The organism is Desulfuromonas svalbardensis (assembly GCF_055389415.1).
Genome location: NZ_AP042416.1, coordinates 402,037 through 459,054, shown reverse-complemented (window position 1 = coordinate 459,054; position 57,018 = coordinate 402,037). Strand labels below are relative to the sequence as shown.

The window sequence follows — 57,018 nt, the reverse complement described above, 5'->3', positions numbered from 1 at the left end:
CAGCGGTTGATGGCCATGCGGTACAGCACCTCGAGGTTCCTGCACACGGGCAGCATCACTAACGGATTTTTAGTTCAGTACGGTTAACTTTAATCATGACTTTGCGTTAAACCGCTTCTAAAGGAGCATCTTACATGGAAAATCTGGTGCAAACTGCCATGCAAAATGTAAATTTTGCAGCCATCATGCCTTCAATAGTTCTGGCATGTTTCAGCATGGCCTTGCTATTAATCAATGCTTTTTCTCGCCGTGGCGCGACTGCACATGTTGCCGGAATTAGCTTGTTGGCCCTCGTCGTGACGGGTTTCTCTGCACTCTCTGCATGGAATAACCCACAGGTCGGTTTTGCTGGACATGTTGTTCTCGATAATTATGCTATCTTTTTTACCTTTGTATTTCTTATTTCCGCTGCATTGACGGTTCTTATGTCTGATGCTTACCTGAAGCGCGAAGGTTATCCGATCGGTGAGTTTTACTCTTTAATCTTATTCAGTACCGTTGGTGCCATGATTATGGCATCTGGTACTGACTTGATGACGATCTTCCTTGGTTTGGAAGTTCTTTCGGTCGCACTGTATGTTTTGGCTGGTTTTTTTCGCGGCCAGAAAAAATCAAACGAAGCAGGACTCAAGTACTTTTTGCTTGGTGCCTTTTCCACCGGTTTTTTACTCTACGGTATGGCACTGATTTACGGTGTGGCTGGAACAACAAACCTTGTCGATATTAGCAAGCACTTTGCGATGTCTCCACAGTCGGCAACAAACCCTGTGGCGATTGCAGGTATGATGTTGATGGCAACAGGCTTTCTGTTCAAAATAGCTATCGCTCCATTCCATATGTGGGCACCTGATGTTTATGAAGGCTCACCGACACCTATTACAGCATTTATGAGTGCTGGGCCTAAAGCCGCTGCCTTTGCTGCATTTATGCGTATCTTTCTTGTCAGCCTTTCTTCAATGCAGGCTACATGGGAAGCAGCTTTCTGGGTTCTAGCAGTATTAACCATGATCGCTGGTAACTTCTTAGCGTTAAATCAACAGAATCTAAAGCGGATGCTCGCATATTCCTCCATTGCTCATGCAGGTTATGCAATGGTTGGTCTGGTTGCGGCAAATGCGATTGGTATCTCTGGTGTTCTCTATTATATGCTCGCTTACAGTTTTATGAATATCGGTGCTTTTGCGGTATTGGTACTTATCGGTAAGAAGGGTGAGGAGAATCTGACCTTAGATGGAATTCGTGGTTTCGGTTATAAGCGTCCGCTGCTTGGTGTGCTGCTGACCATCTGCTTATTCTCTTTAATGGGTATTCCACCTTCAGCAGGATTCAGTGGCAAGTTTTACATCTTTGCAGGTGCGCTAAATGCGGGCTTTGTTTGGCTTGCTATCTTAGGTGTGTTGAACTCTGCAGTTTCACTTTATTACTACCTACGTGTTATGGTTGCCATGTACTTTAAAGATCCTGAAGAGGACTTTGAGTGGATTAAACTAACACCTGGTGCTACGATCTGTATCGTAATCTCAGTAATAGCTGTTTTATATATGGGTATTTTACCGAGCGGCATCATGTCATTAGCTCGACAAGCATTATTGTAGTCGATCTTAAAATTGACAAAAAGGCCTCGGTTTTACCGGGGCCTTTTTTTATGGAATTTTATGAAATTTCGGTGCTGTATTGATTCACTTCAAAATAATGGCGAACTGAAAGAGATCACTGCTTCCGTATCTCCACACCTGGAGATGGCTGCGATTGTGAAACGGATGATTAAACAATCACCTTTTTCTCCAGCGCTGTTGTTTCGTTCTATTGAAGAATCTTCCTTTTCATGCGTGGCAAACTTTTTCGGCACCCCAGTTAGAATATCAATGATCCTGTCAGGAAATGATGGGGTAAGCCTAGCTCAGCGTATGGCACAATTGGATGACTCTCTCGATAGTTTCTCATCGTTTATGAGTTGGTTGTCGGCAGTGGTTGAATTTGAACCAAAGAAGGTTAGTCCTCCCGAGATGATCCGTCTGGATGATTTTACTGACCTGCCTGCAATCAAGGTTTGGCCTGATGATGCGGGTCATTACTTGTCCCTAGCTGTGGTCATTAGCCAAACGCGACAGGGTCAACGGGTTAACTGCGGTATTTATCGCGTACAAATTCATGGGTCGCACCAAGCAACGATCCATTTTCGTCCTGGATCCGATGGTCAGAAGATCTTTTCTGAGTATCAGAAGTATAACGAATCGATGCCTATTACGATTGTTTTAGGTTGCGATCCGGCATTAATGTTTGCTGCGGTTTTCCCCCTTGGTTCTCACACCAGTGAGTTTTGTTTTGCCAGTTATATTCAGCAAGAGCCTGTCTCTTTTTATTGTAGTGAATTAAGTTCATTGCCAATACCGACACCCAGTGAAGTCGTGATTCAGGGATCGCTGGATCCTGCAATGACTTTACCTGAAGGCCCTTTTGGTAATCATGAGGGCTACTATAGTGATATTGAGCAGTGCCCAGTATTCAATCTCGAACGGATTGAATCGCGTCGTGATGCAGTGATCCCAACAACAATGGTTGGCGGGCCACCAACTGAGAATATGGTTCTTGGTTCTTACCTGTCTCAGTTAATCATCCCCTTGGTTAAACGGCAAATCCCGCAGGTGTTGGAAGTCTTTATGCCGCCAGAGACTGTTTTTCATGGCTGCGCTTTTATTCAATTGCGAGTAGATGATCAGCTTGAAACCGTTAAGCAACAGGTCCAAGCTCATCCATTATTTGTTCACAGCAAATTTCTTGTTTTTGTTGATGGCGAAATCGATGTTAACCAACCTCAGGAACTTTTTTGGCGGGTAATAAATCATTATCGTCATAGTGGGTTTAAATTGAATAGTGCGAGTTCTGAGCAGATTGTCATCGATACGACGGGACGTTGCTTTACTCAGAATCAACGTTTACATCCGAGTACTGAAATTGAAAAAAAAGTCTCTTCTCGGTGGCATGAATTAGGACTAGACTCCTAAATTTGTAACAAAGGATCGGTAGAACTATGAATCTTATTATCTTGTATCCTTCAGATTACACTGTTGATGGGCGAGTACGGTTGAATGACTATCGACACAAGCATGTTGTCGAGGTTTTAAAGGCTCAAGTGGGAGAAAAGATACGTGTAGGTGATCTCAATGGTTGCATGGGCTTAGGCTCCATTCTGGCATTAACTGAGCAACTACTTGAAATGTCAGTTGTTTGTGATGATGACCCGCCACAAGCTGCTCCATTGAATTTGGTGTTAGCCCTGCCAAGACCTAAGGTTTTTAAACGCATTTTGATCACCGCAACCACTCTTGGAATCAAAAGGATTTGTCTGATCAATAGTTGGCGTGTAGATAAAAGCTACTGGGGCAGTCCGTGTTTAGCTCCAGATGAAATTAATAGGCAATTGATTACAGGATTAGAACAGGCCCGCGATACCGTACTGCCAGTTGTGACCCTTCATTCACGCTTTAAGCCCTTTGTTGAAGATGAATTACAAAACATTGCTGGGGGGGGATCCTGCTTTGTGGCCCACCCACATAATGCCAAGCCTTGTCCTCAGTTTCCTTTTCGCTCAGCAGAACAGATGGTTACGGTTGCCGTCGGGCCAGAAGGGGGCTTTATTGACTATGAAGTGGACAAGTTTATTGAGTGCAATTTTACCCCTATCGAAATCGGAGCGCGTATTCTTCGAGTCGAAACAGCCATTACCAAATTAACTAGCTTGCTTGTTGAGTAAATATTTCACTATTTATATTCGCTCCAGTATAGATATGCGATGAGAATTGTTAAATGAAATTTTAACATTATTTCAGTTAGTTATTGTTCTATTTACCTTCTTGCCTACTTAACCCGCAGTAGTAAGGCCCCAGAGATTATCACTATAATGGTAATCTTTGCAAAAAAAAGATTGCATAAGATGAAAACAAACGCTATTCTATTTTTGGTATTGGAAATTGGGGCCTGTTTTATTTTGGTAAGGCTTACCGTGTCAGCCGGAGTCAGTTGCCAAAATAGAACAATAAGGCAAGGTATGTTTGGTATTGGATGCCGTAACAGTAAAATGGGTACTGTTCTGGTTATACCAGCTGGCAAGAAAGGAATATCGTCATGACTGATTGTGCATTAAGTAACTGTGACTTCAGAGGCTTGATTGAAAAGACACGTAATTACCACTATTTTGTTGAGTCTGAAAAGGTAACAGAGGAGTTGTTGCGTAAGTTAGTTGATTATGCGCGGCTTGCACCGTCGACGAGTAACATGAATATGCAGCCACTGCGTTACCTTTTGTCGTGTGAGGAAGAGCGCAACGAGGCAATCTTTGAGACCCTTGCATGGCAAGGCTATCTACGTGGTTGGGGCGGCCCAATTAAGGGTGTTAAGCCAACGGGTTATATTGTTGTTCTTGGTGATAAAACGGTTTGTAGTAGTTATGTCGCCGATCAAGGTATTGTGGCTCAATCGATCTTGCTTGGTGCTACGCATAATGGTCTTGGTGGCTGTATTGCGGCAAAAGTGCAGCGGCGTAAGTTACGCGAAGCACTAGATCTTCCAACTCGTTATGAGATTCTTCTTGTTGTCGCTATTGGTAAGCCTGGCGAGGAGATTGTTCTTGAACCTCAAGAGGCTGGTGCGGATGGTTATGGTTGGCACGATGAAGCTGGTAACTATCATCTGCCTAAGCGTAGCCTTGACAGTGTGATATTAAAATATTAACCGAATGATTTGTCTAATTGTTTACAATGGCCCCTCAGAGTTTTCTCTGGGGGGCCATCTTTGTTAGAACAAAATAAAAACGGTTAACCAGATAAACTTTGCTGAATAAACATCGATAATGAACGACTTTGTAGTGTGTACAGGATGACATAGCTGGCCAATATTAATGCAACCCATAACGCGATACTGCCTGTTGGCCACGAACGCGCTAAAATGCCTCGTGGGCCGTGATAGCGAAATAAAAACATAAAACTGCGCACTAAAGCTGAGACAAAAATATCACGGGCCTGAGCACCAATATCAAACAAGGTTAAGATGATATTGTTCCAAAGGCTTAGTAACGGACGACGAAACAGCCAGTCAAAATCCAATTGAACCACTACGTGCGTGGCCGGTTGTGGCACAAAGCAGAAAAAAAGTAATGCTGCTGGAATAAGTAGTTGGAATTGTTCGATAACATGGCTAAGTGTGTAGGGGTGGTACGGCTGATGTGGTGGCAACATTGAATAAAATTGCTGAGGTAAAAAGCCAATCAATAAACAGATTGCTGCGCCACAACACATCGCAAAAATAGAAGTCATGTTTGGGTCATGACCCGCTTCAATAGCCTCAGATTGCTGAGGCTGAAAAAAAGTGAGCCATGGGAAACGTACTCCAGCATTAAAAACAACCGCTGCTGAACAGCCTGTTAAGATAAGCCATGTCCACGTTAAGTGTTGCTCTGTTGCCGACTGAAGAATAAGCGATTTAGTAATAAAGCTCGATGTCAGCGGAACTCCCATGCTGGCTGCAGCGCCAATGACAACACACCCTGTTGTCCATGGCATCTTGCGGAATAGGTTGCCCAATTGATCTCCATGCTGTTTACCAACACTTAACAGCACGCTGCCCGCTGTCATAAGCAGTACGGTTTTATACAAAATATGGGCAAAGGCGTGGGCTGTTGCGCCATGAATCGCTATTTCACTGCCAATGCCCACCGCAACCACCATAAAACCAACTTGATTAACAATGCTATACGCAAGAATTCGGCGAATATTGTTTTCTCGCAATGCATAAATCACCCCATAAATGGCCATGTAGAGGCCAATAGGGATAAGAATCTGTTCACCGGCAAAATAGGCAATGAGAACATATACGGCAGTTTTGGTCGTAAAGGCCGAAAGGAATACCATCCCTGTTGGGCTCGATGACGGATAGGCATCGGCAATCCAATGTGAAAAGGGCGGGGCACCAGCATTGATAAGAAATCCAGCTAATACGAGCCAGCGCGCAACGCCCGCTGCTGGGAGCATACCAATAGCTAAACTTGAGCCTGTAATGGCAATCCCCGCAATCCCAGCTAGTAAGATCACTCCGCCCGCTAAGTGAATTAACAGATAGCGTAACCCTGCTTGCCACGATTGTTGAGTTCTATGAGACCAAATTACAATCGTTGATGTGATTGCCATCAGTTCCCAAAAGAAGAAAAGACTGATGAGGTCGCCACACAAGGTAACGCTTATTGCACTGCCGGCATAAATGAATGCACTCGCTAACTCCGAGCGACTTGCCGATGCTAAGGCAAACAGGCCGCCGAGCCATAGTGCAATAATAAAAGCGCAGGCAAACATGCGCCCAGTGGCAGTGATGTGGAGAATGTCAAGATTGAAACTGGCCACCGAAACAGTAAGGTGCAAACCTATGGGTAATGACCACAGTTGCCACAGCGCAATAAGTGGTGAAATAAACACAACCATTCGTTGTTGCCAGCCAGAAAAAAACGAAAGCAGTAACCCTGCGACAATAACTAGCAGACCTGGTGTGAGCAGAAGATTAGCGGTCATAGTAATCCTCCTTGCGGCTTAGTAAGGGAGCTAGTGCTCGTGCAAGGGCGATGAAAACAATCCCGGCGCCGAGGCTGATGAGTAGATAAAGGCCAAAGTGAGGTAAAAACGACACTTCTGCGTGATGATGTATCATCAGATCCAGCGCCGCTAAAATCAGCGTTAATAGTGCAAGGGTGACAATGATACGCCGAGGCACAGCTATTTTTTTCATCGGCCAACTCCTGGAAGTTGAGCGGCCAACTCGAGTGGAATCTGTGGCCAGAAGAAAAGGATCAATGTTAGCAGGGCTGTTGTCGTTAGGGCCAATACCATTGTCCATGGTGCTTCGCCGTGAGGGTGTGCTGGTGCTTCGTCCTCTTTTTTGAAGAATGCGGCATAAACGATAGGGATGAAATAGCCCGTATTAAGTAGAGTGCTTAAAAGCAATACGGCAATAATGGGCACACTATTGACACTTAGAGCGCCTTGTAGCAGATACCACTTTGAGATAAAACCCGCAGCAGGTGGTAAGCCGATCATTGAGAGTGAGGCGATGGCAAAGGCAGCCATTGTCCACGGCATGCGCTGACCAATGCCATTAAGTTCACTGACCTTTGTTTTGTGCGCTGCGGTGTAAATGGCTCCTGCTGCAAAAAATAGAGTGATTTTGCCAAAGGCATGAGCAGTAATGTGCAGTACGGCTGCCGTGATTGAGTGCGGGGTTAAAATTGCCACCGCTAACGTGATGTACGACAGTTGACTGATGGTCGAGTAGGCCAGGCGGCGTTTTAAATTGTCTTGGCGTAAGGCAATAATGGAGGCTGAAATAATAGTAAAGGAAGCCAGCCCGATCAAAACTGAATTGCTGCCAGTGGTGATTAAAAGCTGTGGGCCAAAAATATAAAGAACAATTTTCACCATACAGAACACTCCCGCTTTCACAACGGCAACCGCATGGAGTAAGGCACTGACGGGTGTTGGCGCAACCATCGCTTCGGGAAGCCAACGGTGTATTGGCATCAACGCCGCTTTGCCAATGCCAAAGGCGTACAGGAGCAACAATAGAACGACTAAGCTGGGATCAATGGCACCAGCAAGAATTCCGCCAGGGGTAAAGGTGGTAGTGCCAGTAAGATGCCACGTCCAGATGATTGCTGGTAACAGCAAGCCGACCGAAGTGCTGATCAGGATACCGAGATAGTAACGGCCACCACTGACGGCATCATGATCTTCATTGTGAGTGACCAGCGGATAGGTGGAAAGGGTTAGCATTTCGTAAAACAGAAACAGAGTGATGAGGTTACCCGATAACGCAATACCCATCGTACTGGCCAAGGCGAGAGCAAAACAGATATACAGTCGAGTTTGGTTTCTTTCTTTATTACCGCGCATGTAACCGATGGTGTACACCGAGGTGATGAGCCACAGTAAGCTGGCAATTCCCGCAAAAAGGAGCCCTAGGGGTTCGAGGCACAGTTGAAGTTGTAGCCCTGGTAACGGTTCAGCGAGGATGATAGGCGCATGATTGAGGGCATCGGGACGCTGAAATATAGCCACCACCAGACAAAAAAGTCCTGTCGCGGTACTCAGTGTTACCGCTTCACGCAAATTCGGAAATTTCGCGCTGGCTGCAATAAACAATGCACCACAGGCTGGCAATAAAATACATAATTGGATGAGGGTTTCAGTTGTCATCAGATTCCCCCTATTAATAGCGTTGCCGCCCGCTGAGCGAATGTGATCGGGATACTGGTGTCGATGCCAAAATAGATGTTGGCAATGACAAGGGTCCACATCGGGATCAACAGTGACAAGGGCGCTTCACCAGCATCCTCTTCGTTTTCATGGGAGGGGTTGAAATAGGCGGTTTCGACTACGCGCCAAATGTAGACAACAGCCAACAACGAGCCGAGCAAAATCAAGATGATGACATCCCACCAGCCATTTTCAAGCGCCGCCTTAACCAGATACCATTTACTGATAAAGCCAGCGGTCATGGGTACGCCCATTAAACTTAATCCACCGACGACAAAGGCGGCCATCGTCCACGGCATTTTTCTACCGAGACCTCGAAAGTCGTTGATGTAAACTGAGCCGACGCGATAACTCACTGCACCCATCACCATAAACAGGAGTCCTTTCATCATCGCATGATTAAACATGTGGAGAATCCCTGCGGTGAGCCCAGTTTTGGTGGCAAAGCTGATGCCAAGGATCATATATCCAATTTGCGCAACGCTTGAATATGCGAGCATCCGTTTAATATCGTACTGGAAAATAGCCACTATCGAGGCGACAACAATTGCTGCTAACGCAGGAATTAGGATGATTTTTCCCAGAGTCATTTGGAAAATGGTTCCGTTGCCAATGACGCCAAAGCAGAAGCGTAGCAACATATAGATGGCTACCTTGGTTGCTGTGGCAGCTAAGAAAATTGTGACCACTGATGGTGCATAACTGTAGGCGTTTGGAAGCCATAGGTGGAGTGGAAATAATGCCAGCTTTAAGCTTAAGCCGACGGTTAAAAACGCAAAGGCGGTGAGGAGTGTGCGATTCCCGCTGCCTAAAATATCGTTTACCCTTAATTGATACGCCATGTCTTGAATATTGAGTGTACCTGTTAGGCTGTAGAGCAAGCCGATGCCGATGAGGATAAAGGTCGCACCAATGGTGCCCATAATGAGGTACTGGTAGGCTGCTGTTAACGCGCGTCGTCGTGGTCCCATGCCAATGAGGGCGTAGGAGGATAACGAAGAGAGTTCGAGGAAAACATACATGTTAAAGGCATCACCCGTTACGGTGATACCGAGTAAGCCTGTTATGCATATTAGCAATAGACTGTAAAAGTAGGGCTGGGTTGGACTGTCGATCTCCATTTCGACGCTTTTTCTGGCATAAAGCAACACCAGAGCGCTCATTCCTGAAACAATCAGCAACACAAAGGCGTTCAGGGTGTCAATGTAATAGGTGATCCCCCAGGGAGCAGGCCAGCCGCCGATATTGTAGCTTAGAGGGCCGATTGTGGTGACATGGATGGCCAGTAAAATACTGACACAAAAACTGGCCCACGTGGCAATGAGAGCGATAGACCATGCCATCTGTTTGGTGCGAAAAAGAAGGCACAGTGGCGCAGCAAGCAGGGGGATGACAACTTGAGCAACGGGTAAATGGATCATAGCGAGTCATCCTTAGCGCGAATTTCATCCTCTTCAATGGTTCCGTAACGCTCGTTGATGCGAACTGTTAAGGCTAGACCGACGGCGGTGGTCGCCACACCGACAACAATTGCTGTAAGAATTAAAACATGGGGTAATGGGTTTGAGTAAAGTTGTGGCGCTGATGATGACAACGAAGCCTCGGTTAATATCGGTGCGGTTGCCCCTTTAATTTTACCCATGGAGATATAGAGTAAAAAAACCGATGTAGAAAAAATATTGAGCCCAATTAGTTTTTTGATGAGATTGCCGCGTGAGATCACCACGTAAAATCCTGACATCATCAAGAAAACGGCACCCCAATAGTTATAGTGTCCTATCCATGTCATGATGAATGTCTCCCGCGCGAGCTGAATGCGTAGAACATCATCACCATAATGGCAAAAACGGTCGTCCCAACGCCAAGTTCAATCAGAAAAATCCCTAAGTGTTGGCCGTCAACAGGTCGACTGGCGAGAGTATTATAGTCAAGGAAGTTGCCACCGTTGATGATACAGAGAATTCCGACACCGATATAGAGGATTAAGCCCGCAGCGCCAAGTATTCGTAAAACTGTTGGACTGATGACGCGCATGGCGGTATCAAGGCCAAAAATTAAGCTGTAGAGGATGATGCCACTGGCAAAGATAACACCTGCTTGAAATCCTCCGCCGGGGCCATAGTCACCATGAAATTGAACGTACAGGGCAAAGAGTAAGATCAGTGGGATAAACATTTTGCCGATAATGCGCAAAACAAGGTGATCATGTAGTGTTGCTGGTTGAGTGGTTGCTATGTTTCGTTGTTCATTCTTTTTGCGCGGTGCACTTAGCAGTGCTACGAGAGCAATCCCCGCAGTGAAGATCACGGCTGTTTCCCCCAACGTATCGTAGCCACGGTAACTGGCTAAAACCGAAGTGACCATGTTTGGCGGCCCAACTTCGAGGGGAGATTGTTGAATATAGCGCGGTGCTACATGGAGGTGAATGGCTGCATCGGGGGTGCCAAAAGCAGGGAGATCCATGGTGCCATAAATGAGAACCGAACCCGTCACTAATACAACAAGTAGAGCAATAAATGGCTGATATGGTGGCCGTTTTTCGTGGGAATTTGTTTGCCCCATCGCGCCAAGAAGGAGAATTGTCGAGATCCCGGTACCCACTGCTGCCTCGGTAAATGCGACGTCAACGGCATCCATGGTGACAAATAGGCACGCCGACAGCAAGCTGAAAATCCCCAAAAGCATAATGCCGCAAAACAGTTTACGGATATGGATAATCGCCATGGATGTGATGCACAAAAAAGTGAGCAGGACGATATCAATGGTCGTTTCCATTAACGTTTATCCTCTCTGCCGAGTAGTGGTTCTAGGCCTCGGCTTCGAGCTGTTTTTGCCAAGGCATGGGTTGCGGTTGTGCTGCTTAATACAAGAAAAAAGAAGATGAAACATAGTTTAACGGTGGCTAAGGTGAAGCCACTTTGTAGCATAAGGCCAAACAATATGAGAAAAGCGCAGGCTGAATCAGTAACGCTGCTGGCGTGTAGTCGGGTGTAAAAATCAGGTAGGCGATAGATGCCGAATCCACCTGTAATGCCTAAGAAACACCCTGCCGTCAAACACAGCGCTGTAATGATGTCGATTGTCGAGGTCATCATCCCTCCATATTGTCGGTTGGCGTGGACGTCTGCTGCTCGAAATAACGTAATACGGCGATGGTACTTAAAAAATTGACCAAAGCGTAAACCAGTGCAATGTCAAGGAAGTCGGGCCGATTGGTTAAAAAGCCGATAACGGAGATAAGCAAAACCGTTTTAGTGCCAAACATATTGACCGATAACAGACGATCAAAGGCCGTCGGTCCCAGAATTGCTCTGATCAGTGCTAGTCCCATCACCACAAGGATGGCAAGTGAAGCTGCCGCATACATAATGATTAAATCTCCAATTGAGAAACGCGTCGATCCATTTCACCACTCAACAAATCCTGTGCGGCACTCCATGTTAGGGCATGCACTTCTAATTTATTGCCCTCAACGTTGATGCACACGGTTCCAGGGGTAACTGTAATGGAGTTGGCGTATAGCATAATCCCTAGTGGGGTTTTCTGGCTGGCGTCAACGCAAATTACTGTCGGGCTGATATCGAGACGTGGCGACCAGATGCGCCGGGACACTGCAATATTGGCAAGTATGACCTCTCTTGTGAGCCATACCCAATAGATGAGGATGCCGGATGTGAGGTGGATGGGTTGTGCTTCGTCGTCAACAACATCCATTCGCCGGGCGATATAGACGGTGATGATGATAGAAAAAAAACCGCAGGAGAGAACGAACGGGGTGTAGTGCCCCGAAAGGAGAAGCCAAAAGGCGGCGAGTGTCATCGTGAGGTACAACGTATGCTTCATGAGTCCTCCATTATCTTTAATTGATAATATAACACTGTGTTATTTAAATATTAACTATTATTTTTGTTGCTCGGGGAAATTAATATTTCCAACACGCGCCTAAATTATTTATGGCAACAGTTGATCTTTGGCAGTTGTTCTGTATTTACCAATTGGACCATACCAACTGAAAAGTCATACTATATCTGTTAGGGCAGTTTGCATGACACGTGTTCTTGGTCGTTTTTTATTCGTTTTCTCTTCATTATGTTCCCCTGTTGCTTGACGTGGATGAAAACAAATGATAAATAGCAGTTAATTATCGTTTGTTTTTATTTGTCGTCATTTTTATTTTCTTAGGTGTTCTTGTGGCTGATACGTTTGTATTTATTGCGTTGTTCGTTTTAGTCGTCGGGTTGATGATTTCAATCTATTTTGTTCGTTGGTCAACCGAGAAGCGCTTAGGACCACCTGCTCCCAGACAGGTTTTGGTGCCGGCCAACGAACAGTTGTTTATGCAGCAACTTGGTGATCGTTTCAATGATCGTTGCTGGTTGTTTTGGAACGTAACGCTACTGGATTTGCTACGCATCGGAACGGGAACATCTTGGCATAAATACGAAAAACACAATATGCTGTTGGAGCGTCGTTTCAGTTGTGTCATTTGTCGGCGTGATGATTTTTCCATTCAGGGCATTATTGATTTTGTGCCAGATAATCGAAGTGTTTTTGATGCTCCAGATCGTATCGTTCCAGAGCTAGCGTTAAACATTATCACCGTTACAGAAAAAGAGTTGGAAGATGGAGCTCTTGATTCACTTTTGTTGGCAGGTTTCCCCCACCTGGAGGCGTTGATTTCCGGAGCAGTGTCCTCGCCCTCGTACCGTAATTCCTGATCGATAATTCCCTTTATTTCACATTTTGCGTGACTCTTTACCTCGTATGACATGAGTTCGTCCTTGATTCGACCTTTGCCGCAGGTGTAAAGTAGTTCGGTTTTGCACCAATGCTGAATTTCATGCAATAAAATGCTGCGCCGAAAGGATGATAAGTCATGGCTACTGCGATGATTACAAAAATAAAATCACTGTTGGAGATGATTAAATTCTCCCATACCATTTTCGCTTTCCCCTTTGCTTTGATCGGCATGGTGCTAGCGGCTCAGGCTAATGGTGAGATGCCTAGCGTGGCGCAACTGTTTTGGATCTGTATGGCCATGGTCGGTGCGCGCTCAGGAGCGATGGGCTTAAATCGTGTCCTCGATGCGCGAATCGATGCGCTAAATCCACGCACCGCCGAACGGCATATCCCTGCGGGAATTATTGCGCAGTGGGAAGCGTGGGTGTTTGTTAGTGTTTCCTTTGCAGGTTTAATACTGTCCGCCTATATGCTAAATCCACTGTGCTTTTATCTGTCGCCTATCGCGTTGTTCTTTTTAGCACTGTACTCATTTGCTAAACGCTTTACCGCTTACGCCCATCTGGTGCTTGGTTTGTGTTTGGGCGCAGCACCCGTAGGCGCTTGGATTGCGCTACGAGGTGATGTGACCGTTTCAATTGTGTTGATCGGTTTAGCGGTGTTGCTGTGGGTAGCTGGTTTTGATATCCTTTATGCCCTACAAGACCTAGATTTTGATCGTGAGCAGGGATTGCACTCGATCCCTGTGATGTTAGGTGAAGAGGGTTCGTTTCTCGTGGTGCGGATGTTCCATGTCGGCATGGTGGTGCTACTGCTGTTGGCAACTCCAGGCAGTGGACTTGGTTGGATCTACCTTCTAGGTGTGGCAACCGTATCAGCGATGCTGGTGTATGAGCATACGTTGGTAAAACCAGGCGATTTGACTAAGATGGATGCGGCCTTTTTTACTTTAAATGGTTACATCAGTGTGACGTTGTTTTTCTTTGTTTTAATTGATGTGGTGGTCTGATGAAGCAGGACTCTTCACCCGTTCATATTGCCGTAGCACTGACCGGCGCGTCAGGAGCTATTTATGGTATCACCTTGATTCGACAATTGCTCCAGTGCGGCCACCGTGTGTCATTTTTAGTGTCCTCAGCGGGTCGCCAAGTGATGGCGTTGGAGCAAGGATTATCGTGGTCAGAGGATTTGACGCAGTTTCAACAGCAAGCGCGTGAATTCTTCAACGATGAGCAGCAAAATTTGAGTTGCTATGGGGAACAAGACTTTACCGCACCGTTAGCCAGTGGTTCCTCCGCTGCCGATGCGATGGTTGTTGTCCCCAGTTCGATGGGAACAGTGGCGCGAATTGCCACGGGAATTAGTGGTAATCTGATAGAGCGCGTAGCCGATGTGATGCTGAAAGAGCGTCGGCCACTGATTGTTGTGCCGCGTGAAACCCCTTTTAATACCATTCACCTTCAGAATTTGCTGACGTTGTCGCAAACTGGAGCGATTATTTTGCCGGCTATGCCAGCATTTTACAGTCAACCGCAAACCATGGATGAGTTGATCAATTTTGTTGTCGGGAAAATTTTCGACAGCCTTGATCTGCCTCATCAGTTGTTTAAGCGGTGGGGAGAACAAGAATGAGTGACATTGTTTCACAGGTGAGGGAAAAGATTGCTCGGGGGCAACGTATTAGTGATGCCGACGCATTGCAGTTGTTTGAGTCTGATGATCTGTTTGGTATCGGTCAGCTTGCAGCGCAGGTTAACCGTGAAAAGAATGGCGATCAGGTGTTGTTTAATGTCAATCGACATATCAATTACACCAATTTTTGTGTCAATCAATGTAAGTTCTGTGCCTTCTGCCATCAGGCGGGTGAAGCGGGTGGCTATACCTATAATTTGAGCGAAATTCTCAATAAAGCCGCTGAGGCTAATGCCGCGGGGGCGACGGAACTGCACATGGTCGGTGGTTTGCACCCCGAATTGCCGTTTGAATTTTATCTACGCATGATGGCGACAATTAAAGCCAATAATCCGCAGATGAAAATTAAGGCGTTCACGGCGGTTGAGATCGATTACTTTTCGAAAATTTCCGAACTGCCCATTGAAGAGGTGATCTCTGAACTCAAGCGTTTGGGTCTCGATTCAACGCCAGGAGGTGGCGCTGAAATTCTTGATGCTGAGGTCCGTAATCAGATCTGTCCTGAGAAGATTTCCGGCGAGCGTTGGCTTGAAGTGACCGAAAAAATCCACAACGGTGGCCTGAAAAGTAACGCTACCATGCTGTATGGTCATGTTGAGAAGTATGCTGACCGCGTTGATCATATGGCTAAACTGCGAGCATTGCAGGATAAAACAGGTGGTTTTCAAGCATTTATACCGTTGGCATTCCAGCCCGATAACACCCGTATTCCCAATGCCAAAGGGCCTGATGGTATTGATAGCCTAAAGACGTTGGCCATTGGTCGTATCTATTTGGATAACTTCCAGCATATCAAAGCCTATTGGGTGATGTTGGGTCTTAAAATTGCTCAAGTAGCCCTCGCATTCGGTGTCAATGATCTCGATGGCACAGTGGTTGAAGAGAAGATTGGTCACGATGCTGGAGCCGATTCACCGCAAGAGTTGGATAAATCAGAAATTTTACGCCAAATACGTAACGCAGGTAAAATTCCTGTTGAGCGAAACACCCACTACGAACAGGTGAAAGTGTACGCTAGTGAGACATGCGATGGACAAAATGACTAATCTGGATCGCTTTACTCAAATTCAGACTAAGGTGGAAGCAGGGCAGTCGTTATGTCGTGATGAGGCACTGTTTCTGTTGACCGAAGCTGATTTTCTTCAGGTGGGTCAATTAGCCGATGAGCAGCGAAAATTGCGTCACCCCGAGGGCCATGTCAGTTTTGTCGTTGATCGTAACGTTAACTACAGCAACGTCTGTTGTTGTAAATGTCGTTTTTGTGCCTTTTATTGTGACGAAGACGATGACTCAGCCTATCTGCTTGATTACGATGAGATCTTTGCCAAGGTGCAAGAGCTTGTTGATTACGGTGGCACGCAGCTGTTGATGCAGGGGGGCGTTCATCCCACGTTGACGATTGAATGGTTCGAAGAGCTGTTTCGCCAGTTGGGCCAACGTTTTCCTACCGTTCAAATTCACTCGCTGTCGCCCGCCGAGATCGTTCAGGTCGCCCAACTTTCTGATCTGACGGTTAAGCAGTGCTTGCAGCGCTTGCAAGCCGCTGGGCTCAAGTCGATCCCCGGTGGTGGAGCTGAGGTACTGGTTGATGAGGTGCGCACGGCCATCTCGCCAAATAAAATTGGTTGGCGACAATGGGCCGATGTGATGGAACAGGCCCATGCGTTGGGGATGCAAACTACCGCAACCATGATGTTTGGTTCGTGTGAAACCGATGAGCAGATTGTTGAACACCTGTTTCGGGTGCGCGAAATTCAACAGCGCAGCGGTGGTTTTAGTGCCTTTATCAGCTGGTCGTTCCAGCCTAATAATACTGATTTAGGTGGTGAAACGGCAACGGGCTGTGATTACCTGCGCGTGCTAGCCTTGTCGCGTTTAGTGCTCGATAATATCGACAATATTCAGGCAAGTTGGGTTACTCAGGGGGCTAAGATTGCTCAAGTAGCGTTACGTTTTGGTGCCAATGATCTCGGTGGAACGATGCTTGAAGAGAACGTTGTCGCTGCGGCGGGCGTCTCATTTCGTATGACTCAGCAGGAATTGATTGAACTCGCTCGCAGCGGTGGTTTTATTCCTGTGCGGCGGACAACTGGTTATGATGTTTTAGAGGTTTATTAGCGTAGCGCTTGCTAGGGGATAACAGATGATTCCGTTAAGAAAAAATATTGTCGAAATGGCGGGTTATGTCCCAGGGTTTCAACCTGAAGATGCCGATCAGTGGATTAAGCTCAATACCAATGAAAATCCCTATCCGCCCTCGCCTAAGGTGTTTGAAGCCATTCGTCGTGAGCTCGGTGTTGATGGTGCGTCGTTGCGCCAGTATCCCGATGCAGCCAGCCGTGCGGCCCGTCAAGCAGCAGCAGATCTCTATGGTTTTGATGCTGACTGGTTAATTATGGCCAATGGTTCCGATGAATTGCTGAATAACCTGATTCGCGCCTTTGCCGATGATGGTGATGAGGTCGCTTTTGTTCAACCTTCATACTCGTATTATGGCACGTTGATTGATATTCAGGGGGCGACGATCCGCACCTTTAGTTTAAACGATCAGTTCAAACTTGCCGATTTTCCTGAGCGTTATCAGGGGAAGTTGTTCTTTTTGACCAGCCCCAATGCGCCCCTCGGGGTGAGTTTTAGCCTCGCTGATATTGAAGACATTGCCCAGCGTTGTGATGGCATGTTGGTCGTTGATGAAGCCTATGCTGATTTTGCTAGCGAAACGGCTCTGCCGTTGGTTAAGAAGTACAAAAATGTGATCGTCACGCGGACGTTTTCCAAAAGTTATGCCCTCGCTGGCATGCGCCTTGGTCTTGCAGTTGCTCACCCCGAAGTGGTTGCCGCCCTCGATAAAATTCGTGATCATTATCATCTTGATCGTTTGGCCTTGGTCGCCGCAGAAGCGGCATTAAACGATCAGGATTATCTGCAAAAACGGATTGAGCAAATTTGTGCAACACGCGAATGGTTCAGTCAGCAATTACGCGAGCTTGGTTTCTTGGTTCTCCCCTCGCAGACCAATTTTGTCTTTGCCAGTCCTGCTGATGGTGATGGTCAGCGTGTCTTTGACCTGCTCAAGCAACATAAGATTCTCGTGCGTCATTTCAGTGATCCGTTGTTGAAGCACGGTTTGAGGATTTCGATTGGTAACCGTGAGGAGATGGAAACAACTCTCAATGTATTAGGTGCAGAGTGCTAATGTCCGTTTGTTGTGATGATTAACACTGAGATTTTCAGCCGTGCGTTGCTAGATTGGTATCGTCAACATGGGCGAAGCTTGCCGTGGCGACTTCAATGTGATCCGTATCGTGTATGGCTCTCCGAGGTGATGCTTCAGCAAACGGGGGTGAAAACAGTTCTCCCCTATTATCAAACGTTTCTTGAAAATTTTTCTGATATTGAAGCCTTGGCCAGTGCGCCAGTAGAAGAGGTGATTGCACTGTGGGCAGGTTTGGGCTATTACTCGCGTGCACGTAATCTCCATGCGAGTGCGGTACAGGTTTGTGAACAGCACGGTGGTGAGTTTCCTGGTAGCCTTGTTGATCTCATGGCACTACCCGGTATCGGTCGTTCCACAGCTGGGGCTATTCTGGCTATCGCGTTTAAGCGTAAAGGGGTGATTCTCGATGGCAATGTGCGGCGGGTGCTGTGTCGTTTGTACGCGTTGCAGGCTGACCCGCGTAGTCGTGAATCTGAGAAGGTGTTGTGGCAGTGGGCCGATCAATTGACCCCCGCAGATGATGCCCATGATTATGCTCAAGCCATTATGGACTTAGGTGCAACGGTGTGCACCCCACGTCAGCCTGACTGTGATCAGTGTCCTGTTTCGTTCTGTTGCGCGGCACGAGAGCACGGGTTGCAGCATCAATTACCACAGAAGCGCAGCAAGAAAATTGTTCCAATTCGGCAAGAGGTGGTTGTCGTCGCACGTTCACAATTGGGCTATGCGGTTCGACAGCGGCCGTTAAAGGGCATGTTGGCTGGATTGTGGGAGTTCCCGACTCGGCAGTTTACTGACCCTCTCACAAAGGAACAGCTTTACGCTGAGGCTGTCGCGTTGTCCGCTGCTGAGGAAATTATTGGCCTCGGTAGTCTCCGTCATATATATAGCCACTTTAAGGCTGAGCTCCATGTCTATAGTCATATTGCTACGCTGCAAAGCATGGCATCGTATCCCACTTTTGAGTGGGTGAGTTTTGAGAAATTAACACAGTTACCCTTTCATGGTAGCCACAAAAAAATAATTCAAAATCTACTTACTGATTGAATTCAAGGTGATTTTTTTAAGGAGTAAGTTATGTCCGATTTTCCCATTTTGACCACTCTTGCCGAGGTTGAAAAATTGGCACAAGATCTTGCAACGCTTGATGTGTTTGCTGTTGATCTCGAAGCCGATTCAATGCACTCCTTTCAAGAGAAGGTCTGTTTACTCCAGTTTACTTACTATCTTAACGGTGAGGAAGTAACGGTTCTGTTAGATCCTTTAGCGGCCCCTGAGTTAGCGGTTTTGCGGCCAGTGTTGGCTGACCCCGCTATCCGTAAAATTTTTCATGCTGCTGATTACGATATTCGGTGCCTTTCTCGTGATTTTGAAATTGAGATACGGGGCCTATTTGATACCATGATAGCGTGTCAATTGTTGGGTGAAGAGCGCGTTGGTTTGGCAGATGTTCTGGGCAAGTATTTTGATGTTACCCTTGATAAGAAATATCAGCGAGCAGATTGGTCGAAACGTCCATTGCCTCCTGAGATGTGCGATTATGCGGCTGGAGATACTCGCTATCTACACGAATTGGTGAAAATTTTAGAGGCACAGTTGATTGAAAAAGGGCGTTTGACGTGGGCTGAAGAAGAGTTTTTGTTGATGGAGCAGGCGCGTTTCAGGGTCCACGAAGGACCTTCTTTTCTTCGAATGAAGGGTGCCGGAACACTCCAGCCGCGTTCGCTACAAGTTTTGGAGAATGTGATTCGTTGGCGGGAGACGGAGGCCGAGCGCCGCGATTGCCCAGCGTACAAGGTTCTTGGCAGCAAAGCGTTACTGTCAACAGCACGTCATTGCCCAGAAACTCTCGATGATTTTAAGAAAGTCGATGAGTTTTCACCACGCTTAGTTGAACGTTATGGCCGACGAGTTCTTCATGAAGTTGAGCAAGCGATGTTGGTTGCCGAAGCAGATTTACCTCTGTTCCCGCGGCCTGAACGTCGGATTCGCGATGCAGCGGTCGATAAGCGTTTTGCCTGTTTAAAGCAATGGCGTAAGCAAAAAGCCTCAGAGCTAGAACTTGATTCAGGGGTGCTGATCAATAATACTTTGCTCGAAGAGATTGCCCGTGTTTTCCCAAGTTCGTCGGAGGAGCTCTCACAAGTGTGCGGCTTGAAAAGGTGGCAACAGAATGTTCTTGGTGGTGAAATGTTAAAAGCCCTCGTATAACGAGGGCTTCCAGCTGTTGCGATGGTGCTACTTCGAACAATGCGTTATGAGTAGATCGATGCAACGACCTCATCAATTAATGCCAAGCTGTCTGTTAAATCTGCCACCCTAATGTTTTGTGTTTTAAGGTGTTTGCATTGCGCGATGGCGTCATCTATATCGCCAGATTGAACCAGAAGCTTGTGGCTGAGGTAGATAATTTCAACAAGTTCCTGATTCTCTTTTGCACTTTGTGGGTCATGGTAGCTTTTGATGCAGTTGTGAACCTTGGGGTCAAGGTTCCACCTTCGAGAGAGAAGGGCTCCGCAATTTTGGTGGTATTTTGCTACCAATGGTGGCAGCTTTTCATCGGCAATATTGTTTTTTGTTAGTAATTGCAGTAGTAAGATTTTGCCAATGTTGTGGAAGAGTCCGCAAGTAAATGCCATCTCTTGATCTTCATTGAGTTGGGCCGCGAGCTGTTCTGATAAACATGCACAGCGCAATGCATGTTGGAGTAGCTCAGAAACCGTATCGGATTGTTTTGGTGGCTGAGCGCAGGCCATTTGAGCATGAACAATACCGATTAAATGATCTGCGGAATAGGCTGCTATGGCTTGCTCGATTGTGGCACAACGTTGTTGGTCTTTGCCAAGTGCTGAATTGATAACGCGTAGCAAGTAGGCGCTTAAAACTTGATCTTCACGCACCAGTTTTAAAATGAGTTCTGTTTCGATTTTGCTGTGTGACCAATGTTCCTGCAGCTTAATGGCAATGGTTGGCAGTAGGGGTAAAGAAAAGCTGTCGGTGACAATTTCACGAGCAAAGGTACGCAGCAGTTCATCGGTGTCGTTCGATGCCTTTGTTTCGCCACCTTGTTGAATAATTTGTTGAAGTGCTTTCGCCTCACTGATACGGATCGGGCCATCAAGAGCCTGTTGCGGTACTTTGTTACTAAATTCATAACTGCCAGTTGTCCAGGTCATGACATCGGCTAACGCTGAATTGGCAAGGTCAGATAGTGCCGACTCAAGTTTGTCTTTTTCGAAAATATTTTTCTTTAACAAGCTGCTTGTGAAAGCAATTCCTGTACGTTGGCTATCTTTAAGGAGAAATCCGGCCCATGTGCGAGTTAATTCACCGCGTTGAATAAGGTATTCCCCAACCCGTTCCCCCATTTTATTTGAGGTAATATAAATTAACTTGCCTTTGTTAAAGTAGAGTTTTTTATTGATACCTGAGCGCGTTAATACCAATGTCCCAGTTTTTTGTTGAACGGAACAAAGACGCAATATCTCTGGCAATGAAGTGGTGCTAAGGGAGCCGTTTAATTTGTTCATACAGCAACTCCTTTTAGTGTGTTAGGAAGGTTGGTTGACTTATCACTATATCAGTTCTAGTCCTTGTTGTGTGACTATTTGATAGCGTTTTTTCAACCTAAGATCGCTGTTGTTGGGGGGATAATGAGTAATTTGGCGCTAAGTTTTATCGTGTTCTCTGCATTGATGCATGTCTTATGGAATGTGCAGGTTAAGCAAAGCCGGGATAAGACCATTTTTATCTGGTGGATGTTTATCGCCTCCAGCTTGCTGATGAATTTGTTGCTGCCGTTTTTGGATGGCCCTTTTCCTCGGCCTAGCATAACAGTTCTGTTGTTGGCTTTTTTTGGCGCAGTCTGCTTTGTCCTCTATCATCTATTTAATGGACGAGCGTATCGAGAGGGTGATTTGTCGCTGAGTTATCCCCTCGCGCAAACATCGATGATTTATGTACCAATTTGGGGTGTGCTGATTTTGCGTGAACAGATGACATTTTATGGTGTCATAGGCATTTTGTGCATTGTTGCCGGGGCATACACCGTGCAGTTGCCGCAACTGTCATGGTCGGCATTGTCACGACCGATGCGAAACATGGGTAATCCTTCAGTGAAAGCAGCCCTCGCAGCGGGATTTATCTATTCTATTGGTTCTATTCTTGATAAAAAAGGGGTCAGTTGCTATCCGCCATTCTATTTCACCTATCTGTTGGTGATGATGATGGTTGTGGTCATGACGGTTAATCTGTGTCGGAGTCGTTATCGAGGCCGAATTTTACGAGAATGGCAGCATAACCGTCGCTTAATTTTATGGTCAGGTCCTGTTATGTTAGGCTCGTTTATCACTTTTAGGTATGGTTTGAGTTTGGCTCCAGTTGGTTATGCCGTTGCCGTTAGACAAGTAAATGTTCTGTTTGGTGTTTTAATCGGGGTATTGTTTTTGAAAGAGTCCTGTGGCCGGGTGCGTAGTCTTGCTGCCGCGATGATTTTTGCTGGTGTTGTTTTAATCCGTATGGCGGGTTGATTGAACCTGAACTTAGGAGCTAGTTGTGAAAAATATAGCCAATTTTTTCTATGAAGTGGGCATGTTGAAAAAAACACCCCGCAGTGGTTTTCAGTTTTTAGGCTCGGGAGCTGAATCTGTCGCTGAACATTCATATCGGACGGCAATGATCGGTTATGCGCTGGCGAAGATGTCAGAAGGGGTCGATTGTAGCCGCGTGGTGATGATGTGTTTATTTCATGATCTTCCCGAAGCGCGCATAGGTGACTTGAATTATGTCAATAAGAAGTATGTGCAAGCCAACGAAGAGAAGGCCATTGATGACCTTGCGGCCACGCTCCCTTTTGGCAAAGAATATCAGGAGACATTGACCGAGTTTGGTGCTCACGATAGCCCTGAGGCACGATTAGCCCACGACGCTGATCAACTTGAGATGATTCTTGCGCTCAAAGAGCGCAAAGATCAGGGTAATCGCTACGCCGATGAATGGTATTCGTTTGCCGTGCGCCGATTGCAAACCGATTTGGCCAAAGAGTTAGCCGTCACCATCTGGGAAACAGATTCAAGTTTGTGGTGGTTTGATACACAAAGCGATTGGTGGGTCACAGGAAAAGAGCTTGGCTTCAATAAAGAGGAAAAACAGCCATCGGCGGTGCCAGACGATGCAAATCAAGTTGACGATACGCCATAGAAGTGTTACGAAAAGTGTCGGTTTTATCCAAGGAGAAGGACTCTGCCAAGGTTTGTTTTGTGGCGGCTGTAAATAAGGGAGCACGAATATGTTAGATGTGAAATTTTTACGCGATAATTTCGAGCAAGCAGAGCAACGCCTTGCAACGCGCGGTGAAGCAGTCAATCTTGATGCTTTTCGTCAGTTGGATAGTCAGCGGCGCGAACTTCTTGGTCAGGCCGAGACACTTAAGGCAGAAAAAAATCGCGTCTCTGCTCTGATTGGTAAAACGAAGGATAAAAGTCAGGTTAAAGACGAAATTGTAAGGATGAAAGATGTCTCTTCTCAAATTAAGGGACTCGATGAGCAGTTACGTGAAGCGACCGAGGCGCTACAAAAAATCTTAATGACCATCCCCAATCTGCCGCATGAATCGTGTCCTGTTGGCTTAACCGAGGATGATAATGTTGAGTTGCGAGCCTGGGGTGATCTCCCTGAATATTCTTTTGAGGCCAAAGCCCATTGGGATATCGGTGAAGCGTTAGACATTCTCGATTTTGAGCGTGGCGGTAAGATAACTGGTGCCCGATTTACTCTGTATAAAGGAGCGGGGGCCCGTCTGGAGAGGGCGTTAATCAACTTCATGCTCGATCTTCATACCGATGAACATAAATATGTTGAAATGCTTCCCCCGTTTATGGTAAACAGAGCTTCCATGACGGCAACGGGGCAGTTACCTAAGTTTGAAGATGACCTGTTTCATGTTGAGGGGCCGGATTATTTTTTGATCCCAACTGCTGAAGTTCCAGTAACTAATATTCATCGCGATGAGATTTTAGGTGCAGAACAGTTGCCATTATGTTATACCGCCCACACACCTTGTTTCCGGAAGGAAGCTGGGTCGCATGGACGAGATACACGAGGGCTGATTCGTCAGCATCAATTCAACAAAGTTGAGTTGGTTAAGTTTGTAGAGCCGGCAACATCGGATCAAGAACTTGATAAGTTGCTCGCCAATGCAGAAAAAGTTTTACAGTTACTTGAACTACCATATCGTGTTGTTGATTTGTGTAGTGGTGATATAGGTTTCTCGGCAGCACGGACTTTTGATATTGAAGTATGGTTGCCAGGCCAAGAAGTTTACAGAGAGATTTCATCCTGTTCAAACTTCCGTGATTTTCAGGCACGACGAGCAGCAATTCGCTATCGTCCTGAAGAGGGAGCCAAGCCAGAATTTGTACACACGCTCAACGGATCAGGTTTAGCCGTTGGACGTACCGTGTTAGCGGTGCTAGAGAATTACCAGCAAGAAGATGGGAGTGTAATTATTCCCAAGGTGCTTCAGTCTTATATGGGCGGTTTAGAGCGAATCACCAAGAAATAGATTTAAAGTTGCGGAGGAGTGGCCGAGTGGCTTAAGGCGGCGGTCTTGAAAACCGTTGTACGCAAGTACCGTGGGTTCAAATCCTACCTCCTCCGCCATTTACACAACGCTATGCTTAGTCCTTGATTGAGCATAGCGTAACATTTTGTTGCGGAGAGGTGGCCGAGCTGGCTGAAGGCGCTCGCCTGCTAAGCGAGTGTATGGGGAAACTTGTACCGAGGGTTCGAATCCCTCCCTCTCCGCCATTTAAAACCGATGAATTTGATTTATTTTTCATCAAAGTAAAAAGTTTGTTGACAACATCGCTCAAATGCGAGATAAACAACATCCATTGCGCCAGTAGCTCAGCTGGATAGAGCATCTGACTACGAATCAGAAGGCCGGGCGTTCGACTCGCTCCTGGCGCACCATAAAAAATCAAAGGTTTCAGCTTCTTAGCTGAAACCTTTTTTTTTTGGACCTCAGCTGTCATAGCTTGGGACTTACCTGCATTGCCTTTCCCTTAAGTCTAACCCCGCAACGACCGTTCATAGTGCGAATCGTTTCTTCATTGTTGATTTTGTCTGGCTTTAAAAGTACATGGTTTCGTGTCAGTTTTCGAAGTACAGTGAACGTGCCAACGACCCTTTCGATCTCAACCTGAATATTTCCAACTGATTGCAAAGCGTAAAGCGGGTATGTCTCTTTGCGGGTAAGCTCAGTGCCGTGGCTCCTTGTGAATTAAGAAGGGGTGACAGGGTTGAAAAATAGACGATTATAGTTTAAGGTCCTGACTTGCTCTAATTTTGATCGTCATCATCATTAAGTTGTCTGGTGGGTCGAATGTCGCCAATATTAAATATGCAAAGCGTAGAGAGAGTCCCCCCCCTTATGGACACAACACTCGTGCTGGCAATGTCAATCATCCTGCAGTTTGCCGCGGCTTTCTTGGCTATAAGGCTGGTGCCGACGACTGGTAGGCGTACGGCTTGGATTCTGATCGCTACAGCGATTGTTTTTATGGCTATCCGTCGCTGCATCACACTGATAAATTTATTATCCGAAGACTTGCCACCTGTCCTTCCCCTCGATCCGGAGTGGGTGGCTCTTATCATCTCAATCCTTATGCTGTCAGGTATTGCCAGCATTGCTCCCCTTTTCCGTAACGCCCAAAATACCGCAAAAGCACTTCGAGAAAGTCAGGAGCGTTTCCGCTCTTTTTTCGATCATAGCGGTGCTGGGATGTATACCTACAGTCCTGATGGAGCCATTCTTCAGGCAAACCCAGCCTTATGCCGATTGTTAGGATATTCCGAAGCGGAATTACTGATCATGTCTGTTGTGGATATCACCATTGCGGAAGAACAGGAACTGACTCGGTGTCGTTTAAACGGTGCACAACCCAAACAGGACGAAGCCTGTGATTTCGAAAAATGCTACCTCTGCAAGGACGGATCAACCATCATGGGGCATTTCACTGGCAAGTGGGTCTTTGATGACCACGGAATGCCTGTATATGCCGTGGCTCTGGTGCAGGACATTACTGAGCAAAAACAGGCTGAACAGGCGGTGGCAAAGGAGCGCTCATTTCTACAGGCTGTGATCGACGGTGTTGTGGATCCGATCATGGTGATCGGGCTGGATTACCGAGTGATTCTGGCCAATAAGGCAACCCAGGACAGCCTGCCAAAGGGCTCACCGGCAGCGGAAACTCTGAGTTGTCATCAGGTTTGTTATCAAACCGACTCACCATGCTGCCCTGAAGATCATCCTTGTCCATTGGTGGAAATTCGCCAGACTGGCAAGCAGGTCAAGATGATGTACCGTGAAGGCCGCGGTGTCAGCGAAAAACGAATTTTTGAAATAAAAGTTTCGCCACTGCTGAATGATGACGGGACAATCTTGGGCATTATCGAAACCTCTCGAGATGTTACGGATATTCTAAGGTCCAAGAAACAACTCAACGACAAGGAGAAGCGCCTCAGCTATCTTTCCACCCATGACCCCTTGACGAAGTTACCTAACCGTGGATTGCTGCTGGATCGACTAAAGCATGCCATGAGCAAGGCTTTTCGTTCAGGGAGTCAGACCGCACTTCTTCTCCTCGACTTGGACCGCTTCAAAAACATCAATGACTCTTTGGGCCATGAAATTGGTGATCAAGTGTTGCGCGAGGTTGCCAAGCGCTTGAAGCATTCGATACGTGATACGGATACTTTAGCTCGATTGGGGGGAGATGAGTTCCACATCATTCTCGAAGAGATAGAAGATGTCGCGGATATTGGTGTAATTGCCCTAAATATTCTTAATAACCTGTCGCCAGCTATAAAAGTTACCAATCACGAGTTTTTCATCACCGCAAGTATCGGTATAAGCCTTGTTCCCACTGACACTAAAGATGCAAAGAGACTGCTGACCTGCGCTGAAGTGGCCATGTACCGCACTAAGGAGCAAGGCGGGAATAATTATCAGTTTTATACTCCCGACATGAATGCCCGTACTCATGAACTACTGCTGCTTGAAAGCTGCCTACGCAAAGCTATTGAGCAGGATCAGCTGGTGCTCTATTACCAGCCGCAGCTAGATTTGGCCTCCGGTGATTTGATCGGTAGTGAGGCTCTGCTTCGATGGCAGCATCCTGAAATGGGCATGATTTCTCCCGGTGACTTCATCCCTCTGGCAGAGAAGACAGGTCTGATCGTCATTATTGGTGAATGGGTGCTGCGCAGCGCCTGTGCGCAGAACAAAGCCTGGCAACAGGCCGGGTGGCCACCGATTAGGGTAGCCGTAAATATCTCGGCACGACAGTTTAGAGAACCTGGTTTTTTTGAGATGGTTGAACGTGTGCTTGATGAGACGGGCCTCGATCCTGAGTGGGTGGAGTTGGAAATCACCGAAAGCCTTATCATGGAAAACGTCGGCGATGCGATTATGACGCTTAACAAGCTCAAAGAACGGGGCGTTCACCTTGCCATTGATGACTTTGGTACTGGATATTCTTCGCTTAGCTATCTGAAACGCTTTCCTCTTACTCACCTCAAAATAGATCAGTCTTTCGTGCGGGATGTTACCACTGATGAAAACGATGCGGCGATCACAATTTCGATTATCGTTCTGGCTCGCAGCATGGGTCTGAAAGTCATTGCCGAAGGGGTAGAAACTAAGGAACAGCTATGCTTCCTCAGGCAAAATGATTGCCAACAGGGGCAGGGCTATTTGTTCAGTCGGCCCATACCAGCCGATGAATTTACCAATTTCTTCGTCGGCTAACTGATATGGTTACTGGTCTAAGTTTTACTGTTTTGTCGAATAAGTATTTGTTATATTTTAAAATGGTTTTTATTTGACGGGTTGAGGTGTGTGATTGTGATTTACCCTGTCATTCATTGTGTTTTAAATTCCTATGTTAATCTATGGAGATAATGGTGTTTTTTCAGACCAAGTGGCGAGTTGTTTTAACGATTACCGTTTTGATTTCAGCCGTTTGCATTCTTTTTTCTGTTCTGTTTATCTCTAAAAATAATGATTATTTAGATCGTGAAATTTCACTTTGCGTTGAAAATATTAAGATGCTTGCCTCGACCTTGGAGGACGAAGTCAATCGGAAGTATCGTGCCCGCATTAAAAGCTTTGTGAATAAAACCGAATTGTTGGAGGCTTTGGCGCAGGATAGAAGGGCTGAATTGACCGCGATGTCGTGGAAATATTTGACCTTGATTGAACGCGAGAGTCCCTATTTTTCGGCGTTTCGGCATTGACCTCAATTGATGATGTTTCCACCTTTCTTGCACGAACAGACAAAGCACTCTATATTGCCAAGGCAGCGCGAAATAAGAGCGCATTTCTCTAGTTATTTACCTTTCATACATATAAGAGATTAATCCTATGACTCCTTGGACCCTTTTGGATAGTGCACCGATCCCGAGTGGTGGCGGTGAGCTACGACTTCATCGACGTGCTGATGAATTTATGATCAGTATTGTTGGCGGTGGTGTTTTAATGACAACTCGCATGCACGGTTCAGAAGATGTTTTGGCTGAGCGTGCATGTAATGGCCTTGCTAGCAGTTCCAGTGTAAACGTATTGATTGGCGGCTTAGGAATGGGCTTTACCCTTGCCAGCGCTCTCTCTCATCTGGGCGCAGAGGCTCAGGTTACCGTTGCTGAGTTAGTGCCAAAAGTGATCCAGTGGAATCAAGGTGAGCTTGGCGAGGCGGCAGGTAAACCATTAGGTGATCAACGGGTGACCGTTTTTGCAGGCGATGTCGGTATATTGATCCGCAAGGATTCGCGGACTTATGATGCGATTATTTTAGATGTCGATAACGGCCCCGATGGTTTAACCCGTAAAGATAACAATTGGCTGTATACCCATAAAGGATTGATGGCTTCCTTTGCAGCATTGCGCCCTTGTGGTGTTTTGGCGGTGTGGTCAGCTGCCGATGATCGCCGCTTTAGTGAGCGCTTAAAAAAGGTAGGCTTTGCAGTCGAAACCGTTCATGTTGGAGCGCATAATAACAAGGGACAAAAACATACTATCTGGTTGGCGCGGCGCAAGAGCTGAGGTGCGCTAACGTTAAGCATAATGGTGGCTGTAATTGTGCTTAATGTGATTGTTTCTCATATGTTGGTCGCTACGTTCGCTAATGTCGATGGTTGAGGGTTTTGAATTTGACAGAAGGTCGGAGCGCACTGTATATAGAAACATTGGTTGTTTTGTCCGTATGTTGAAAGTCACTGAAAAGTGCTGTTGCAATGAGTTATGAAAACAATGAAAGAAAACGCTCAAGCAAATCTTGAAAATATATATCGGATTTTTACTGTCAATGAAGGACGTGAGTCAACATTGGGTAGTATTGATCAGGCGATCTCCGAAAATGTTGCTGGCTTTTTGCAGGAACATATTGTTGCGTTAGAGCGTCAGCTTAAAGAGATTGAAGTTGATTTCGCTTTTTCAAAGATTCCAGAAAATCCCACCTTTGTTTCTGAATATACTGAATTTGTAAAAAAGAAATTGGTCGCTCAATCGGTTCATACTGCATCGCCAGGCTTTGTCGGTCACATGACATCGGCGATGCCCTATTTTATGTTGCCGCTGTCGCGTATAATGATCGCTTTGAATCAAAACTTGGTTAAGGTGGAGACCTCTAAAGCGTTTACTCCGATGGAGCGTCAAGTGTTGGCGATGCTCAATCGACTGATCTATAATCAAGATGATGAATTTTACGAGCGCTGGATTCACGATAGCCAAAGTGCCTTGGGTGCGTTTTGCTCGGGTGGAACCGTAGCCAATATTACCGCTCTGTGGGCTGCTCGTAATCGCTTGTGTGGACCAGAGGGTGATTTTAAAGGGATAGCGCAGGAGGGGATGTTTAAGGCACTACAGCACCTGAACTGTAATGGCTTAGTGATTCTTGTTTCCCGCCGTGCTCATTACTCTCTTGGTAAGGCGATTGATCTGTTGGGGATAGGCCGTGAGAATCTTATTGCGGTCGACACTGACGATAATAATCGTGTTGATATGCGCTTGTTGCGCGGTGAATGTCAGCGTGTTCAGAGCGAGGGTAAAAGGATTTTGAGTCTCGTTGGCATTGCTGGTACCACTGAAACAGGCAGTGTTGATCCTTTGGAAGAGATGGCTGATTTGGCTGAAGAACTTGGCTGCCATTTTCATGTCGATGCAGCTTGGGGGGGACCAACGCTATTTTCTAATACCCATCGTTGGCGGTTACGCGGTATAGAGCGTGCCGATTCCGTCACCATTGATGCCCATAAGCAATTGTATGTCCCCATGGGTGCAGGAATGGTGCTGTTCAAAGATCCAGCCGCCTTGTCAGCGATTGAACATCATGCCGCCTATATTTTACGCCACGGTTCCAAGGACCTTGGTAGCCATACCCTCGAAGGGTCACGACCCGGTAAGGCGATGTTAGTTCATGCGGGACTCTCTATTATTGGCCGTCGCGGCTATGAATTATTGATAGATCAAGGGATAGAGCGTGCACAACGTTTCGCTAACCGTATTGAAGCACATGATGATTTTGAGTTGGTTACCGCTCCTGAACTGAATATCCTTACCTACCGTTACAACCCCTCCTGGTTACAACGGATTTTAGCTCAAGCCAAGCCTGAAACTAGCCGTAAAATTAATGCAATTTTAGATACTGTTATCAAGGTAATTCAAAAACGGCAACGTGCCGCAGGTAAAACATTTGTTTCGCGTACCCGCCTAGAGCCAGCTTGTTATCATGGCGATACCATCACCGTATTTCGCGTGGTATTAGCGAATCCATTAACGACCGATGAGATTCTGGATACCGTGTTAGCTGAGCAGTGTGAAATTAGTCAGCAGGGTGGATTACCTGCGTTGTTAGATGAGCTGAAGCGGCTTGCGGCAAGTTTTATCAAGTAATCCGGCAACTAATTTGGCAACCATTTTTCTGGTTGATCTATTGATGAAATAAAGAAAGGCCTGCATTGTTTGCAGGCCTTTCTTTATTTCTGTTGGCACTGTGTTGTTAGCCCTTTGGGTAGAAATCGGGTAATGTTGGTTGGGGTTTATTGTTATTGTCCTCAGACCAATTTTCAACTGCTTGAGCCAGTTCTTCACCGCACCAAGTCTCCACTCCCTTGGCAGAATATATGGCGCGATTCAACGCTGAAATCTGCTGCTGTAATGGATCTTCCACACGTTGAGTAAAGATTTCGATGTCAGATTGTGGGGCAATAGCGTGAATCCAAATCAGTAATGCGGCACGCGTTGAAGCCGCTTCGTTACCACGCGCGCAGCGGATCACCTCATCTCGTGCCTTACTCTGTGGCAGAGCAGTGCTGCTTGTTTTATGCTCTGGTGTGGTTATTGTCTGTTGCTTCTGTTTGCGAGAACGCAACAGCAACACCAGGGTAATCCCCCAACCGACAACGCACAGCGCGCTGATCCACATCCATAAGGGGGTTGATGGGCTGTCATTTACAGCGGGCGTGCCGAGAGCTGATACCGGTATTGGTGCAACGGGCGACTGTACTGGTGTTGGAGCAACCGTTGGCGCTTTAGGTGGCGTAGGTTGATCTGGCACGCTGACATTTATGGCTGGACTGGCATCACGTTGAGCAGGAAGCACCTGAACCGTCACCTCTTTTGTCTGTTGAGTGCGCCATTTTTTGCTGCCAATATCCCACCATTTTAATTGCAGTGCAGGCAAGGTAAAGGTTCCCGCTTTGGTTGGAACAAGGGCAACTTTTTGCTCCATCATGCCACGAATACCTGTAGGTTCGAGTTGATCCTGACGCATTGTTTGATCGGGATATACCTTAAAACTTTCAGGTGAAACAATGGTTAACTCTGGAAGCTGCGCCGCCGCAAGGCCGGTTGCTGTGGTGATAATGGTTCGCGTTGCTGGTTCACCAACGGTGAGGGTGGGTGGTGTGTGTTGCCAGTCGTCGCCTATAAGAAACTTTTGTGCCGGAAGCCACGGTTGCTGCGGAGGAGCTGTGGGTGGTTCCGTAACGGTAATATCGATCGATTTTGAGCGCAGGCGGAGCATTTGCCCCCCTTGGCGGAAGCTGTCAAAGCGCGAGTTGAAGCGTGAATTGGTGTCATCCTGTACTTGGCCATTAAAGCGTAATGGTGGCAAGGTGAGTTGTCCCGCATGTTGTGGAAACAGCGCATAGTTGCGCTCGATTACCTGATATCGGTATGTTCCGCGCTCGGTTTCATAACGTACATCTTCGCCTAAAAGGTGGACTGTTGTTTCAACTCCTTCTGGACTGAGATCACCGAGGCCTGCTTGCAGAAGTGGTTGGCGAAACAGCAATCGGATGGTGTATATCAGTTGTTGCCCTGCCATCACTTCAACGCTTGAAACCTCTGCCTCAAGTATCACTTTGGCGGAGGCACTATCGCTGGTTTTTTGTTCGCGAACGATCAATGCCGTTGGCTTCGAGCAATCCGATCCACTACACAGCGCGGGGATAATGAGCGTGCCACTGCGCTGCGGTAATAGGGTCAGGGTCCACACTTTCGATTTACTGTAATCGCCATTGATAATTTGAACTTGAGAGCTTTGCGATTGACCAACAATCTCAAAATCGTCCTTCAGCACCGAAAAATCAGGGTCACCATCAAGGCTACCGATAGCGGTGAGTTCCAGAGTCACGCTCTCGTTGATACCGACTTGGCTACGATCCGTGCGCGAACGCAGTTCGGCGGCGTGGAGTGTCGTTGCGAAGATAAAAACAAGACAGACTATTGAGAGAAGCAAGATACGCTTTACCATGTTTTATCCCCTGTGCTTCGATGTTGCCGTTGATTGTATTGATATTGAAATTTGCGTCGTAACAGTTCACCCGGATCATCGGGGATGCGTTGCAACCATTGCTGTTGCTCCCAGTCCTCGACCTCTTCATCGGTGGCCGCTGTGTCAGCCTGCTGCTCCTGCTGCTCCTGCTGCTCCTGCTGCTCCTGCTGCTCCTGTTGATCCTGTTGATCCTGTTGATCCTGTTGATCCTGTTGATCCTGTTGATCCTGCTGATCCTGCTGATCCTGCTGATCCTGCTGATCCTGCTGATCCTGCTGATCCTGCTGATCCTGTTGATCCTGTTGATCCTGTTGATCCTGTTGATCCTGTTGATCCTGTTGATCCTGTTGATCCTGTTGATCCTGTTGATCCTGTTGATCCTGTTGATCCTGTTGATCCTGTTGATCCTGTTGATCCTGTTGATCCTGTTGATCCTGTTGATCCTGTTGATCCTGTTGATCCTGTTGATCCTGTTGATCCTGTTGATCCTGTTGATCTTGCTGATCTTGCTGATCTTGCTGATCTTGCTGATCTTGCTGATCTTGCTGATCTTGCAGTGCTTTTTCGACAGTTTCTTTATTGGCAAGGGTGTCAACATCGTCGGGCGCCAGTTTTAATGCTTCGTCGTAAGCATCGATTGCCTCTTGTAGTTTTCCAGATTTTGCCAAAGCATTGCCACGGTTGTACCAATCTACTGCGTTTTGAGGATCGCTTAAAGATCGACTCGCTTGAGCAAATTGCGCTTGTTTATATTCAGCAGCAGCTTTCCACGCAGGGTCTTGAAATAGCTCCGCAGCCTGTTCATAATTTCCTTGTTCAAACGCTTGAGTGCCACGTTGGTTATCGTTGAGCCACAGCTCATCCCATTCAAGCGCTTGAGCAGGCTGCGGGTGTAAGAGCACCAAGCACAGCATCAATAACCAACCGCGACGAAAAGCCAATGCGGCAAGGAATGCCAATGGCCATAATAACCACGGCCCCTCCTCGCGCCACTGTTCGCCAAGGCGCTGATTGGCCTCATCCTGTAGCGGATCGGGATGGTCTAAATCTTTCAGCACGGCATTGAGGTCGCTATCATCAATCGCGAGCTGGTGGTAATGACCGCCGCCCGCTTGAGCGAGTTCGAGTAGGCGGTTCCCTTCGAGGCGCGGTAGAACCATCTGGCCGCTGCGATCTTTTATGAAGCCCCCCTGTGGTTGCGGTATCGGTGCGCCATCAGCGGTACCAACACCGAGTACCGACAATTTGTAGCCATTATCCTGTAGGGCACTGGCAGCTTTTAACGCGCGTTGTGGTGTGTCTTCATCGGTGATAAGCAGCAGTGTGCCCTGTGGTTGACTGCCCTGTTTAAGGAGCTGTTCGCCGAGGGCAATTGCTTGGTTCAGATCACTTCCTTGAGCTGGCATCATGGTTGGATCGAGGCTACCTAATAGAGCGATGATGGTTTTGGTGTCATCGGTAAGGGGGACAACGGTAAAGGGTTCTGCCGCAAAAACAATTAACGCTGTCTGTCCTTCACGTCGCTGGCGTAGTAAGTCGGTTAGTTTTAATCGCGCTTGCACTAAACGACTTGGTTTGAGATCGGTTGCTAACATCGATTGAGATAGATCTAGCAAAATAACCAGCGCCGATTGTTGTTTAAATAACGGTTGCGGCTGGCGTTTCCACGTGGGCCCAGCGAGGGCGACAATAGCAAGAATGCCCGCCGTAAGGATTAAACCACGGTGCCATGATTGTGAATGATCTGGCCCCGTTGATTTATCCTTTTGATTACCGATGAGGATATGCGGCAATAGCTGGGCATCGCATAGGGTTTGCCAGTTTGATGCCACCGACATGCGTCGTTTCCACCACAGTAGGGTGAGTAGCAACAGCGGTAACAGCCATAGCCAATGGGGGCGCAAGAAATGGAAGTTGGCCCAAATTGTCAACAATACCTCTTTCATGGCCGCCTCCTTACGATTCGACTACCAAACAATATCCCGCACAGAATCAATGCTGCACCGAGGGGCCAAAAATAGAGGGCGCTGATAGGGCGGTAGATTTTCTTCTCTTTCTCAACGGGTTCCATGCTGTCGAGTTGGCGGTATATCTGTGTCAGTTCCTGCGTGTCGTGGGCGCGGAAGTATTGGCCGCCAGTGGTATCGGCTAAATATTTGAGCATCGTTTCGTCGAGGTCGGCAGATGGATTAACGGTTCGTTTAAAGATAAACGAGCCCACCTCCATCGAATCGGAACCAATACCGATGGTGTAAATTTTAAGCCCCGCCTGTTGTGCCAATTCGGCTCCTTTTTCTGGGCTGATGGTTCCAGCGGTATTAGCGCCATCGGTAAGCAGGATCAACACCTTTTGATTGTCGGGTTGTTTTTTTAGCCGCTTAATAGCGAGACCGATGGCATCTCCTATCGCTGTTTTTTTACCCGCTAAGCCGATCACCGCTTCATCTAGCAGTTGAGTAACGGTGATGTGGTCAAAGGTCAGAGGCACCTGAATATAGGGTTTATCACCAAACAGAATCAAGCCGAGTCGATCACCTTGGCGCCGTTCAATAAAGGTGGTTGCCACCGCTTTTAAGGCGGTGAGGCGATCAACCTTGTCACCCTCTAGCTCAAAATCTTTCGCTTGCATACTTCCCGATAAGTCAACGGCCAGCATCAGGTCACGGCCAGTAACAGGGAGTTCGACGGGCTGTCCTAACCATTGCGGCCGCGCACAGGAAATGATGAGCAGCAGCCAGCATAGCAGCGCTAAAATTAGCAGCCAGCGCTGCTTCGGTGGGGCGGGTTTCCCAGTTTTAGCCACGGCAAACGGGGTCAGCGAGGGTACCCAGAGCGCGGAGTCCTCAAATTGCTCCACTTTAGGTGTTAAGCGATAAACCAAATAGGGCAGCGGTATGAGAATAAAGGCCCATGGCCAAGCAAACTGAATCATGCTGACCTCCTCTGTTTTGGCGGTAGAGGGAGTTTTTTGATCCATCGTCGGCAAAGGCTGAACAGCGCTGCGGTGTCGATCTCATCGATATTTTTCTGATACGGGCCAGAGCCTAAACATTGCCCCGGTCCAACACCAAAGGGTTGATTATCGGGAGCGGATTTTTTATGGAACGGCTGATCGAGAAAGTCCAGCCACTGTTGCCCCTCTAGTCCTGCGCAGGGTTGCTGGTAATGGAGGATCGCCATGTGACGCAGCAATTGCGATAGCTGTTGGATGAGGTGACGCTGGTCGTGTTGTGTCGCCATATCGGCTTCAATCGTTGCTAGCTGTTGCAAGCCTAAGCGGCGATAACCGCGTTGTCGATAGCGGCGGATAGATAAGATGGCTACTGTTATTACAATGATGACGAGGGCAAGAACCAGCCACCAGCCCAGGGCGAGTGGCCACCACGATACAGGGTCGGGGAGATGGATGTCGCGTAATATCAAAGTGGTCTGTTGATTTGGATTCATGGCATTCACTTATTGCGCTGCCCAAGGCGACCGAGACATTCGTGGGCGGCATCGGTGGTGGCGCAAAGACTAAATCGTGCACCATGGCGGAGGCAAAATTGCTCAACTCGTTGCTGATGCGCTAAAAATTGCTGTTCATATTGCTGCCGCACCGCTGGAGAGGCGGTATCAAAGTGAAACGGCTGACGACCATCTGAAACGGGGTAGCTTCCTGCGGGTGGTAGCTGTGCTTCAAGAGGGTCGTAGCAAAAGATTAAGGTTAAATCGTTATTCCGTTTAAGTAACGATAATTGCTTTTCCACCGCGTCATCCCATTGGGCAAAATCACTAATAAGGGTCACTAAGCTACCGGGACGCACGACACGGCGCAGGCGCGTTAAGGTTTGAAATAGCCGTTGTTGTGGTTCAAAAGGGTGTTGCAGTGGCCGTTGCCACACGGGGTCGTTGACCATTTGGCGTAACAGGGCGAGTACCCCACGTTTTCCCGATTGGGGGCGTAATTCGGTATGGCGTTCTTCTGAAAAAATAAACGCACCAAGGCGGTCCCCTTGTTGTAGGGTTTGCCAGCCGATCAATGCGGCAATTTGCGACGCTTGCACTGCTTTAAATTGGCCACGGGTGGCAAAAAACATCGGTCGGCGGTAGTCGATTGCTACCAATACCGGGCGTTCGCGCTCCTCTTGAAACAGTTTGGTGTGCGGTTTGCCTGTGCGCGCAGTAACGCGCCAATCGATGGTGCGCACATCGTCGCCGGGTTGATAACCACGCACCTCGGCAAATTCCATCCCTCGACCGCGAAAGTTGGAGCGGTAGCCACCACCTTGAGCCGCTAGAATGCGACCGCGTGGTGATTTTCCTTGCGTACTTTGTTGGCGTAATGCCATCAAGGAGGCGAGGTCGATACGAACAGCGGAGGCTGTTGATTCGTTTTGTTTGTGTGCTAAAAAAGCCATTATGGGATTGGAATCCGTTGTAGAAGTTCGTTAACAAGGCGGTCAACAGTGATCCCTTCGGCCTCAGCTTCGTAGGTGAGGAGTACGCGGTGGCGCAACACATCGAAAGCCACATTTTTAATGTCTTCAGGGGCGACATAATCGCGCCCATGTAGCCACGCTCGACTGCGCGCACAGCGGTCGAGAGCGATGGTGGCTCGCGGACTGCCACCGTATTGGATCCAACCCGCCAGATCGTCACCAAAGCGTTGTGGTTGGCGGGTGGCTAAAATAATCTGCACCAAGTAATTTTCTAAATTGTCAGCCATGTAGGTGTTTAACACTTCTTCACGAGCTGTTTTAAGTTGCGTTGAGCTGATCGGTTTAATCCTTGCTTCATTGGCTTGCGGTTGCTTAACGGTAGAGGCCTCACGTCGCGCAAGGCGCAGGATCTCACGCTCGGCATCCTCAGCAGGGTAGCTGATGGCGACATGAAGTAAAAAACGATCTAATTGGGCTTCAGGTAACGGATAGGTGCCCTCCTGCTCAATCGGGTTTTGTGTTGCCATAACTAAAAAGGGGTCTTGAAGTGGATAGGTGGTTTGGCCGACGGTGATCTGCCGCTCTGCCATCGCCTCAAGTAATGCCGATTGCACTTTCGCTGGGGCGCGGTTGATCTCATCGGCTAATACCAGGTTGTGAAAGAGTGGCCCCTGTTGAAATTCAAATACCCCCTGTTGCGGGCGGTAGATTTCGGTGCCAGTTAAATCAGCAGGGAGCAGGTCGGGGGTGAACTGAACACGATGAAAGCTACCCTCAAGGTGTTCACCAAGCAGACGAATGGCGCGTGTTTTTGCCAAGCCCGGAGCACCTTCAACAAGGAGATGGCCGTCAGCGAGCAGGGCAATAAGAAGGCGTTCAATCAACTGGGGTTGGCCAATGATTTGCTGACTGAGGGTATGGGATAATTGAACAAATTGGTTTTGGATCGTTTCCATAGCTGTTCTAAATCCTTAATCGTTATTATCCTGAATCAGTGAGCCGCCCGACGGCAAACAGCACAAGTCATTGAATCACCAAAGCATTCTAAAAATCGCAGCTTAACCCACAGGTGGAGCCAAGATTTTAACAACACTTATGCAATCCAAGCACTTGCACTCTTTATCCGCCTTGGATTCACTGATGCAGAATTATGGGTAAGAGAGGTTCGATTCATTATAGAGATACAGTTTTAACCCTGCGCTCCTTGAAAAGGAAGGTGTAAATGCACAGTTCATCGTTGCAGTTTAAAAAAAACAGCAACGTGCTATGATAACCGTGTTACCAGTGTAGACTTGAACCATAACGTTCCGTTTTAAGCGCCATGATGATTGACGAGAAAAGGCAGAACCATGACCCAGCACCAAAGTGAAATTCCCCTCGGTAAGCAGAGCGAGTATCCGCAAGACTATGATGCCAGTTTGCTCTTCCCCGTACCGCGGCAGATGAAGCGCGATGAACTCCATATTACTGGAGTATTACCTTTTTGTGGTGAAGATGTATGGAACGGCTACGAGTTGTCGTGGTTGAACTTACGCGGCAAACCCGTGGTAGCGTTGGGTCGTTTTCGCGTCCCGTGTGATTCGGAGTTTTTGATCGAATCGAAGTCATTTAAACTGTACTTGAACTCCCTTAATCAATGCCATTATGCCGATTTTAATCAGGTGAAAGAGCTGTTGCAGCGCGATCTGTCTGCTGTTGCCGCCGCCCCTATTACGGTGGAACTCTTTGCTGTTGATGACATTCAGCAGTGGCAAGTGGAGCGATTGTCTGGCTATTGCCTTGATGAGCTTGAACTTGATGTTGAGCACTATCAATTAAAGGCTGACCTCCTTGATGGCGCAGCAGATTCTAGCTCAATCGTGACCGAAACCGTCCACAGTCACCTGCTTAAAAGTAATTGTCTGATCACTGCACAGCCCGATTGGGCCAGTGTTTGGATCGATTATCAGGGGGCTAAGATCGACCAAGAAACGCTGCTCGCTTATTTAATCTCATTTCGACAACATAATGAATTTCATGAGCAATGCGTCGAGCGGATTTTTACCGATCTGATCCGTTATTGTCATCCCGAAAAGTTGACCGTTTATGCCCGTTATACCCGTCGTGGCGGTTTAGATATTAACCCGTGGCGCAGCACTCATTTGTGCGAAGCACCCAGCTGGCGTTTAAGTCGTCAGTAATATTGAAAAGAAACCACAAAGGAGCACGTGTGTGAAAGATTCACTCAATATAGATACCACTAATGTCGATTTGAGCGGCGAGAGCGATTGGACCTCTTTTGATGCCCCCGCCCTTGTTGGCGCGTCGTTACGTTTTGTTTCTGGTGAGCCTGATGGTGACCGCTATCGTGTTCATTATTATAAAAATAGCGAGCAAGAGTTGCGGGCGCGTATTTGGTTTGGCCCTGAAACCGAGGGTCCACCCGGGCATTCACATGGTGGCGCAATGGCAGCGGTGCTGGATGAAGTATTGGGTCTCGCTGCGTGGACAGCCGGGTACGCCATCGTGGTCGGGAATCTCAATATCAGTTTCCGTAACTTGCTCCCCCTTGGCGCGGTGGTGACCGTTGAAAGTCGTGTCGTTTCAGCGCAGGGGCGTAAAGTGATGGTGCATGGAAAAATTTGTCAGGGTGATACGGTTTTTGCTTCGGCAGAGTGTTTGTGTATCACCATTCCACAATAGCGAGCAGAAGGTCTGTTTATCCTAAATAAGGAGGTCAGTATGAATGTCGTTGATGCAATTACCTTACGGCGCGCGGTGAAACATTTTGATGCGTCACATCGTATGGAGCAACAAGAGATTGATTCATTGCTAAAGTTGGCAATGCTGTCGCCAACGGCATTTAATATTCAGAACTGGCGCTTAGTTGTCGTGACCGATGATGCGTTGCGCGCGGAAATTAGATCTGTCTCCTGGGGGCAAGCGCAGGTGACCGATGCTTCGTTGTTTGTTGTGCTGTGCGCCGATCTCAAAGCGTGGGATCGCCAGCCTGCACGTTATTGGGATAAAGCTCCGCAAGAGGTGCAAGACTTTATGCTGCCAGCCATCGATGCTTACTATCGAGATAAAGATCAAGTGCAACGCGATGAAGCGATGCGTTCTTGTGGCATTGTCGCTCAAACACTGATGCTTGCAGCTCAAGATATGGGCTATGATTCCTGTCCGATGGATGGCTTCGATTTTGATAAAGTTTCCGAACTGGTAGGGCTTCCCGATGATCATGTGGTGACGATGTTTGTTGCCATCGGTAAAGGTGTTGTTGCCCCTTTCGCGCGACCTAGCCAGCTTGAACTGGATGAGGTGGTCATCAACAATCGCTTTGGTTGTTAGCGATACTCAAGGTACGTATTTAATTAATGATTAAGTCATTGAAAGAACAAAGAGGACGGGGAAACCCGTTCTCTTTTACGTTGGTGCCAAGGTTGGGGCGGTGATGGTCTTTTACAGGTTGCTATCACAGCGTATGCGCAGAAATACTGGAAACTTTGGGATTCCAGATGAGTATAAACCATTATATTTAAAAGTAATGGTGGCTCCAATTGATGGTGGGTTTTTGCGCTCTTCACGGCTAAATCCTGTGCCAATTTTAAATGTTATTCCATCAGCCCTTTGAACCAGCAACGCCCCAAGATGACCCGTATTTTTTCCTTTGCCGCTAAGGTGGGCGAGAACGATCGCTTCGTCATCTTGATAGGGCTTTATTTTGTAGATTGAGCTACTGCGTCCGGTGCTGTAATGGGCGTTTGGATCTCGAACAATGAGACCCTCTCCCCCAAGTTGGTGGATCCGTTGCTGCTCCTGCTCTAGTTGGCCTTCGCTAGTGATTGGGGTTTGTTCAATGACGAAGGCATGGTTTGATGGGTGGCGCTGAAGCCATTCTTTGATGAGGATAATCTGTTGACGAAAGCATTTGTCGTTATCGGGTACATCAAAAATTGCAAATTTAAGCTCAAACCAGCCATCGTGTGGTTGTTGGCGTAAAACCGTAGCAGCAGTACGCTCAAAAGTTCCTCGCCCGCCCCATAATTCTCCCTCTAGAGCAAAGGGCGGTAGCTGTTGAGTGAATTGTGCTGGGGGGTGGAAGGGGTGACCATTCTTTGACCATAGTTGTTCTCCATCCCAATAACCACGAATGCCATCTAGCTTTTCGCTCATCCACCATCCAATAACATCTTGGTGTTTGCTGTAGATTTTTGGCAGCATAGGTTGGTGAGCGAAGCCATACAACGGCTGCATTGCCAATAGGATGAAAACAAATAGAGCTGTTATTCTAAGCGGTGAGATGTTGAAGGGCATGAACTTCTCTGTGAACCAATGGAATGTTTTAAAAATCACAATGGTCTTGATCTTTTGGCAAAGGCAAGATGATGTGAACATTACTACCGATACCAATTTCGCTGTCTACACGAATGGTTCCATGGTGAGATTCAATAATGTTCTTAGTAATAGACATGCCGATTCCTAGCCCGCCGACAGCAGTATTGGTGTTGTCTGCACGGTAGAATTTATCAAAAATCCGTTCTAGTTGAGCTGATGTCATACCAATGCCTTTATCGCAAATGGACATAATAAAGTCTGTCGAGTTTTTGTGGGTTGTGATCGTGATCTTTCCACCTTGTGGCGAATACTTAATAGCATTACTTAAAATGTTTTCGATCGCCTGTGTCAGTTTGTTTTTATCAATACAAAGTGAGGTATCTAGGTCATTAAAGTCGGTAACGATATGGTGCGTTGGGCAACCTTCACGGTATTGATTGATTAATGGTTGTATCACCAAGTGTAGCGGGTGGTGTTGTGGGTCAAGAGTGATAATGCGTCCCGCTTCAATGCGGCTAAGGTCAAGGAGTTCGTCCACGATTGTCGATAGCGCCTCTGATTTGTCGGTAATGATTTTGAGATATTCCTGCTGTGTTTTAGGTGGTAGCTCATTGTTTTCAAGTAGTAGTTCAGCAAAGCCCATGATGGCAGTGATCGGTGTGCGTAGTTCGTGAGCCGCCGTGGAGATGAATTCACTTTTAAGTCGCTCCATTTCGCGGATGCGGGTGACATCTTGCAGGGTTGTGATAATGCTATTTAGACGATGGTTGTTGTCGTAGCTGGGGGAAATTCGGGCTTGGATCGTCCGAGTTTGTTGTTGCGAGCCGTCGTATATTTCAAGGTCAATACTTGCATTCTCTTTATTGCCATTGAGCACTTGTGATAGTTCATGCGCAAACTGAGTGTCTTCGATCTTTTGGGTAATATTGAGATCGTGTTCTTGAAAGTCATTAATTTGCAGCAGTGCTTTAGCGGCTTGATTGAGTAATACAATTTGATTGTTCTGATCTGTAACGACTAAGCCATCGCCAATAGATTTCAGGATTGCATCAACTTTGTTGCGTTCGGTTTCAGCAGTGTGGAGTGCTTTTTTTAAGGCTAGCTCAGCTTCTTTTTGTCGTGAAATGTCACGGTGGGTTCCTGCTAGGCGCAGGGGGCGTTGTTGTGAATCGCGTAAAACGACCATTCCCCGACCAATCACCCACTTCCAGCCACCATCTTTCATTTTCATGCGAAATTCAGTAGCAAAGTGGGAAAATTCTTTATTCATGCAGCGTTGTAATGTTTTTTTTGCAAGAGGAAGGTCTTCAGGGTGTATTAACCGTTCCCATTGTTCAATTGTTGGTTCAATTTCGTTAGGTTGGTAACCCAACATGGCGCACCACTGATTGTCGACTAGATTTTCCCCTGTTTCAACGGTCCAGTCCCAGAATCCGTCCTGAGATCCATCGAGTGCTAGCCGCAGGCGCTCCTCTTTTTTTTCGAGGAGTTTTTCTTTTTGCTGCTTGTCTCGCAAGGTGCGTAAAAGGATAAGACATAAGAGGAGAAGTAGTGCACCAAGGACAACAACCAGCCAAAAATGATCGTGAGCTATGTGGTAAAAAAATGAATCTTGCTGATGGATCGGTTGCAATAGTTGTTCGACGGCGGCCATGTCTCGATCCTTCAACAGAAATTATGTTTAGCGGCTCAATAGAGCTTAGTCTAATGATTATTTATCAACTATACACTGGTTGGTCAGTATCTGGCAACTTCGTAGGGAGCGTGATACTATGCGGCCTTTATTCTTTGGTTTTATTGTGCAGAGGTTAGAGGTAGGGTATGCCCGTTTGTGATGATAAAGAGAATCGTACCAGTTCAAGTTCGCAGGCGGCAACACTTGCTGTGGTGTGTGTCGCCCACTTTTTAATGCCATTTATGATGTCGGCTGTCGGTGTCGCACTCCCCGTCATTGGTCGAGAGTTTTCGGCTAGTGCGGTTCAATTAGGCTTGGTCGAAACCACTTATGTGCTGTCGGCTTCGGTATTTTTGTTAGCGATGGGCCGTTTGGGTGACCTTGTCGGGCGACGGCAAATTTTTCGCCTTGGTTTGGCAATTTTTACCGTTTCTGGCGGTCTTATCTCACAGGCATGGTCGATTCATGGTGTGATTCTGTTGCGATTTTTTCAAGGGATGGGTGGCTCCATGGTGATGGCGACCACCATGGCGATGGTGGTGACGGCCTTTCCTGCTGCGCAACGGGGTCGAGCATTGGGGATTGCCACTGCGAGTGTTTATGCCGGGATCTCCTGTGGGCCCTTTCTTGGTGGCAGTTTAGTCACGTGGTTGGGCTGGCGCTCTATTTTTTATCTATGCGTACCGCTCGGTATTATGGCGTTTATTGTTGCCACGGTGAAATTGGCAGAAGAGGGTGCAACGGCTAAGGGCGAATCGTTTGATTGGCGTGGTTGGATTATCTATGCTTTATCGATTATGGCGTTGATCTCGGGAGTGATGCGACTTAATTATGGTCAAGTGTGGTGGCTGGTCGCGAGTATTGGCGTGACTGGGCTTGTCCTGTTTTTGTGGTATGAATCACGGCAGCGTTATCCGCTCCTCAATACCAACTTGCTCCGTCATAATCGCATGTTTGCTCTGAGTAATATTGCCGCACTGTTTAATTACGCCGGTACGTTTGGTATTACGTTTTTTTTAAGTTTGTATCTACAATATATCAAAGGATTTCCACCACACACTGCGGGGTTGATTTTAATTGTTCAGCCCATTGTTCAGACGGTTTTTTCGCCGGTGTGTGGTCGTTTGTCGGATCGTTTTCCCGCTGCTAAGGTGGCAACTATTGGAATGCTTTTTTGCGCCGCTGGTATTGGTGTTGCTGCGACTATTTCCAAATCAACATCACTGGGTTTTATTGTTACGGTGTTGGTGATGCTCGGTGCGGGTTTTGCGCTGTTTTCAACGGCAAACACCAGCGCCATTATGGGGAGTGTTGCTGCACGTGATCTCGGTGTTGCCTCAGGGTTTTCTGCCTGTATGCGAACCCTTGGTATGATGGCCAGTATGGCGATTATCACGGTGATGTTCTCGTTCTATATGGGTGAACAATCGGTGACGGTGGCGACCCAGAATGAGTTTATTCAAAGTATGCAGGTTTCATTGATGGTTTTTAGCGGGTTATGTATTGTGGCCGTTGTTAGTTCGTTTGGTCGTCATCCCTCCGCATAAATTACGATTTATCTTTTTCACTTTAACGTTGGAGTGTTGTTCTGATGCCAGATCCCCTTATTTCACGTACTGAATCCGCCTATACCTATCCGCTATTGATTAAAAACTTGCTTCAATTTCCGTTGGTGAATTGCCCAGATCAAGAGATCGTTTACCGTGATCAACTGCGTTACAATTATAAAACATTGCACGAGCGTATCTGTCGCTTAGCTAATGCTCTTATTGATATGGGCGTGAAACCGGGCGATACCGTTGCCGTGATGGATTGGGATAGCCATCGCTATTTGGAATGTTTTTTTGCGGTACCGATGATTGGTGCCGTGCTGCATACAGTGAATGTCAAACTTTCACCCGAGCAAATTCTTTACACGATCGATCATGCAGAAGACGATATCCTACTCATCCATAGTGACTTTATCCCTATTATTGAGCAGATCAAGGGGCGCATCGCAACCGTTCGCGAGTACATTCTATTGAAAGATAGTGATGATGCTTTTGCGAGCAATATCGCATTTAGCAATGATTATGAAAGTTGCCTCGCACAAGCATCGCCCATCGCCACATTCAATGATTTTGATGAAAATACCCGAGCGACAACATTCTATACCACGGGAACAACGGGGATGCCAAAAGGGGTTTATTTTAGCCATCGTCAGCTCGTGCTCCATACCTTAGGTGTTTTGGCTGCTCTAGGCAGCGCTGAAACGCAAGGACGAATGCATCAAGGTGATGTGTATATGCCCATCACGCCAATGTTTCACGTTCATGCTTGGGGCTTACCCTATGTGGCAACAGTTCTCGGGGTGAAACAGGTTTACCCAGGGAAATATTCTCCCGATGTTTTGTTAGATTTGATTGAACGTGAACAGGTTACGTTCTCCCATTGTGTGCCAACGATTCTGCATATGTTGTTTAAGAGCCCCAAGATTGATCAATGTGATCTGAGTCGTTGGAAGGTGATTATCGGGGGGTCAGCGCTCTCCAAAGTTCTGTGTAGCGAAGCCTTAGACCGAGGGATTGATATTTTTACCGGCTATGGCATGTCTGAAACCTGCCCGCTTTTATCTTTCGCTCATCTTGATGCCGAGATGCTTAAACTTGATCGTGATGAACAGATTGAGTATCGCTGTAAAACAGGTCGTCCCATGCCTTTAGTTGATTTGCGTGTCGTAAATGAGCATATGGAAGATGTTGAATATGGCAGCCAAAATAGCGGTGAAATTGTTGCTCGTGCGCCGTGGTTGACTCAGGGTTATTTGAAAGATACAAGAAATTCAGAAAATTTGTGGCAGGGGGGCTATTTGCATACCGGTGATGTTGCCATGCGCGACGAGCGCGGGTATGTGAAAATTACCGATCGCACTAAAGATGTCATCAAAAGTGGTGGCGAGTGGATCTCATCGTTAGAACTTGAAGATATCTTTTCTCATCACAGTGCTGTGGCCGAAGTGGCCGTTATCGCCCAGCCCGATGAGAAATGGGGCGAACGGCCTCTGGCTTTGGTGGTGTTGAAGGCTGCTGTCGAGAATTCACCGAGTAAAAAAGAGCTTCTGGCCTTATTGCATGAATATACTGATACCGGTGTGATCTCAAAGCTGGTGATTCTGACCCGGGTGAAATTCGTAGATGCTATTGATAAAACCAGTGTTGGCAAGATCAATAAAAAGCGCTTACGGGAAAAATATTTGTCATGATCTCGGTTTACGGAGTAGATTAGTGTGATGGGATAGTATTTTTGTTGCGAAGGACGGAGTAGGTTGTCAATGGTGCGCTGGGATGTGCGGGAACATATAAGTTTGGTGTGGTTTGTGTTGCGCTGGCTGTTGATGGTGACTCCCGTAGCGATATTGATCGGTTCCAGTGTCGCATTCTTCCTCTGGCTGCTGGCTGAGGCAACGCAGGGGCGTATCGCCCATCCTGATTTGGTTTATCTATTGCCCTTCGCTGGCGTGGCAATCGTGATGATCTATCATCATTACGGTGATACCGCTTCAGCAGGCAATAACTTGGTGATGGAGCAGATCAATCAACCCGGAGCGGGAGTGCCTAAGCGGATGATGCCGTTGGTGTTGTTCGCTACTGTAGTGACCCACCTGTTTGGTGGTTCCGCAGGTCGAGAGGGAACGGCGGTGCAAATGGGCGGCAGTATTGCTCAAGTGTTTGTTGCGCCATTTAAACTCGATCGTAACGATACGCGCATCCTTTTAAGTTGTGGTGTTGCCGCTGGTTTTGGCGCAGTATTTGGCACCCCGTTAGCTGGAGCTATCTTTGCGCTCGAAGTGCTGGCCATTGGTAAGATGCGCTACGATGCGCTGATCCCGTGCCTAATGGCCAGTGTGATCGGTGATCTGGTCTGCACTAGCTGGGGTGTCGGACATACCCAATATCAAATTGTGGCTCCCGAGCTGCACATTGATGCAATCGTAGCTCATGTTTCACCGCTGTTGGCCGTTAAGGTGATGCTGGCTTCAGTTCTTTTTGGATTGGCAGGCTTTCTCTTTGCCGAACTGACTCATCTGTTTAGTCGTGTATTTAAGCAGTTTATCTCCCGCTACTGGGTGCGGCCCATTATCGGTGCCCTACTGGTGTTAGCCATTAGCGCCTTACTCGGTACTCGTGATTATCTTGGTCTTGGCGTTGGTTCTGTCGGTGTCGAAGGGGCTTCAATTGTCAATGCTTTTAGTGGCGTTGGGATCTCCCCTTGGAGCTGGTGGTGGAAGCTGCTGCTCACGGCTATTACTCTTAGTTGTGGTTTTAAGGGCGGTGAAGTGACACCGCTGTTTTTTGTTGGCGCTACCTTAGGGGCAGCTCTAGCCAGCTTTTTAGGTGTTCCAGTAGACCTGCTCGCGGGGATCGGTTTTATCGCTGTCTTTGCTGGTGCAACCAACACACCTCTGGCATGTACGGTGATGGGGGTTGAACTGTTCGGTGCACAGTATTTAGAGTATTTTGCCATCGCCTGTTTTTTGTCTTATCTATTTAGTGGCCATTCAAGTATTTATTTATCGCAAAAGATCGGGGTAGCTAAAGGTGGAGTTACCGGTTATTCCAGTACAGAGTCTCTTAAGGAGGTCCGGTCGGTACGTAAGGGGAAAGAATAAACTTAGTTTAGTGACTTTTAGGTTTTGTGTTTCTGTGGTTGAGTCACTTATAATCGAGTGATACATTAGAGTGGTATTTATTATTATAATCCGCATGTGTGAAGTAATTGCTGATCTTTTTCGGCGATCTATTTAGTTTGATTTAATTTAATCTGGGGAGTTTTTATGAAAAACCTGTCTATCAAGGTGAAAATTATTGGGGTAAGTATTCTTTTACCCACCCTGTTATTGGTTGCCCTATTTGCTGCTTATATTCACCAGAGTAAGCTCGATGCTATCGAGGCTTATGTTGATAAGGCGCGTTCCATTACCATTACCATTGAATCAACGCGTGAAGGGATGGAAGATCTTTATAATAAAAAAGTATTTAACCCTGAAATGCTGCGCCAATTTGCTGATGCGGGTCACACCGATAAATTGTTGGTTTCAGTTCCAGTTGTTTCATCCTGGAACGCTGCAATGCGTAAAGCTAAGGAGGGCGGTTACGAGTTTAAGGTCCCTAAATTTCAGCCGCGGAATTCTGCCAACGAGCCCGATGTGTTAGAAGCTCGCGCACTTAAAGCGATGAAGGCGGGTGGGCTTGTTGAGTATTACGAAATAGATGAAGTACGCAATGCTGTGCGTTATTTTCGGCCAGTTGTTTTAACTGAAGTTTGTCTATTGTGTCATGGTGATCCGAAGACATCACAAGCGGTGTGGGGTAATGATCGTGGTTTGGATCCTACCGGTGTACGCTTAGAAAATTGGAAAGTTGGAGAAATTCATGGCGCTTTTGAGGTGATTCAATCTCTTGATAAAGCGGATGCTTATCTTGCTACCTCATTGTGGAAAGCCGGTGCTCTTGTCTTTGGTGGTCTAGTCATTTTTGCTATTGCATTAACCCTGTTCGTTCTACGCTTCTTGATTAAGCCGTTGGACCAAAGTGTTGCTATGATCGAGGCGATGGGTAATGGTCAATTGGATCAGCGCCTTCGCTTCGACCAAAATGATGAAATGGGTCGTATGGGAAAGGCAATGGATGCGTTTGCCGATAACTTACAGCAAGAGGTTCTGACCGCATTTAACCATTTGGCACAAGGTAACTTTACGTTTACAGCAAAAGGGTTGATCAAAGATCCCTTGGCTCAAGCGAATAACGCTCTCAATGATAGTATGGGCCAGGTTCAGACTGCCGGAAGCCAAATCTCAGCAGGCGCCGATCAAATTTCCGATACCAGCCAGCAGCTTTCACAGGCCGCAACAGAGCAAGCCAGTTCTCTCGAAGAGATTAATAGCTCTATGACAGAGATGGCCTCACGGACCAAGCAAAATGCCGAAAATGCTACGCAGGCTAACGTACTGGCAATCGAATCACGGACTTCAGCGACTAAAGGTAACGAGCAGATGCGCGACATGGTTGAGGCAATGGGCGAGATTAACGAATCAGCTCAGAGCATTTCACGTATCATCAAGGTTATTGATGAGATCGCCTTCCAAACCAATCTGCTGGCTTTGAATGCTGCGGTTGAAGCCGCGCGTGCTGGTCAACATGGTAAAGGCTTTGCTGTTGTTGCTGAGGAGGTACGTAACCTTGCTGCGCGAAGCGCTAAGGCAGCCAGTGAAACTGCTAGCCTCATTGAGGGTGCGGTGCAAAAAGCGGGTAATGGTACCAAGATTGCTGAAGGTACGGCTGCAGCACTGGATGGTATCGTTGATTCGATCACTAAAGTATCTGATCTTGTTGGTGAGATCACCTCTGCATCCGATGAGCAAACGGTCGGAATTGAGCAGATCAGCATCGGTTTGACACAGATTGATGAAGTGACTCAACAGAATACCGGTAATGCGATTCAGTGCGCTGCCACAGCTGAAGAACTTGCTGCTCAAGCAGGGCAGCTTCGTGAAATGCTTGATCGCTTTACTCTTTACGGCAGCGTGCCTGCCATGCGAACCGCACCGACCCCTGCAGTTCGGCCAGTACGTCAACCACGAATTGCACCTGCACCAGCCAAGGATGGGTGGGGTGGTGGTCAGACCGCAAATGGTGATAATTTTATTGCCCTTGATGATGATGAATTTGGTAAATTTTAATTACCACTGCTTTGTCAATGGTTGAATAGGCAAAATAATAGCCCGTGAGAAAACTTCTCACGGGCTATTATTTTGCCTGAAAATGATCCGTCACCGTGAAGTAAATTTTAGCTTGACGGTATTATAGATATAATTATATGTTGCCAGAAACGAATGGTCGTTCTTTTTATGGATTCAATCTTTCTTTCGGAGAAATCCTCATGAATAAAGTATTGGTTACAGTGATCGGTTTAACCCTCGTTCTATTGACTAGCCAAGCTGTTTTAGCGAAAGTCTCTTGGCGTGATGGTAAGGTGATTTACAAGCAAAGTTGTGCCACGTGCCATACTTCAGGTGAGGAAGGTGGGCGTTTGAAAATTAGTGCGCACGGCCTTGAGTATTGGGCCCAGCAAGTACGTTCACCGATCGATGAGCAACACTCTCAGGCATTATCGACGATGACTGAAGCCCAAAAGAAATCGTTGATTCGTTATTTTTTCAAGTATGCCAATGATGATGTTGCTGAACGGACGAAAAAGCTAGGTTGTGCAGGGTAATAAAAAAGAGAAACGCCAGCTTTTATCAAAAGTTGGCGTTTATTTAGCGAGGGGTTGCTTTGTTATTAAAAGATTGAAGCAATCCGTTCGTAAGATTTGGTCAGACGTTTGCTCGTCATCTTAAAGAGTCCGCGCAATAGTTTTAAACCGAGTTCAGGATGGTTTTTGATTAATTGCTCAAAACGGTCATTTGACAGCAACAGAAGTTCAACGTCGGTAATCGCTTCAGCCGTTACTGCGCGTTCATTATCCGTTAACAGGCACAGCTCACCGACAACAGAACCCGCACTGTAGGTGCCAACAATAATGTGGCGATTGGAGAACTCGGTCATCTTTTTTATTCCCAGTTTCCCTTTGAGAATAAACGCCGCTTGGTTGTCTTTGTCGCCCTCATTCCAAATAATTTCACCCGCTGGCGCCTTATGGTGGGTGCAAAATTCCATTAAATTACCAAATTCACCATTGGGTAAGTTTTTGAAAAAATTAAATTTATCTTGCGCCAGTATGGGTAATGAAGTCATTCTATGTCCTAGTTTTGGTAAGCGAAGTAAGCAATAATCAATTATTTTTAAGGGTAAGTCAATACCTCTAATTATCCACGTTAGTTGGAAAAAAACGCATCATGAATAAACTGTCATGCGAAACACAGCATCTGAAATATATGGATTTGGCCTTAGATCAGGCGAAATATGCCGAATTGTTAGGTGAAGTCCCCATTGGGGCGGTGTTGGTTATCAACGATCAGGTGATCGCAGCCGCTGGAAATCGGCGTGAACTTTGGCAAGATCCTACCGCCCACGCTGAGCTAATTGTGCTACGTGAGGCAGCCAAACGCATGGAGTCATGGCGGCTCGATGAAGCAACACTCTATGTCACCCTAGAGCCATGCGTGATGTGTATGGGTGGCATCATCCTGTCACGTATCCCACGGCTGGTATATGGTGCTCGCGATCCCAAAGCTGGAGCCGTTGGTTCGATTTACAACCTCTCTGTTGATGAACGCTTTAATCACAATGTTGACGTTACGGAAGGGGTGCGCGGTAAAGAATGTGGTGCCATATTGACCACCTTCTTTCGCCAGTTGCGTCACAAGAAAAAGGCTGCTAAGCTCTGTAAATTATCTGAATAAGCATATTTTTGGTACCGTATAATCAAAATGCGGAGAGGTGTCCGAGCGGCCGAAGGTGATTGACTCGAAATCAATTGTGGCGCAAGCCACCGGGAGTTCGAATCTCCCCCTCTCCGCCATTTATAACAAACAGCCACTTGCGTTAATTCGCAGGTGGCTTTTTTTGTTTGTACCGGTGATCTAAATTTGGTCGTTATAGATGGCTTTTGTCTCTCGTCAACGTTGTGGATTGCTTATTGTTATCCTTGACATGGAGGCGTTTAGTCGATAAGAAATAAGCCGTTTTTTGTGGGTGTGAATTGTAACTATTTATTTTTAAAGAAAGTGTGAATGATGAAGTCGATTAATGTGATTGTTGTTACTTGTTTGGTGGGTTTAATTTTCATAGCTGCAGGATCAGTGTGCGCTGAAGTTGGACAGTGGGGGGATGAGGCTGAGTTGTCATACGTAGATACCAGCGGTAACAGCGAAGTAACCACCCTGTCAGCAAAAAACAAGCTCACCTATCAGTTTAGCGAGAAGATTACAGGTCTTTGGAAGGTTGAAGTACTCAACGGTAAAAGTGATGGTGAGCGTAATGCTGAATCTTATTTTAGTGAGTTACGTGGCGATTATCTCTCAACAGAGCGGCTCTTTTATTACGCCAACGCGAGTTGGGGTAAAGACAGCTTTGCTAATGTTGATTCGCGCATCATGTTCGGAGCCGGTAGTGGTTATAAGGCACTGGTTGGCCCCGAGCAATTCCTTCAACTCGAAGCGGGTCTAACCTATACGATTGAAGAACTTACTGGTGATTCTAATGACGAATACGTTGGTGGGCGATTATTTGGCATTTACGAGTATCACTTTAACGAGAAAAGCAAGTTTTCCCAAAGTCTTGAGTTATTACTAGATCTTGAAGAAACTAGGAACTATTTGATTAATTCTGAAACGGCTCTCATCACGGCACTTAACAGTGTCCTATCGTTTAAGACGAGCTATGTCATTGCTTACGATAACGAACCTGCTGATGGAACCGATGATACGGATACTGTCCTTGGTGTTTCTTTGGTTGCAAATTTTTAAACTATTACGATAGTTCGTAGCAGAACAAAGGTGGCACTGAGGTGCTGCCTTTGTTTTGACCTTATCTGTTTTACGTTTAGAGGGCCTTATCTTTGGTTGTTTTGAATCTTTAGCTCATTTTTTGGAAGATAAGAATTAATATTGTTAACGTGTCGACATAGATTCCCTCTGTATATTGGCTTTCTCTTGGCCCTGCAATATTGATTGTCTCGATCTTGTTTGTGACCCCCCACTTACGGACCCCATTAATATCAGGATTGTTAAGTTCTAGAATTAAAAATGGTTTGTTGTTCTTTATCGCACACGTCTTGGTCAGTAAGGTTCCGCCCGTTAGTTCGCCTTTGGTCAAAATAAGGGTTCCATCGCTCTCTAAAACATTGCGTTCCGTGCGCATTGTATAGCTACGGCTTTGAAGCTCGACGAGGTTATATTTTTTAGGAACTTCACCGTCTTCCGCCTTGCGCCCCTTTGGAATGAAGCCACCAATTGGTATTTTTAAGCGAACCGCAGCGTCCAGTCCCGCCCGATCTACCCCTGTTTGTCCACCTGATATGACCTTTAACGGGATCCACGATAATTTTCTCATTTTATTTCAATTTCCGCTTAAGTAATTGTGGTTTTACTCTTTGTTCTTTTATGCCAATTTGCGCAGGGGGGTGACTGTTTAACGTGGTTGTGTTGATTGTCTCAAAGTAGATAGTGTTTTACCCTTGCGCTCTATTTTTAAAATCTATCGTTTTGCAGCAGATACGCTATGCTTAAAAAAGATGAATTGCAATAGAGGATTTTAAGATTTGGAGGGTATGATATGACCATTCTATCTCGTTTTCTGTCAAAGCTTTTTCCCGAATCATATGATTACAATTTAGTTGTGATCGGAGCTGGTTCTGCTGGGCTGGTGAGTGCTTATCTCGCTGCGGGATTGCAGGCAAAAGTATTGCTGGTTGAACGTAAAAAGATGGGTGGAGATTGCTTGAATACTGGTTGTGTGCCAAGCAAGGCGCTGATTCGTTCGGCCAAATTAGTGGCTCAGTTACGGAACGCTGAGTCGTATGGTTTAGGTCGTGTTGAGGTTGATGTCGATTTTGCACGGGTGATGGAACGCGTACAACGGGTGATAACTGAGGTTGAACCGCATGATTCGGTAGAGCGTTATGAGGGACTTGGGGTTGAGTGTGTCATGGGTTCGGCGCGAATTGTGTCACCTCATGAGGTTGAAGTGGATGGTCGCGTGGTGAGTGCGCGACGAATTATTATAGCAACGGGTGGCGCACCGATGGTCCCTGAGTTTCCCGGTTTAGAATTGGGCGATGTTTTAACGTCGGATACCATTTGGCGCTTACGCCAGAAGCCACAGCGATTAGTGGTGGTGGGTGGTGGCCCGATTGGTTGTGAACTGACGCAAGCATTCTCCCGCTTAGGTTGCCATGTGGTGCAGGTGGTTCATGGTGCTCGGCTACTCAAGCGTGAAGATGCTGATGTGTCGGCGGCGGTGCTGAAAGTATTCGAAGGTCAAGGAATTGAGGTTTTGTTTAATCACGACTTAAATTCGATTGTCGCTGGCGAAAACGGCCGCAAGTTAGTGTGCGATGTTGACAGTGGCACGGTTGATCTCGATTTTGATCAGATTTTGTTTGCCGTAGGCCGCCAACCTGTGACCGCGGGTTTAGGTCTTGAAGAGCTAGGCATAGAGGTGGGTCGTCGCGGTGGTTTACTGGCCGATGGTACCTTGCGAACCTCGGTTCCGAGTATTTATTGTGCCGGTGATGTGATAGGGCCGTATCTGTTTACTCATATGGCCGCACATCAAGCAGGTTACGCAACATTGAATGCGTTGTTTGATCGTTTCCGGCGCACAAAGGTCGATTACCGTCTTGTGCCGTGGGCTACTTTTGTTGATCCTGAGGTGGCGCGAGTGGGGATCAATGAGCAGGAGGCTGAAAAAAGTGGCATTCGCTACGAGGTGACCCGTTTCGAATATGGTGAGCTGGACCGATCCATTGCCGATTCGGAAACTCAGGGTTGGATAAAAATCATTACGGCACAAGGCAAAGATACGATTCTCGGAGTAACGATTGTTGGCAGCCATGCCAGTGATTGCATTGCCGAATATATATTAGCGATGAAGCACGGTTTGGGATTGAAGAAAATCTTATCCACCATCCATATTTATCCCACCGTATCAGAAGGCAATAAGATGGCGGCGGGGGTGTGGCAGCGCAAACATCTGCCCGTTAAGGTGTTGCCGTGGCTGAAGCGTTTTCAGCGTTGGTCAAGAGGGGCGTGACGGTGAAGTTTCTTTGCGGTATTATTTTGTGGGTGATGATGGCCAGTAACGCATTCGCGTCTGCAGATTTCGATCATCAGCATGAATTATGGAATCAACAAGTGGCACGCTATGTCCATTGGCTCCCCTCTGGTCATGATTCCTTGGTAGATTACACTGGGTGGGGAAACGATCGTAAAGAGCTGTCGCGCTATTTACAACAGTTGTCGTCTGTCACGCGTGAAACCTATGAGCACTGGTCAAAGGCCGAGAAATTGGCATTTTTGATCAATGCTTACAACGCATTTACCGTTGAACTCGTTCTTAATTCGTATCCTAATATTGATTCGATTAAGCAGATCGGAGGATGGTTCCGAAGTCCATGGCGGCTCACATTCTTTCACTTGTTAGGACAACCGACCTCTTTAAATGACATTGAGCATGTCTATCTTCGACAGCAGGGTGTTTTTGATGATCCACGCATCCATTTTGCCATTGTTTGTGCCTCGCTGAGTTGTCCTCCACTTAGTGATCAGGCATATCAACCGCAGGTGATAGATGCTCAACTAGAGGTCGCAACGCAGCGGTTTTTGTCGGACCGCCAACGTAATCGCTTTGATGTGGATCAGCAAGCGCTGCTGGTATCATCAATTTTTAAATGGTTTGGTGAAGATTTTATCGGTTACCGAGGGAGTCAGTCCTTGGCTGATTTTTTTCGTCCGTTCGCCGGCGTGCTGACGGATCACGGTCAGGATGAGATAACGCTCGGGGAAGGGCAAGTAACCGTTCAATTTCTCGATTACGATTGGGAGCTGAACGATTATCACCGCTAAGTCAATGGGCGGGGTCGTTTTGATGACAATAAACGCTTTACATGGTGTCCGATGCTGTGTACTATTTGCCGCTCGTGTGGAGAGGTGACCGAGCGGCCGAAGGTGCTCGCCTGGAAAGCGGGTGTACTGCAAGGTACCGAGGGTTCGAATCCCTCCCTCTCCGCCATTTTTAAGAGTTAAGCGTCGTCGAGTGGTTGGTTTGCTCATGACGTTGGTTAGTTTGATGTGTGGAACAACCGATTGCCGTTAGAAGCGGCAACCAGGTCCCGCGCAACGGACGGTCGCGAACTCCGTCAGGCCCGGAAGGGAGCAGCGGTAACGATGCAGTCTGTGTGCCGTGGGGGTGCCTGGTTGCCACTTGTAACGGCAATTTTTGTTTGAGTGGTTTATCCCCCCTTTGTTAGCGTTGGTGTCATTTTTTTTAATGCGCCGAGCGTTGATTTTTCAACCGTTTAACTTCATACTACGATGATTGCTGTACGTTAGAGAGTACGTTTCAACACCTCATGTGGAGGCTCGGCCTTTCAATGTCCTATCTGGTTTTAGCGCGAAAATGGCGACCACAGCTTTTTGTTGATTTAATTGGTCAAGAGCATGTCAGTCGTACTCTGGCTAATGCGATCACCAGCGGTCGTGTTCATCACGCCTTTTTATTCACTGGCGCTCGTGGTGTTGGTAAAACGTCTGCCGCACGGATTTTGGCCAAGGCGCTGAACTGTGAACAGGATAATGCTGTTGAGCCCTGTAATGCCTGCCGCTCTTGCACCGAGATCACTGACGGTCACAGTGTTGATGTGTTCGAGATTGATGGTGCATCAAACAACGGTGTCGACGATGTGCGAGAATTACGTGAAACATTGCGTTACATGCCTGCACAATCGCGCTATAAAATCTTTATTATTGATGAAGTACATATGTTGTCAATCAACGCATTTAATGCGTTGTTGAAAACCCTTGAAGAACCTCCTGGGCACGTAAAATTCATTTTTGCTACCACAGAGCCGCATAAGATCCCTGTTACCATTCTGTCGCGTTGTCAGCGTTTCGATTTTCGTAAGATCCCTGCACCTAAAGTGGTGGCTCAATTGCGCCGTATTGTTGATGCTGAGAAGATTGAGATCTCGGATCGCTCACTTGCGCTTATTGCGCAACGAGGTGGCGGCAGTATGCGTGATTGTTTATCGACTCTCGATCAGGTGGTCGCATTTTGCTCTGAAAATGTATCCGACGATGATGTGCAGGGACTTCTTGGTATGGTCGACCAGCGTTTGCTGTTTG

The 57,018-nt window shown here is 47.0% G+C and carries 53 protein-coding genes, 5 tRNA genes and 1 other RNA gene (2 of these 59 cut by a window edge); 39 read left to right on the top strand and 20 right to left on the bottom strand.

The annotated features are described in order from the left end of the window. The 5 genes from ACZ5KY_RS02150 to ACZ5KY_RS02130 all read left to right on the top strand — a co-directional run. Positions 1–62 carry the end of an NADH-quinone oxidoreductase subunit M gene (locus tag ACZ5KY_RS02150; protein ID WP_464242264.1) on the top strand. The gene continues 1,531 nt to the left of window position 1, outside the view, so only the last 62 of its 1,593 coding nucleotides appear in the window; its start codon lies off the left edge, out of view; the stop codon is at positions 60–62. A gap of 72 nt (positions 63–134) precedes the next feature. Then, positions 135–1,595, top strand: a complete 1,461-nt coding sequence (locus tag ACZ5KY_RS02145) for an NADH-quinone oxidoreductase subunit N (protein WP_464242263.1) — start codon at positions 135–137, stop codon at positions 1,593–1,595. 60 nt (positions 1,596–1,655) lie between these two features. Beyond that, a complete protein-coding gene (locus ACZ5KY_RS02140; RefSeq protein WP_464242262.1) occupies positions 1,656–3,005 on the top strand; it encodes a UbiD family decarboxylase in 1,350 nt (449 codons plus the stop codon). Positions 3,006–3,031: 26 nt separating this feature from the next. Further along, positions 3,032–3,754, top strand: coding sequence for a 16S rRNA (uracil(1498)-N(3))-methyltransferase (locus ACZ5KY_RS02135; RefSeq protein WP_464242261.1), 723 nt, complete (start codon positions 3,032–3,034; stop codon positions 3,752–3,754). Between the two features lie 371 nt (positions 3,755–4,125). Then, on the top strand, positions 4,126–4,731 hold the full coding sequence (locus ACZ5KY_RS02130; RefSeq protein WP_464242260.1) for a nitroreductase family protein: 606 nt from the start codon (positions 4,126–4,128) through the stop codon (positions 4,729–4,731). An 83-nt stretch (positions 4,732–4,814) separates the two neighbouring features. On the opposite strand, the gene ACZ5KY_RS02125 is transcribed toward ACZ5KY_RS02130, so the two are convergent. From ACZ5KY_RS02125 to ACZ5KY_RS02085, 9 genes are read right to left on the bottom strand one after another with little or no spacing between them, the layout of a single operon-like run. Beyond that, positions 4,815–6,557, bottom strand: coding sequence for a proton-conducting transporter transmembrane domain-containing protein (locus ACZ5KY_RS02125; protein WP_464242259.1), 1,743 nt, complete (start codon positions 6,555–6,557; stop codon positions 4,815–4,817). Continuing rightward, positions 6,547–6,771: a hypothetical protein gene (locus tag ACZ5KY_RS02120; protein ID WP_464242258.1), complete on the bottom strand. Its 225-nt coding sequence runs from the start codon at positions 6,769–6,771 to the stop codon at positions 6,547–6,549. Before ACZ5KY_RS02120 ends, ACZ5KY_RS02125 begins: the two co-directional genes overlap by 11 nt. Next, positions 6,768–8,234: a monovalent cation/H+ antiporter subunit D family protein gene (locus ACZ5KY_RS02115; protein ID WP_464242257.1), complete on the bottom strand. Its 1,467-nt coding sequence runs from the start codon at positions 8,232–8,234 to the stop codon at positions 6,768–6,770. The genes ACZ5KY_RS02120 and ACZ5KY_RS02115 overlap by 4 nt, the downstream gene beginning before the upstream one ends. Further along, positions 8,234–9,715 carry a monovalent cation/H+ antiporter subunit D family protein gene (locus ACZ5KY_RS02110; protein ID WP_464242256.1) on the bottom strand — a complete coding sequence of 494 codons (1,482 nt, stop codon included), beginning with the start codon at positions 9,713–9,715 and terminating at the stop codon, positions 8,234–8,236. The genes ACZ5KY_RS02115 and ACZ5KY_RS02110 overlap by 1 nt, the downstream gene beginning before the upstream one ends. Continuing rightward, complete coding sequence (locus ACZ5KY_RS02105; protein WP_464242255.1) at positions 9,712–10,083, bottom strand: cation:proton antiporter subunit C; 372 nt, start codon at positions 10,081–10,083, stop codon at positions 9,712–9,714. The genes ACZ5KY_RS02110 and ACZ5KY_RS02105 overlap by 4 nt, the downstream gene beginning before the upstream one ends. Further along, positions 10,080–11,069 (bottom strand): DUF4040 domain-containing protein, encoded by a 990-nt coding sequence (locus tag ACZ5KY_RS02100; RefSeq protein WP_464242254.1) that lies wholly within the window; start codon positions 11,067–11,069, stop codon positions 10,080–10,082. The genes ACZ5KY_RS02105 and ACZ5KY_RS02100 overlap by 4 nt, the downstream gene beginning before the upstream one ends. Continuing rightward, complete coding sequence (gene mnhG, locus ACZ5KY_RS02095) at positions 11,069–11,386, bottom strand: monovalent cation/H(+) antiporter subunit G (protein ID WP_464242253.1); 318 nt, start codon at positions 11,384–11,386, stop codon at positions 11,069–11,071. Before mnhG ends, ACZ5KY_RS02100 begins: the two co-directional genes overlap by 1 nt. Beyond that, entirely contained in the window at positions 11,386–11,661 is a 276-nt protein-coding gene (locus tag ACZ5KY_RS02090) for an MrpF/PhaF family protein (protein WP_464242252.1), read from the bottom strand. Before ACZ5KY_RS02090 ends, mnhG begins: the two co-directional genes overlap by 1 nt. Before the next feature lie 5 nt (positions 11,662–11,666). Further along, positions 11,667–12,137: a Na+/H+ antiporter subunit E gene (locus ACZ5KY_RS02085; RefSeq protein ID WP_464242251.1), complete on the bottom strand. Its 471-nt coding sequence runs from the start codon at positions 12,135–12,137 to the stop codon at positions 11,667–11,669. 347 nt (positions 12,138–12,484) lie between these two features. On the opposite strand from ACZ5KY_RS02085, the gene ACZ5KY_RS02080 reads away from it, so the two are divergent. The 8 genes from ACZ5KY_RS02080 (at position 12,485) to ACZ5KY_RS02045 (ending at position 20,154) form a co-directional block, all read left to right on the top strand. Beyond that, positions 12,485–13,012 (top strand): hypothetical protein, encoded by a 528-nt coding sequence (locus tag ACZ5KY_RS02080; protein WP_464242250.1) that lies wholly within the window; start codon positions 12,485–12,487, stop codon positions 13,010–13,012. 158 nt (positions 13,013–13,170) lie between these two features. After that, complete coding sequence (locus tag ACZ5KY_RS02075) at positions 13,171–14,043, top strand: UbiA-like polyprenyltransferase (RefSeq protein WP_464242249.1); 873 nt, start codon at positions 13,171–13,173, stop codon at positions 14,041–14,043. Then, complete coding sequence (locus ACZ5KY_RS02070; protein ID WP_464242248.1) at positions 14,043–14,666, top strand: UbiX family flavin prenyltransferase; 624 nt, start codon at positions 14,043–14,045, stop codon at positions 14,664–14,666. Before ACZ5KY_RS02075 ends, ACZ5KY_RS02070 begins: the two co-directional genes overlap by 1 nt. Beyond that, complete coding sequence (gene mqnE, locus ACZ5KY_RS02065) at positions 14,663–15,772, top strand: aminofutalosine synthase MqnE (protein WP_464242247.1); 1,110 nt, start codon at positions 14,663–14,665, stop codon at positions 15,770–15,772. Before ACZ5KY_RS02070 ends, mqnE begins: the two co-directional genes overlap by 4 nt. Further along, on the top strand, positions 15,765–16,844 hold the full coding sequence (mqnC, locus tag ACZ5KY_RS02060; RefSeq protein WP_464244609.1) for a cyclic dehypoxanthinyl futalosine synthase: 1,080 nt from the start codon (positions 15,765–15,767) through the stop codon (positions 16,842–16,844). The genes mqnE and mqnC overlap by 8 nt, the downstream gene beginning before the upstream one ends. 25 nt (positions 16,845–16,869) lie before the next feature. Further along, entirely contained in the window at positions 16,870–17,922 is a 1,053-nt protein-coding gene (gene hisC / locus ACZ5KY_RS02055) for a histidinol-phosphate transaminase (RefSeq protein ID WP_464242246.1), read from the top strand. 15 nt (positions 17,923–17,937) lie between these two features. Beyond that, complete coding sequence (gene mutY, locus ACZ5KY_RS02050; RefSeq protein WP_464244608.1) at positions 17,938–18,990, top strand: A/G-specific adenine glycosylase; 1,053 nt, start codon at positions 17,938–17,940, stop codon at positions 18,988–18,990. Positions 18,991–19,020: 30 nt separating this feature from the next. After that, on the top strand, positions 19,021–20,154 hold the full coding sequence (locus ACZ5KY_RS02045; RefSeq protein ID WP_464242245.1) for a ribonuclease D: 1,134 nt from the start codon (positions 19,021–19,023) through the stop codon (positions 20,152–20,154). 44 nt (positions 20,155–20,198) lie between these two features. Here the strand turns inward: ACZ5KY_RS02045 and ACZ5KY_RS02040 are convergent, their stop codons facing one another. After that, positions 20,199–21,473 carry an HDOD domain-containing protein gene (locus ACZ5KY_RS02040; protein WP_464242244.1) on the bottom strand — a complete coding sequence of 425 codons (1,275 nt, stop codon included), beginning with the start codon at positions 21,471–21,473 and terminating at the stop codon, positions 20,199–20,201. 123 nt (positions 21,474–21,596) lie between these two features. Here ACZ5KY_RS02040 and ACZ5KY_RS02035 point away from each other — a divergent pair, with 123 nt between their 5' ends. The 10 genes from ACZ5KY_RS02035 to panP all read left to right on the top strand — a co-directional run bounded on the left by ACZ5KY_RS02035 (position 21,597) and on the right by panP (position 30,895). Continuing rightward, positions 21,597–22,472, top strand: coding sequence for an EamA family transporter (locus tag ACZ5KY_RS02035; protein ID WP_464242243.1), 876 nt, complete (start codon positions 21,597–21,599; stop codon positions 22,470–22,472). Between the two features lie 25 nt (positions 22,473–22,497). After that, positions 22,498–23,142, top strand: coding sequence for an HD domain-containing protein (locus ACZ5KY_RS02030; protein WP_464242242.1), 645 nt, complete (start codon positions 22,498–22,500; stop codon positions 23,140–23,142). Between the two features lie 88 nt (positions 23,143–23,230). Continuing rightward, on the top strand, positions 23,231–24,505 hold the full coding sequence (gene serS / locus ACZ5KY_RS02025; protein ID WP_464242241.1) for a serine--tRNA ligase: 1,275 nt from the start codon (positions 23,231–23,233) through the stop codon (positions 24,503–24,505). Between the two features lie 12 nt (positions 24,506–24,517). Then, positions 24,518–24,603 (top strand) — tRNA-Ser (locus ACZ5KY_RS02020). Between the two features lie 54 nt (positions 24,604–24,657). Further along, positions 24,658–24,750: transfer RNA gene (locus tag ACZ5KY_RS02015), tRNA-Ser, on the top strand. 88 nt (positions 24,751–24,838) lie between these two features. Further along, a tRNA-Arg gene (locus ACZ5KY_RS02010) sits at positions 24,839–24,915 on the top strand. Between the two features lie 460 nt (positions 24,916–25,375). After that, positions 25,376–27,754, top strand: coding sequence for a sensor domain-containing protein (locus tag ACZ5KY_RS02005; protein ID WP_464242240.1), 2,379 nt, complete (start codon positions 25,376–25,378; stop codon positions 27,752–27,754). A gap of 152 nt (positions 27,755–27,906) precedes the next feature. Continuing rightward, positions 27,907–28,242 (top strand): hypothetical protein, encoded by a 336-nt coding sequence (locus ACZ5KY_RS02000; protein ID WP_464242239.1) that lies wholly within the window; start codon positions 27,907–27,909, stop codon positions 28,240–28,242. 127 nt (positions 28,243–28,369) lie between these two features. Continuing rightward, positions 28,370–29,047, top strand: coding sequence for a spermine/spermidine synthase domain-containing protein (locus ACZ5KY_RS01995; protein WP_464242238.1), 678 nt, complete (start codon positions 28,370–28,372; stop codon positions 29,045–29,047). 198 nt (positions 29,048–29,245) lie between these two features. Next, positions 29,246–30,895, top strand: coding sequence for a pyridoxal-dependent aspartate 1-decarboxylase PanP (gene panP, locus ACZ5KY_RS01990; RefSeq protein ID WP_464242237.1), 1,650 nt, complete (start codon positions 29,246–29,248; stop codon positions 30,893–30,895). A 106-nt stretch (positions 30,896–31,001) separates the two neighbouring features. Here panP and ACZ5KY_RS01985 read toward each other — a convergent pair whose 3' ends face one another. The 6 genes from ACZ5KY_RS01985 to ACZ5KY_RS01960 are packed head-to-tail and all read right to left on the bottom strand — an operon-like array spanning position 31,002 to position 38,157. Beyond that, entirely contained in the window at positions 31,002–32,759 is a 1,758-nt protein-coding gene (locus tag ACZ5KY_RS01985) for a BatD family protein (RefSeq protein WP_464242236.1), read from the bottom strand. Continuing rightward, entirely contained in the window at positions 32,753–34,726 is a 1,974-nt protein-coding gene (locus ACZ5KY_RS01980) for a vWA domain-containing protein (RefSeq protein ID WP_464242235.1), read from the bottom strand. The genes ACZ5KY_RS01985 and ACZ5KY_RS01980 overlap by 7 nt, the downstream gene beginning before the upstream one ends. Continuing rightward, positions 34,723–35,712 (bottom strand): vWA domain-containing protein, encoded by a 990-nt coding sequence (locus ACZ5KY_RS01975; protein WP_464242234.1) that lies wholly within the window; start codon positions 35,710–35,712, stop codon positions 34,723–34,725. The genes ACZ5KY_RS01980 and ACZ5KY_RS01975 overlap by 4 nt, the downstream gene beginning before the upstream one ends. Then, on the bottom strand, positions 35,709–36,227 hold the full coding sequence (locus ACZ5KY_RS01970) for a DUF4381 domain-containing protein (RefSeq protein WP_464242233.1): 519 nt from the start codon (positions 36,225–36,227) through the stop codon (positions 35,709–35,711). Before ACZ5KY_RS01970 ends, ACZ5KY_RS01975 begins: the two co-directional genes overlap by 4 nt. A gap of 5 nt (positions 36,228–36,232) precedes the next feature. Next, positions 36,233–37,180 carry a DUF58 domain-containing protein gene (locus tag ACZ5KY_RS01965; protein ID WP_464242232.1) on the bottom strand — a complete coding sequence of 316 codons (948 nt, stop codon included), beginning with the start codon at positions 37,178–37,180 and terminating at the stop codon, positions 36,233–36,235. Further along, positions 37,180–38,157, bottom strand: a complete 978-nt coding sequence (locus ACZ5KY_RS01960) for an AAA family ATPase (RefSeq protein ID WP_464242231.1) — start codon at positions 38,155–38,157, stop codon at positions 37,180–37,182. Before ACZ5KY_RS01960 ends, ACZ5KY_RS01965 begins: the two co-directional genes overlap by 1 nt. Before the next feature lie 393 nt (positions 38,158–38,550). On the opposite strand from ACZ5KY_RS01960, the gene queF reads away from it, so the two are divergent. Genes queF through ACZ5KY_RS01945 form a run of 3 tightly spaced genes read left to right on the top strand, consistent with a single transcriptional unit; the run spans position 38,551 to position 40,531 of the window. Next, a complete protein-coding gene (gene queF, locus ACZ5KY_RS01955) occupies positions 38,551–39,381 on the top strand; it encodes an NADPH-dependent 7-cyano-7-deazaguanine reductase QueF (protein ID WP_464242230.1) in 831 nt (276 codons plus the stop codon). A 31-nt stretch (positions 39,382–39,412) separates the two neighbouring features. Next, positions 39,413–39,883: a PaaI family thioesterase gene (locus tag ACZ5KY_RS01950; RefSeq protein WP_464242229.1), complete on the top strand. Its 471-nt coding sequence runs from the start codon at positions 39,413–39,415 to the stop codon at positions 39,881–39,883. A 39-nt stretch (positions 39,884–39,922) separates the two neighbouring features. Further along, positions 39,923–40,531 carry a nitroreductase family protein gene (locus tag ACZ5KY_RS01945; RefSeq protein ID WP_464242228.1) on the top strand — a complete coding sequence of 203 codons (609 nt, stop codon included), beginning with the start codon at positions 39,923–39,925 and terminating at the stop codon, positions 40,529–40,531. Positions 40,532–40,642: 111 nt separating this feature from the next. On the opposite strand, the gene ACZ5KY_RS01940 is transcribed toward ACZ5KY_RS01945, so the two are convergent. Together ACZ5KY_RS01940 and ACZ5KY_RS01935 are read right to left on the bottom strand one after the other, a co-directional pair. Continuing rightward, entirely contained in the window at positions 40,643–41,497 is an 855-nt protein-coding gene (locus ACZ5KY_RS01940; RefSeq protein ID WP_464242227.1) for a DNA ligase, read from the bottom strand. Positions 41,498–41,525: 28 nt separating this feature from the next. After that, positions 41,526–43,172, bottom strand: a complete 1,647-nt coding sequence (locus tag ACZ5KY_RS01935; protein ID WP_464242226.1) for an ATP-binding protein — start codon at positions 43,170–43,172, stop codon at positions 41,526–41,528. 167 nt (positions 43,173–43,339) lie between these two features. Here ACZ5KY_RS01935 and ACZ5KY_RS01930 point away from each other — a divergent pair, with 167 nt between their 5' ends. The 5 genes from ACZ5KY_RS01930 (at position 43,340) to ACZ5KY_RS01910 (ending at position 50,447) form a co-directional block, all read left to right on the top strand. Then, complete coding sequence (locus ACZ5KY_RS01930; protein WP_464242225.1) at positions 43,340–44,740, top strand: MFS transporter; 1,401 nt, start codon at positions 43,340–43,342, stop codon at positions 44,738–44,740. Between the two features lie 44 nt (positions 44,741–44,784). Next, on the top strand, positions 44,785–46,434 hold the full coding sequence (locus ACZ5KY_RS01925; protein ID WP_464242224.1) for a fatty acid--CoA ligase: 1,650 nt from the start codon (positions 44,785–44,787) through the stop codon (positions 46,432–46,434). Between the two features lie 69 nt (positions 46,435–46,503). Further along, complete coding sequence (locus tag ACZ5KY_RS01920) at positions 46,504–47,841, top strand: voltage-gated chloride channel family protein (RefSeq protein WP_464242223.1); 1,338 nt, start codon at positions 46,504–46,506, stop codon at positions 47,839–47,841. Between the two features lie 165 nt (positions 47,842–48,006). After that, positions 48,007–49,911: a methyl-accepting chemotaxis protein gene (locus tag ACZ5KY_RS01915; protein WP_464242222.1), complete on the top strand. Its 1,905-nt coding sequence runs from the start codon at positions 48,007–48,009 to the stop codon at positions 49,909–49,911. A 200-nt stretch (positions 49,912–50,111) separates the two neighbouring features. After that, positions 50,112–50,447: a c-type cytochrome gene (locus tag ACZ5KY_RS01910; protein ID WP_464242221.1), complete on the top strand. Its 336-nt coding sequence runs from the start codon at positions 50,112–50,114 to the stop codon at positions 50,445–50,447. 65 nt (positions 50,448–50,512) lie between these two features. Here ACZ5KY_RS01910 and ACZ5KY_RS01905 read toward each other — a convergent pair whose 3' ends face one another. Next, positions 50,513–50,968: a Crp/Fnr family transcriptional regulator gene (locus tag ACZ5KY_RS01905; RefSeq protein WP_464242220.1), complete on the bottom strand. Its 456-nt coding sequence runs from the start codon at positions 50,966–50,968 to the stop codon at positions 50,513–50,515. A 101-nt stretch (positions 50,969–51,069) separates the two neighbouring features. Here ACZ5KY_RS01905 and tadA point away from each other — a divergent pair, with 101 nt between their 5' ends. The 3 genes from tadA (at position 51,070) to ACZ5KY_RS01890 (ending at position 52,641) form a co-directional block, all read left to right on the top strand. Next, a complete protein-coding gene (gene tadA, locus ACZ5KY_RS01900; RefSeq protein WP_464242219.1) occupies positions 51,070–51,576 on the top strand; it encodes a tRNA adenosine(34) deaminase TadA in 507 nt (168 codons plus the stop codon). A 31-nt stretch (positions 51,577–51,607) separates the two neighbouring features. Beyond that, a tRNA-Ser gene (locus tag ACZ5KY_RS01895) sits at positions 51,608–51,695 on the top strand. 211 nt (positions 51,696–51,906) lie between these two features. After that, positions 51,907–52,641: a DUF481 domain-containing protein gene (locus tag ACZ5KY_RS01890; protein ID WP_464242218.1), complete on the top strand. Its 735-nt coding sequence runs from the start codon at positions 51,907–51,909 to the stop codon at positions 52,639–52,641. A gap of 109 nt (positions 52,642–52,750) precedes the next feature. Here ACZ5KY_RS01890 and ACZ5KY_RS01885 read toward each other — a convergent pair whose 3' ends face one another. Further along, positions 52,751–53,227 carry a putative molybdenum carrier protein gene (locus ACZ5KY_RS01885; protein ID WP_464242217.1) on the bottom strand — a complete coding sequence of 159 codons (477 nt, stop codon included), beginning with the start codon at positions 53,225–53,227 and terminating at the stop codon, positions 52,751–52,753. A gap of 222 nt (positions 53,228–53,449) precedes the next feature. Between ACZ5KY_RS01885 and ACZ5KY_RS01880 the strand changes: the two genes are divergently transcribed. The 5 genes from ACZ5KY_RS01880 to dnaX form a co-directional block, all read left to right on the top strand. Next, positions 53,450–54,928 carry a dihydrolipoyl dehydrogenase family protein gene (locus ACZ5KY_RS01880; RefSeq protein ID WP_464242216.1) on the top strand — a complete coding sequence of 493 codons (1,479 nt, stop codon included), beginning with the start codon at positions 53,450–53,452 and terminating at the stop codon, positions 54,926–54,928. Further along, positions 54,889–55,740: a DUF547 domain-containing protein gene (locus tag ACZ5KY_RS01875; RefSeq protein ID WP_464242215.1), complete on the top strand. Its 852-nt coding sequence runs from the start codon at positions 54,889–54,891 to the stop codon at positions 55,738–55,740. Before ACZ5KY_RS01880 ends, ACZ5KY_RS01875 begins: the two co-directional genes overlap by 40 nt. 78 nt (positions 55,741–55,818) lie before the next feature. After that, positions 55,819–55,906: transfer RNA gene (locus ACZ5KY_RS01870), tRNA-Ser, on the top strand. A 91-nt stretch (positions 55,907–55,997) separates the two neighbouring features. After that, positions 55,998–56,096: signal recognition particle sRNA small type (gene ffs, locus ACZ5KY_RS01865), an RNA gene on the top strand. A gap of 171 nt (positions 56,097–56,267) precedes the next feature. After that, a protein-coding gene (dnaX, locus tag ACZ5KY_RS01860) for a DNA polymerase III subunit gamma/tau (protein WP_464242214.1) crosses the window boundary here: on the top strand, positions 56,268–57,018 show its 5' portion. It continues 1,121 nt past the right edge of the window; 751 of the gene's 1,872 nt are visible here — the first part of the coding sequence; the start codon lies at positions 56,268–56,270; its stop codon lies off the right edge, out of view.

Bases quoted from the DNA above. Each gene is read 5' to 3' on its own strand.
- ACZ5KY_RS02145 (WP_464242263.1), top strand. From the start codon at position 135: ATGGAAAATCTGGTGCAAACTGCCATGCAAAATGTAAATTTTGCAGCC.
- ACZ5KY_RS02135 (WP_464242261.1), top strand. From the start codon at position 3,032: ATGAATCTTATTATCTTGTATCCTTCAGATTACACTGTTGATGGGCGA.
- ACZ5KY_RS02085 (WP_464242251.1), bottom strand. From the start codon at position 12,137: ATGAAGCATACGTTGTACCTCACGATGACACTCGCCGCCTTTTGGCTT.
- ACZ5KY_RS01985 (WP_464242236.1), bottom strand. From the start codon at position 32,759: ATGGTAAAGCGTATCTTGCTTCTCTCAATAGTCTGTCTTGTTTTTATC.
- ACZ5KY_RS02090 (WP_464242252.1), bottom strand. From the start codon at position 11,661: ATGTATGCGGCAGCTTCACTTGCCATCCTTGTGGTGATGGGACTAGCA.
- ACZ5KY_RS02105 (WP_464242255.1), bottom strand. From the start codon at position 10,083: ATGACATGGATAGGACACTATAACTATTGGGGTGCCGTTTTCTTGATG.
- ACZ5KY_RS01980 (WP_464242235.1), bottom strand. From the start codon at position 34,726: ATGAAAGAGGTATTGTTGACAATTTGGGCCAACTTCCATTTCTTGCGC.
- queF (WP_464242230.1), top strand. From the start codon at position 38,551: ATGACCCAGCACCAAAGTGAAATTCCCCTCGGTAAGCAGAGCGAGTAT.
- ACZ5KY_RS01965 (WP_464242232.1), bottom strand. From the start codon at position 37,180: ATGGCTTTTTTAGCACACAAACAAAACGAATCAACAGCCTCCGCTGTT.
- ACZ5KY_RS01975 (WP_464242234.1), bottom strand. From the start codon at position 35,712: ATGATTCAGTTTGCTTGGCCATGGGCCTTTATTCTCATACCGCTGCCC.
- ACZ5KY_RS01970 (WP_464242233.1), bottom strand. From the start codon at position 36,227: ATGAATCCAAATCAACAGACCACTTTGATATTACGCGACATCCATCTC.
- ACZ5KY_RS02120 (WP_464242258.1), bottom strand. From the start codon at position 6,771: ATGAAAAAAATAGCTGTGCCTCGGCGTATCATTGTCACCCTTGCACTA.
- mqnE (WP_464242247.1), top strand. From the start codon at position 14,663: ATGAGTGACATTGTTTCACAGGTGAGGGAAAAGATTGCTCGGGGGCAA.
- ACZ5KY_RS02005 (WP_464242240.1), top strand. From the start codon at position 25,376: ATGGACACAACACTCGTGCTGGCAATGTCAATCATCCTGCAGTTTGCC.
- ACZ5KY_RS01935 (WP_464242226.1), bottom strand. From the start codon at position 43,172: ATGGCCGCCGTCGAACAACTATTGCAACCGATCCATCAGCAAGATTCA.
- ACZ5KY_RS01925 (WP_464242224.1), top strand. From the start codon at position 44,785: ATGCCAGATCCCCTTATTTCACGTACTGAATCCGCCTATACCTATCCG.
- ACZ5KY_RS01940 (WP_464242227.1), bottom strand. From the start codon at position 41,497: ATGCCCTTCAACATCTCACCGCTTAGAATAACAGCTCTATTTGTTTTC.
- ACZ5KY_RS01995 (WP_464242238.1), top strand. From the start codon at position 28,370: ATGACTCCTTGGACCCTTTTGGATAGTGCACCGATCCCGAGTGGTGGC.
- ACZ5KY_RS01960 (WP_464242231.1), bottom strand. From the start codon at position 38,157: ATGGAAACGATCCAAAACCAATTTGTTCAATTATCCCATACCCTCAGT.
- ACZ5KY_RS01930 (WP_464242225.1), top strand. From the start codon at position 43,340: ATGCCCGTTTGTGATGATAAAGAGAATCGTACCAGTTCAAGTTCGCAG.
- ACZ5KY_RS02075 (WP_464242249.1), top strand. From the start codon at position 13,171: ATGGCTACTGCGATGATTACAAAAATAAAATCACTGTTGGAGATGATT.
- ACZ5KY_RS02100 (WP_464242254.1), bottom strand. From the start codon at position 11,069: ATGGAAACGACCATTGATATCGTCCTGCTCACTTTTTTGTGCATCACA.
- ACZ5KY_RS02125 (WP_464242259.1), bottom strand. From the start codon at position 6,557: ATGACCGCTAATCTTCTGCTCACACCAGGTCTGCTAGTTATTGTCGCA.
- ACZ5KY_RS01890 (WP_464242218.1), top strand. From the start codon at position 51,907: ATGATGAAGTCGATTAATGTGATTGTTGTTACTTGTTTGGTGGGTTTA.
- ACZ5KY_RS02110 (WP_464242256.1), bottom strand. From the start codon at position 9,715: ATGATCCATTTACCCGTTGCTCAAGTTGTCATCCCCCTGCTTGCTGCG.
- mqnC (WP_464244609.1), top strand. From the start codon at position 15,765: ATGACTAATCTGGATCGCTTTACTCAAATTCAGACTAAGGTGGAAGCA.
- ACZ5KY_RS01920 (WP_464242223.1), top strand. From the start codon at position 46,504: ATGGTGCGCTGGGATGTGCGGGAACATATAAGTTTGGTGTGGTTTGTG.
- serS (WP_464242241.1), top strand. From the start codon at position 23,231: ATGTTAGATGTGAAATTTTTACGCGATAATTTCGAGCAAGCAGAGCAA.
- ACZ5KY_RS02070 (WP_464242248.1), top strand. From the start codon at position 14,043: ATGAAGCAGGACTCTTCACCCGTTCATATTGCCGTAGCACTGACCGGC.
- ACZ5KY_RS01905 (WP_464242220.1), bottom strand. From the start codon at position 50,968: ATGACTTCATTACCCATACTGGCGCAAGATAAATTTAATTTTTTCAAA.
- ACZ5KY_RS02140 (WP_464242262.1), top strand. From the start codon at position 1,656: ATGAAATTTCGGTGCTGTATTGATTCACTTCAAAATAATGGCGAACTG.
- ACZ5KY_RS02045 (WP_464242245.1), top strand. From the start codon at position 19,021: ATGTCCGATTTTCCCATTTTGACCACTCTTGCCGAGGTTGAAAAATTG.
- ACZ5KY_RS01910 (WP_464242221.1), top strand. From the start codon at position 50,112: ATGAATAAAGTATTGGTTACAGTGATCGGTTTAACCCTCGTTCTATTG.
- ACZ5KY_RS01880 (WP_464242216.1), top strand. From the start codon at position 53,450: ATGACCATTCTATCTCGTTTTCTGTCAAAGCTTTTTCCCGAATCATAT.
- ACZ5KY_RS02115 (WP_464242257.1), bottom strand. From the start codon at position 8,234: ATGACAACTGAAACCCTCATCCAATTATGTATTTTATTGCCAGCCTGT.
- tadA (WP_464242219.1), top strand. From the start codon at position 51,070: ATGAATAAACTGTCATGCGAAACACAGCATCTGAAATATATGGATTTG.
- ACZ5KY_RS01885 (WP_464242217.1), bottom strand. From the start codon at position 53,227: ATGAGAAAATTATCGTGGATCCCGTTAAAGGTCATATCAGGTGGACAA.
- mutY (WP_464244608.1), top strand. From the start codon at position 17,938: ATGATTAACACTGAGATTTTCAGCCGTGCGTTGCTAGATTGGTATCGT.
- ACZ5KY_RS02000 (WP_464242239.1), top strand. From the start codon at position 27,907: ATGGTGTTTTTTCAGACCAAGTGGCGAGTTGTTTTAACGATTACCGTT.
- ACZ5KY_RS01915 (WP_464242222.1), top strand. From the start codon at position 48,007: ATGAAAAACCTGTCTATCAAGGTGAAAATTATTGGGGTAAGTATTCTT.
- ACZ5KY_RS02130 (WP_464242260.1), top strand. From the start codon at position 4,126: ATGACTGATTGTGCATTAAGTAACTGTGACTTCAGAGGCTTGATTGAA.
- mnhG (WP_464242253.1), bottom strand. From the start codon at position 11,386: ATGACCTCGACAATCGACATCATTACAGCGCTGTGTTTGACGGCAGGG.
- ACZ5KY_RS02040 (WP_464242244.1), bottom strand. From the start codon at position 21,473: ATGAACAAATTAAACGGCTCCCTTAGCACCACTTCATTGCCAGAGATA.
- ACZ5KY_RS01945 (WP_464242228.1), top strand. From the start codon at position 39,923: ATGAATGTCGTTGATGCAATTACCTTACGGCGCGCGGTGAAACATTTT.
- ACZ5KY_RS02035 (WP_464242243.1), top strand. From the start codon at position 21,597: ATGAGTAATTTGGCGCTAAGTTTTATCGTGTTCTCTGCATTGATGCAT.
- panP (WP_464242237.1), top strand. From the start codon at position 29,246: ATGAAAACAATGAAAGAAAACGCTCAAGCAAATCTTGAAAATATATAT.
- hisC (WP_464242246.1), top strand. From the start codon at position 16,870: ATGATTCCGTTAAGAAAAAATATTGTCGAAATGGCGGGTTATGTCCCA.